Source organism: Streptomyces sp. NPDC048331, from assembly GCF_043201215.1.
Classification (GTDB): Bacteria; Actinomycetota; Actinomycetes; order Streptomycetales; family Streptomycetaceae; genus Streptomyces.
This window is the reverse complement of the sequence record NZ_JBICYT010000021.1, coordinates 55749-112995: the sequence shown is the minus strand read 5'-3', so window position 1 is coordinate 112995 and position 57247 is coordinate 55749. Positions and strand designations below refer to the sequence as shown.

The 57247-nt window shown below is 71.4% G+C and carries 47 protein-coding genes and 1 riboswitch (1 of these 48 running past the window's edge); of the genes, 19 read left to right on the top strand and 28 right to left on the bottom strand.

Going from position 1 to position 57247, the window contains the following annotated elements:
- Positions 1–132: 132 nt before the first annotated feature.
- The 11 genes from ACGFYY_RS27410 to ACGFYY_RS27360 form a co-directional block, all read right to left on the bottom strand.
- Entirely contained in the window at positions 133–1830 is a 1698-nt protein-coding gene (locus ACGFYY_RS27410) for a proline--tRNA ligase (protein WP_393713287.1), read from the bottom strand.
- Between the two features lie 42 nt (positions 1831–1872).
- Positions 1873–2415 carry a GNAT family N-acetyltransferase gene (locus tag ACGFYY_RS27405; protein WP_365264755.1) on the bottom strand — a complete coding sequence of 181 codons (543 nt, stop codon included), beginning with the start codon at positions 2413–2415 and terminating at the stop codon, positions 1873–1875.
- Between the two features lie 99 nt (positions 2416–2514).
- Positions 2515–3357, bottom strand: coding sequence for a GNAT family N-acetyltransferase (locus ACGFYY_RS27400; protein ID WP_365264753.1), 843 nt, complete (start codon positions 3355–3357; stop codon positions 2515–2517).
- A gap of 154 nt (positions 3358–3511) precedes the next feature.
- Entirely contained in the window at positions 3512–4669 is a 1158-nt protein-coding gene (ispG, locus tag ACGFYY_RS27395; protein WP_030386345.1) for a flavodoxin-dependent (E)-4-hydroxy-3-methylbut-2-enyl-diphosphate synthase, read from the bottom strand.
- Positions 4670–4844: 175 nt separating this feature from the next.
- A complete protein-coding gene (locus ACGFYY_RS27390) occupies positions 4845–6146 on the bottom strand; it encodes a M50 family metallopeptidase (RefSeq protein WP_393713283.1) in 1302 nt (433 codons plus the stop codon).
- A complete protein-coding gene (gene dxr, locus ACGFYY_RS27385) occupies positions 6143–7396 on the bottom strand; it encodes a 1-deoxy-D-xylulose-5-phosphate reductoisomerase (protein WP_393713281.1) in 1254 nt (417 codons plus the stop codon). Before dxr ends, ACGFYY_RS27390 begins: the two co-directional genes overlap by 4 nt.
- A gap of 21 nt (positions 7397–7417) precedes the next feature.
- On the bottom strand, positions 7418–8746 hold the full coding sequence (locus ACGFYY_RS27380; RefSeq protein ID WP_393713279.1) for a hypothetical protein: 1329 nt from the start codon (positions 8744–8746) through the stop codon (positions 7418–7420).
- A 91-nt stretch (positions 8747–8837) separates the two neighbouring features.
- Complete coding sequence (locus ACGFYY_RS27375; RefSeq protein WP_393713277.1) at positions 8838–10778, bottom strand: acyl-CoA dehydrogenase family protein; 1941 nt, start codon at positions 10776–10778, stop codon at positions 8838–8840.
- A gap of 339 nt (positions 10779–11117) precedes the next feature.
- Positions 11118–12563 carry an aldehyde dehydrogenase family protein gene (locus ACGFYY_RS27370; protein WP_030718646.1) on the bottom strand — a complete coding sequence of 482 codons (1446 nt, stop codon included), beginning with the start codon at positions 12561–12563 and terminating at the stop codon, positions 11118–11120.
- 209 nt (positions 12564–12772) lie between these two features.
- Positions 12773–14353, bottom strand: a complete 1581-nt coding sequence (locus ACGFYY_RS27365) for a PucR family transcriptional regulator (protein ID WP_393713274.1) — start codon at positions 14351–14353, stop codon at positions 12773–12775.
- Between the two features lie 139 nt (positions 14354–14492).
- The gene (locus ACGFYY_RS27360) at positions 14493–16598 is read right to left on the bottom strand and encodes an ATP-binding protein (RefSeq protein WP_393713272.1); all 2106 of its coding nucleotides are present in this window, start codon (positions 16596–16598) and stop codon (positions 14493–14495) included.
- 252 nt (positions 16599–16850) lie between these two features.
- Here ACGFYY_RS27360 and gabT point away from each other — a divergent pair, with 252 nt between their 5' ends.
- Together gabT and ACGFYY_RS27350 are read left to right on the top strand one after the other, a co-directional pair.
- A complete protein-coding gene (gene gabT, locus ACGFYY_RS27355) occupies positions 16851–18197 on the top strand; it encodes a 4-aminobutyrate--2-oxoglutarate transaminase (RefSeq protein ID WP_365264731.1) in 1347 nt (448 codons plus the stop codon).
- A 400-nt stretch (positions 18198–18597) separates the two neighbouring features.
- The gene (locus ACGFYY_RS27350) at positions 18598–19128 is read left to right on the top strand and encodes a phosphatase PAP2 family protein (RefSeq protein ID WP_393713269.1); all 531 of its coding nucleotides are present in this window, start codon (positions 18598–18600) and stop codon (positions 19126–19128) included.
- Here ACGFYY_RS27350 and ACGFYY_RS27345 read toward each other — a convergent pair.
- The 8 genes from ACGFYY_RS27345 to ACGFYY_RS27310 form a co-directional block, all read right to left on the bottom strand.
- Positions 19094–20887, bottom strand: a complete 1794-nt coding sequence (locus ACGFYY_RS27345) for a chitinase (protein ID WP_393713336.1) — start codon at positions 20885–20887, stop codon at positions 19094–19096. The genes ACGFYY_RS27350 and ACGFYY_RS27345 overlap by 35 nt on opposite strands.
- An 82-nt stretch (positions 20888–20969) precedes the next feature.
- Positions 20970–21458, bottom strand: coding sequence for a hypothetical protein (locus tag ACGFYY_RS27340; RefSeq protein ID WP_393713267.1), 489 nt, complete (start codon positions 21456–21458; stop codon positions 20970–20972).
- Positions 21459–21682: 224 nt separating this feature from the next.
- Positions 21683–23101 carry an NAD(P)/FAD-dependent oxidoreductase gene (locus ACGFYY_RS27335; protein ID WP_393713265.1) on the bottom strand — a complete coding sequence of 473 codons (1419 nt, stop codon included), beginning with the start codon at positions 23099–23101 and terminating at the stop codon, positions 21683–21685.
- A gap of 42 nt (positions 23102–23143) precedes the next feature.
- On the bottom strand, positions 23144–23950 hold the full coding sequence (locus ACGFYY_RS27330; protein ID WP_030718627.1) for an ABC transporter permease: 807 nt from the start codon (positions 23948–23950) through the stop codon (positions 23144–23146).
- Entirely contained in the window at positions 23950–24879 is a 930-nt protein-coding gene (locus ACGFYY_RS27325) for an ABC transporter permease (protein WP_033222982.1), read from the bottom strand. Before ACGFYY_RS27325 ends, ACGFYY_RS27330 begins: the two co-directional genes overlap by 1 nt.
- Positions 24876–26024: an ABC transporter ATP-binding protein gene (locus ACGFYY_RS27320; protein ID WP_393713261.1), complete on the bottom strand. Its 1149-nt coding sequence runs from the start codon at positions 26022–26024 to the stop codon at positions 24876–24878. Before ACGFYY_RS27320 ends, ACGFYY_RS27325 begins: the two co-directional genes overlap by 4 nt.
- Before the next feature lie 127 nt (positions 26025–26151).
- Positions 26152–27402, bottom strand: a complete 1251-nt coding sequence (locus tag ACGFYY_RS27315; RefSeq protein WP_393713258.1) for a spermidine/putrescine ABC transporter substrate-binding protein — start codon at positions 27400–27402, stop codon at positions 26152–26154.
- A gap of 69 nt (positions 27403–27471) precedes the next feature.
- Positions 27472–28989: a gamma-aminobutyraldehyde dehydrogenase gene (locus tag ACGFYY_RS27310; protein ID WP_393713256.1), complete on the bottom strand. Its 1518-nt coding sequence runs from the start codon at positions 28987–28989 to the stop codon at positions 27472–27474.
- A 194-nt stretch (positions 28990–29183) separates the two neighbouring features.
- Here ACGFYY_RS27310 and ACGFYY_RS27305 point away from each other — a divergent pair, with 194 nt between their 5' ends.
- Both ACGFYY_RS27305 and ACGFYY_RS27300 read left to right on the top strand, forming a co-directional pair.
- Positions 29184–29738 (top strand): NADAR family protein, encoded by a 555-nt coding sequence (locus ACGFYY_RS27305; RefSeq protein ID WP_393713254.1) that lies wholly within the window; start codon positions 29184–29186, stop codon positions 29736–29738.
- A gap of 559 nt (positions 29739–30297) precedes the next feature.
- A complete protein-coding gene (locus tag ACGFYY_RS27300; protein ID WP_393713251.1) occupies positions 30298–31887 on the top strand; it encodes a TROVE domain-containing protein in 1590 nt (529 codons plus the stop codon).
- A 12-nt stretch (positions 31888–31899) separates the two neighbouring features.
- On the opposite strand, the gene ACGFYY_RS27295 is transcribed toward ACGFYY_RS27300, so the two are convergent.
- Positions 31900–32595 (bottom strand): DUF4190 domain-containing protein, encoded by a 696-nt coding sequence (locus ACGFYY_RS27295; RefSeq protein WP_393713249.1) that lies wholly within the window; start codon positions 32593–32595, stop codon positions 31900–31902.
- 110 nt (positions 32596–32705) lie between these two features.
- Between ACGFYY_RS27295 and ACGFYY_RS27290 the strand changes: the two genes are divergently transcribed.
- The 5 genes from ACGFYY_RS27290 to ACGFYY_RS27270 all read left to right on the top strand — a co-directional run bounded on the left by ACGFYY_RS27290 (position 32706) and on the right by ACGFYY_RS27270 (position 37635).
- Positions 32706–33731 (top strand): adenosine deaminase, encoded by a 1026-nt coding sequence (locus ACGFYY_RS27290; RefSeq protein ID WP_393713247.1) that lies wholly within the window; start codon positions 32706–32708, stop codon positions 33729–33731.
- A 36-nt stretch (positions 33732–33767) separates the two neighbouring features.
- Positions 33768–34457, top strand: coding sequence for a glycerophosphodiester phosphodiesterase (locus ACGFYY_RS27285; protein WP_393713245.1), 690 nt, complete (start codon positions 33768–33770; stop codon positions 34455–34457).
- Between the two features lie 86 nt (positions 34458–34543).
- Positions 34544–35620, top strand: a complete 1077-nt coding sequence (locus ACGFYY_RS27280; protein WP_393713334.1) for a sensor histidine kinase — start codon at positions 34544–34546, stop codon at positions 35618–35620.
- Entirely contained in the window at positions 35617–36294 is a 678-nt protein-coding gene (locus ACGFYY_RS27275) for a response regulator transcription factor (protein WP_365264698.1), read from the top strand. Before ACGFYY_RS27280 ends, ACGFYY_RS27275 begins: the two co-directional genes overlap by 4 nt.
- Before the next feature lie 147 nt (positions 36295–36441).
- Positions 36442–37635, top strand: coding sequence for a serine hydrolase domain-containing protein (locus ACGFYY_RS27270; protein ID WP_393713243.1), 1194 nt, complete (start codon positions 36442–36444; stop codon positions 37633–37635).
- Between the two features lie 3 nt (positions 37636–37638).
- On the opposite strand, the gene ACGFYY_RS27265 is transcribed toward ACGFYY_RS27270, so the two are convergent.
- The 3 genes from ACGFYY_RS27265 to ACGFYY_RS27255 form a co-directional block, all read right to left on the bottom strand.
- Positions 37639–38103 carry a hypothetical protein gene (locus tag ACGFYY_RS27265; RefSeq protein WP_393713241.1) on the bottom strand — a complete coding sequence of 155 codons (465 nt, stop codon included), beginning with the start codon at positions 38101–38103 and terminating at the stop codon, positions 37639–37641.
- A 78-nt stretch (positions 38104–38181) separates the two neighbouring features.
- Positions 38182–39360 (bottom strand): PotD/PotF family extracellular solute-binding protein, encoded by a 1179-nt coding sequence (locus tag ACGFYY_RS27260; protein WP_393713239.1) that lies wholly within the window; start codon positions 39358–39360, stop codon positions 38182–38184.
- 92 nt (positions 39361–39452) lie between these two features.
- A complete protein-coding gene (locus ACGFYY_RS27255) occupies positions 39453–40892 on the bottom strand; it encodes a gamma-aminobutyraldehyde dehydrogenase (RefSeq protein ID WP_393713237.1) in 1440 nt (479 codons plus the stop codon).
- Between the two features lie 169 nt (positions 40893–41061).
- On the opposite strand from ACGFYY_RS27255, the gene ACGFYY_RS27250 reads away from it, so the two are divergent.
- The 10 genes from ACGFYY_RS27250 to ACGFYY_RS27205 all read left to right on the top strand — a co-directional run bounded on the left by ACGFYY_RS27250 (position 41062) and on the right by ACGFYY_RS27205 (position 50879).
- Positions 41062–41565 carry an Lrp/AsnC family transcriptional regulator gene (locus ACGFYY_RS27250; protein ID WP_007266859.1) on the top strand — a complete coding sequence of 168 codons (504 nt, stop codon included), beginning with the start codon at positions 41062–41064 and terminating at the stop codon, positions 41563–41565.
- 3 nt (positions 41566–41568) lie between these two features.
- Positions 41569–42930 carry an aspartate aminotransferase family protein gene (locus ACGFYY_RS27245; protein WP_365264685.1) on the top strand — a complete coding sequence of 454 codons (1362 nt, stop codon included), beginning with the start codon at positions 41569–41571 and terminating at the stop codon, positions 42928–42930.
- 185 nt (positions 42931–43115) lie between these two features.
- Positions 43116–43874, top strand: coding sequence for an ABC transporter ATP-binding protein (locus ACGFYY_RS27240; protein ID WP_393713233.1), 759 nt, complete (start codon positions 43116–43118; stop codon positions 43872–43874).
- The gene (locus ACGFYY_RS27235; RefSeq protein WP_393713231.1) at positions 43856–44929 is read left to right on the top strand and encodes a hypothetical protein; all 1074 of its coding nucleotides are present in this window, start codon (positions 43856–43858) and stop codon (positions 44927–44929) included. Before ACGFYY_RS27240 ends, ACGFYY_RS27235 begins: the two co-directional genes overlap by 19 nt.
- 26 nt (positions 44930–44955) lie before the next feature.
- Positions 44956–46047, top strand: coding sequence for an LOG family protein (locus ACGFYY_RS27230; protein WP_393713229.1), 1092 nt, complete (start codon positions 44956–44958; stop codon positions 46045–46047).
- A 79-nt stretch (positions 46048–46126) separates the two neighbouring features.
- Positions 46127–47032 (top strand): hypothetical protein, encoded by a 906-nt coding sequence (locus ACGFYY_RS27225; protein WP_365264676.1) that lies wholly within the window; start codon positions 46127–46129, stop codon positions 47030–47032.
- 100 nt (positions 47033–47132) lie between these two features.
- Positions 47133–47774, top strand: a complete 642-nt coding sequence (locus ACGFYY_RS27220) for a hypothetical protein (RefSeq protein WP_393713226.1) — start codon at positions 47133–47135, stop codon at positions 47772–47774.
- Between the two features lie 123 nt (positions 47775–47897).
- Positions 47898–48161, top strand: coding sequence for a ferredoxin (locus ACGFYY_RS27215; RefSeq protein ID WP_051782046.1), 264 nt, complete (start codon positions 47898–47900; stop codon positions 48159–48161).
- A complete protein-coding gene (locus ACGFYY_RS27210) occupies positions 48158–49561 on the top strand; it encodes an NAD(P)/FAD-dependent oxidoreductase (RefSeq protein WP_393713223.1) in 1404 nt (467 codons plus the stop codon). The genes ACGFYY_RS27215 and ACGFYY_RS27210 overlap by 4 nt, the downstream gene beginning before the upstream one ends.
- A gap of 70 nt (positions 49562–49631) precedes the next feature.
- Complete coding sequence (locus tag ACGFYY_RS27205; RefSeq protein ID WP_365264668.1) at positions 49632–50879, top strand: cytochrome P450; 1248 nt, start codon at positions 49632–49634, stop codon at positions 50877–50879.
- Here ACGFYY_RS27205 and ACGFYY_RS27200 read toward each other — a convergent pair.
- From ACGFYY_RS27200 to ACGFYY_RS27180, 5 genes are all read right to left on the bottom strand, one after another.
- Entirely contained in the window at positions 50876–51922 is a 1047-nt protein-coding gene (locus ACGFYY_RS27200) for an ABC transporter ATP-binding protein (RefSeq protein ID WP_393713220.1), read from the bottom strand. The genes ACGFYY_RS27205 and ACGFYY_RS27200 overlap by 4 nt on opposite strands.
- Entirely contained in the window at positions 51922–53538 is a 1617-nt protein-coding gene (locus tag ACGFYY_RS27195; protein ID WP_393713332.1) for an ABC transporter permease, read from the bottom strand. Before ACGFYY_RS27195 ends, ACGFYY_RS27200 begins: the two co-directional genes overlap by 1 nt.
- Positions 53539–53633: 95 nt before the next feature.
- A complete protein-coding gene (locus ACGFYY_RS27190) occupies positions 53634–54734 on the bottom strand; it encodes a thiamine ABC transporter substrate binding subunit (RefSeq protein WP_393713218.1) in 1101 nt (366 codons plus the stop codon).
- An 85-nt stretch (positions 54735–54819) separates the two neighbouring features.
- Positions 54820–54929, bottom strand: a riboswitch (TPP riboswitch).
- A 58-nt stretch (positions 54930–54987) separates the two neighbouring features.
- The gene (rlmN, locus tag ACGFYY_RS27185; protein WP_150259747.1) at positions 54988–56100 is read right to left on the bottom strand and encodes a 23S rRNA (adenine(2503)-C(2))-methyltransferase RlmN; all 1113 of its coding nucleotides are present in this window, start codon (positions 56098–56100) and stop codon (positions 54988–54990) included.
- Positions 56101–56193: 93 nt separating this feature from the next.
- A protein-coding gene (locus ACGFYY_RS27180; RefSeq protein ID WP_033222938.1) for a phosphatidate cytidylyltransferase crosses the window boundary here: on the bottom strand, positions 56194–57247 show its 3' portion. Its footprint extends 23 nt past the window's final position; only the last 1054 of its 1077 coding nucleotides appear in the window; its start codon lies beyond the right edge, outside the window — the gene reads right to left on this strand; it ends in the stop codon at positions 56194–56196.

Sequence of the window (57247 nt, the reverse complement as noted above, 5' to 3'; positions counted from 1 at the left end):
GGGCCGAGATCGCGGTCGCGCAACCCAGCCGGCCGGCTCCGTGCCGATCCGGCCGGGCAGGTCCGCCCCCGCCGGCGTTCGAGGCGCGGGGTCCGGGGCGGAGCCCGGGGAGGAAGCCGGGGCTCGGCCGGGCTACCGGGTCAGGCGGGCGAGGGCTTCCGCCAGCGGAAGTTCCTCGCGGGTGCCCGACGCACGGTGCTGGAGTTCGACGACCCCGTCGGCGGAGCGGCGGCCGGCCACCAGGATCCACGGCACGCCGATCAGTTCGGCGTCCGTGAGCTTCACGCCGGGCGACAGGCCCGGCCGGTCGTCCAGCAGCACCCGCCGGCCCGCCGCGGCCAGGGCCGTCGCCGCCTCCTCGGCAAGCGCGAGCGGCACCGCCTTGCCCGCCGCCACCACGTGGACGTCGGCCGGGGCCACCGCCGCGGGCCAGCACAGACCGCGTTCGTCCGCCGTCTGCTCGGCGAGCGCCGCCACCGCGCGGGAGACGCCGATGCCGTACGAGCCCATCGTGACCCGGACCGGCTTGCCCTCGCGGCCGAGGACGTCCAGCCCGAAGGCGTCCGCGTACTTGCGGCCCAGCTGGAAGATGTGCCCGATCTCGATCGCCCGGTCGAGCTTCAGCCCCGCCCCGCAGGACGGGCAGGGGTCGCCCGGCTCCACGACCACCACGTCCAGGTACCGGTCCACCTCGAAGTCCCGCCCGCAGACCACGTTCCGGGCGTGCGTGTCCGCCCGGTTGGCCCCCGTCACCCATGCGGTGCCGGGCGCGACACGGGGGTCGGCGAGGTAGCGGACCTTGTCCAGGCCCTGCGGGCCGACGTAGCCGCGTACCAGGTCGGGGCGGCCCTCGAAGTCCTCGGCCGTCACCAGCTCCACCACCGCCGGGGCCAGGTGCTCGCCCAGCTTGCCGAGGTCCACCTCGCGGTCCCCCGGCACGCCCACGGCCGTGATCTCGCCGTCGACCTTGACCAAGAGGTTCTTCAGTGTCGCGGAGGCGGGTACGCCCAGGTGTGCGGCCAGGGTCTCGATCGTCGGGGTGTCCGGGGTGTCGACCTCCTCCGGTTCCGGGTGCTGGGCCGACACCGGGGCGAGGGCGAAGGTCACGGCCTCCGTGTTCGCCGCGTAGTCGCACGACGGGCAGTCCACGAAGGTGTCCTCGCCGGCCTCGGCCGGGGCCAGGAACTCCTCCGACGCGGAGCCGCCCATCGCCCCCGAGACGGCCGACACGATCCGGTGGTCCAGGCCGAGCCGCTCGAAGATGCGGACGTACGCCTCGCGGTGGAGCCGGTAGGACTCCTCGAGCCCCTCGTCGGACACGTCGAAGGAGTAGGAGTCCTTCATCTGGAACTCGCGCCCGCGCAGCACTCCGGACCGGGGCCGCGCCTCGTCGCGGTACTTGGTCTGGATCTGGTACAGCATGACCGGCAGGTCCTTGTAGGAGGTGCACTGGTCCTTCACGACGAGGGTGAAGATCTCCTCGTGGGTGGGCCCGAGCAGGTAGTCGGCGCCCTTGCGGTCCTTGAGCCGGAACAGCAGGTCCCCGTACTCCGACCAGCGTCCGCTGACCTCGTACGGCTCCTTCGGCAGCAGGGCCGGGAGCAGCACCTCCTGGGCGCCGATCGCGTCCATCTCCTCCCGGACGACGCGCGAGACGTTGTCCAGGACCCGCTTGCCGAGCGGCAGCCACGTCCACACCCCGGCGGAGCTGCGCCGGACGTAGCCGGCGCGGACCAGGAGCCGGTGGCTGAGGGTTTCGGCGTCGGCCGGGTCCTCGCGGAGGGTCTTGGCCATGAGGCGGGACATGCGCTGTACGTGGTGCGTAGACATGTCGGGAGATTACCGGGGGCCCGGTGGCCCGCGGTACCGGTTTCAGCGCCTGGTCAGCGGCAGGGTGGCGCCCATGACCGCGTACGGCAGGCTCGCGCTCGGGAAGTGGACCTGGCGGGCGAGGTCGCTGTAGCCGAGGGCGCGGTAGAGGCCGCGTGCGGGGCTCTCGGTGTCGATGGCGGAGAGGATCGAGCGGGGCTCGGCCGCGTCGTCGGTGATGCCGGTGATCAGGGCGCGGCCGACGCCGTGGCCCTGGAAGCCGGGGTGGACGTGCAGCTCTGTGATCACGAAGGAGCCGTCGAGCCAATCCTCGTGGCCGCCGGCGCGCAGGTAGGGCTCGACGATGGTGGACCACCAGTGGGTGCGGTCGTTCGGCATCCCGTAGACGAATCCGGTGAGCGCACCGTCCTCGGCGAACGCCCCGAGGGCACGAGCGCCGCGACAGGTCATGTGGCGCTGGACGATGTAGCGCCGGATGCCGACCTCCTCCTCGCTGAGGCCGAAGGCGACGGCCTGCACGCGCAGGGCCTCGTCCACGCGGGCGGCGAGGTCGAGGGGAGCGATTCGGACTCCGGAAGGCAGCATGCGGCGACCTTACTTCGCGGTACGGGGCTGCCGGAATGCCGTAGCCGGGGTCCGTGGCCCGCCTTTCGGCTCCGGTGCGGCCCGGGCCGCGACCGGGTGTCAGAAGAGCACGCTCATGAACGCGCCGACCTCGCGGAAGCCGACGCGGCGGTAGGCCGCCCGGGCGGCGGTGTTGAAGTCGTTCACGTAGAGGCTGACCACGGGGGCCACGTCGCGCAGCGCGTAGGCGACGACGGCGGCCATCCCGGTCTCCGAGTGGCCGTGGCCGCGGAACTCGGGGTCCACCCAGACGCCCTGGATCTGGCAGGCGTGGGCGGTGGCGGCGCCGATCTCGGCCTTGAAGACGACCTTGCCGTCGTCGACGCGGGCGAAGGAGCGGCCACTGGCGACGAGCTCGGCGACGCGGGCCTGGTAGAGCAGTCCGCCGTCGCCGGCCATCGGCGAGATGCCGACCTCCTCGGTGAACATGGCCACGCAGGCGGGCATGATCAGCTCCATCTCGTCCTTGCGGATCCGGCGGACCTGCGGGTCGGCCTCGACCGTGGTGGACGGGCGCTCGATGATCATGAGCGGCTGGTGGGAACGTACCTCGCGGGCCGGGCCCCAGCTGGGCTCCAGGAGCTGCCACAGCAGTCGGGTGGCCTCGGCGGGGCCGACGATGGAGGAGCAGCGGCGGCCGGTGCGGCGGGCCCGGTCGGCGAAGGCGCGTACGGCGTCGGGGCCGGCGCAGACGGGGACCAGATTGGCGCCCGCGTAGCAGAGCGAGCGGAGCTCGCCGTCGGCGTACCAGCCCCACATCTCGCCGCCCAGGCGCCACGGGTCGAGTCCGGCGACCTGGACCCGGGAGGTGACGAAGGCGTTCTCGACCGGCTCGCGTCCGAGGATTTCCATCGCGGCGTCGAGATCACTGGGCTCAAGGACCCGGGTGGTGGTCTGCGTCAACACTGGGGCCTCACCATGCCGGTCTACTGATCTCCGCACTGTACCCGGCGGCGCCCGGGGATGCCGCGTCCGAGGTGACGAAAGAGCCCCGGCCCGCCCCCGAACTGCGGGAACGGCACCGGGGCCACTGACGGGGCGGAAGCTCTCGGAGAGATCAGACGCCGATGGCGACGGTGGGCTCGCCGCTCATCACGCCGTCCTTCTCCATCTGCTCGGCGATCTTCATGGCCTCTTCGATGAGGGTCTCCACGATCTTCGACTCGGGGACGGTCTTGATGACCTCGCCCTTCACGAAGATCTGGCCCTTGCCGTTGCCGGAGGCGACACCGAGGTCGGCCTCACGGGCCTCACCCGGGCCGTTGACGACGCAGCCCATGACCGCGACGCGCAGCGGGACCTCCATGCCCTCCAGGCCCGCCGTGACCTCCTCGGCCAGCTTGTAGACGTCGACCTGGGCACGGCCGCAGGACGGGCAGGAGACGATCTCCAGGCGGCGCGGCTTGAGGTTCAGCGACTCCAGGATCTGGATGCCGACCTTGACCTCCTCCGCCGGCGGGGCGGAGAGGGAGACGCGGATGGTGTCGCCGATGCCCTCGGAGAGCAGGGCGCCGAAGGCGACGGCGGACTTGATGGTGCCCTGGAAGGCGGGGCCGGCCTCGGTGACGCCCAGGTGCAGCGGGTAGTCGCAGGCGGCGGCGAGCTGGCGGTAGGCGTTGACCATGACGACCGGGTCGTTGTGCTTGACCGAGATCTTGATGTCGCCGAAGCCGTGCTCCTCGAAGAGGGAGGCCTCCCACAGCGCGGACTCGACCAGCGCCTCGGGGGTGGCCTTGCCGTACTTCTTGAGCAGGCGGGCGTCGAGCGAGCCGGCGTTCACACCGATGCGGATCGGGGTGCGCGTCTCGTTCGCGGCCTTCGCGATCTCCTTGACCTTGTCGTCGAACTGCTTGATGTTGCCCGGGTTCACCCGGACCGCGGCGCAGCCGGCGTCGATCGCGGCGAACACGTACTTCGGCTGGAAGTGGATGTCGGCGATGACCGGGATCTGCGACTTCTTGGCGATCACGGCGAGCGCGTCGGCGTCGTCCTGGGTCGGGCAGGCCACGCGGACGATGTCGCAGCCGGAGGCGGTGAGCTCGGCGATCTGCTGGAGCGTCGCCCCGATGTCGGAGGTCCTGGTCGTGGTCATCGACTGCACGGAGATCTGTGCGTCGCCGCCGACGGCCACCTTGCCGACCTGGATCTTGCGGCTGACCCTGCGGTCGGCAAGCTTCGTCGGTACGGCCGGCATTCCGAGAGAGATGGCAGTCATCTGCTGTGCAACCCCAAGGTGTGGATCAAGGTCCCGAGATCGGCGGGCTCCAGGCTTCGAGATTACGCCAACCACGGCGCGCCCCGTGCATCCGAGGGGTGCGCCACCCGAACGTAGGGAGCCGGGCACGATCCGTGCCCGGCTCCCGTGGTGCGGGGGTGGCGCCCCCACCGAACTAGGTGATCTTGATCGGGTTGACCACGTCCGCGACCATCACCAGCAGGGTGAAGCAGATGAACAGGCCCGCGACCACGTACGCGACGGGCATCAGCTTCGCCACGTCGAACGGGCCGGGGTCGGGGCGCCGGAAGATCCGCGCGACGCCGCGCCGCAGCGATTCCCACAGGGCGCCGGCGATGTGCCCGCCGTCGAGCGGGAGCAGCGGCAGCATGTTGAACAGGAACAGCGAGAGGTTGAAGCCGGCCAGCAGGTTGAGGAAGAAGACCAGCTGGTGCTGGGCGGGGATGTCGAGGGTGAAGATCTCACCGCTGACCCGCGCCGCGCCGACGACGCCCATCGGGCTGTCCTGCTTGCGCTCGGCCCCGTTGAAGGCCGCGTTCCACAGGTCCGGGACCTTGGAGGGGAGGGCGACCAGGGATTCCACGCCGGCCTGCATCATCTCGCCCATGCGGTCGACGGACTGGCCGAAGGACTGCGGGACGTAGCCGGAGGCGGGGGCGAAACCGAGGAAGCCGGCGGTGACGTACTCGTCCTTGACGTACCGGCCGCTGCCGTCCGTCTTGGCGACCTTGTTCTCGATCAGGTTGGCTTTGAGGTCCATCCGCTGTCCGGCCCGCTCCACGGTGATCGTGGCGGGTCCGACGGTGGCGCGGATGTCCTTCTGCAGGGCGGACCAGTCGCCGACCGATCGGCCGTTGAAGGCGACGATCTTGTCGCCCGCCTTCAGGCCGGCCGCCTTGGCGGGGGCGGCAGGGTCGGCGGGGGCGCACTTGTCGCGCTTCTCGCTCTGCTGGATGACGCAGTCCGAGACGGTGGCGACCGAGGTGGTCTGGGTGTTGAGCCCGAAGGTCATCAGGGTCGTGAGGAAGATCGCCACGGCCAGCACGAGGTTCATGAACGGTCCGGCGAACATCACGATGACGCGCTTCCACGGCTTGCGCGTGTAGAAGAGCCGGTTGTCGTCCCCGGGCTGGAGCTCCTCGTACGCGGCCGAGCGCGCGTCCTCGATCATCGACCGGAACGGCGAGGTGGAGCGGGCGGTGACCTTGCCGTCCTCGCCGGGAGGGAACATCCCGATCATGCGGATGTAGCCGCCCATGGGGATGGCCTTGATCCCGTACTCGGTCTCGCCCTTCCTCCGCGACCAGATGGTCGGCCCGAAGCCCACCATGTACTGCGGCACGCGAATGCCGAAGATCTTGGCCGTGGAGAGGTGCCCCAGCTCGTGCCACGCGATGGAGACCAGCAGGCCGACCGCGAAGACCACGACCCCGAGCACCGTCATCAGTAGTGTCATGCGCGCGCCTCCGCGGCGGCCCGTGCCGCCATCTCCCGCGCCCGGGCCCTGGCCCAGGCCTCCGCTTCTAGGACGTCCTGGACCGTCAGGGAGGTTCCCGACTCAGGTGTCCCGTGCTCATCGACCACGGCAGAGACCGTATCCATGATTGCTGTGAACGGCAGCCGACCTGCCAGGAATGCCTCCACGCACTCCTCGTTGGCCGCGTTGAACACGGCCGGGGCGGTGCCGCCGAGGGTGCCCACGTGCCGGGCGAGGCCCACCGACGGGAAGGCTTCGGTGTCCAGGGGGAAGAACTCCCAGGTGGATGCCTTGGTCCAGTCGAAGGCGGGGGCCGCGTCGGGGACCCGTCGGGGCCAGCCGAGGCCGATCGCGATGGGGCCGCCCATGTCCGGCGGGGTGGCCTGGGCGAGCGTGGAGCCGTCGGTGAACTCCACCATCGAGTGCACGTAGGACTGCGGATGGACCACGACCTCGATGCGGTCGAAGGGGATGTCGTAGAGCAGGTGCGCCTCGATGACCTCCAGTCCCTTGTTGACCAGGGTCGCGGAGTTGACGGTGATCACGGGGCCCATGGCCCAGGTGGGGTGGGCGAGGGCGTCCTCGACGGTGACCTTCGCCAGCTCGGCGCGGGTGCGGCCGCGGAAGGGGCCGCCGGAGGCGGTCACCACGAGCTTGCGGACGTCGGCCCGGGTGCCGGCGGCGAGCGCCTGGAAGAGCGCGGCGTGCTCGGAGTCCACGGGGATGATCTGGCCGGGCTTCGCGAGGGCCTTGACCAGCGGGCCGCCGACGATCAGCGACTCCTTGTTGGCCAGGGCCAGGGTCCGGCCCGCCCGCAGCGCGGCGAGGGTCGGCGCCAGGCCGATGGAACCGGTGATGCCGTTGAGGACGGTGTGGCATTCGGAGGCGGCGAGTTCGGCCGCGGCGTCCGGTCCGGCCAGGATCTCGGGCAGCGGCTCGGACGCGCCGTACCGGGCGCTCAGCGCCTCTTTCAGGGCCGGTACGACGTCCTCGCGGGCCACGGCCACGGCCCGGACCCGCAGCTGCCGGGCCTGCTCGGCCAGCAGCTCCACCCGCCCTCCGGCGGCGGACAGCGCGGTGACCTTGAACCGGTCCGGGTTGCGCAGGGCGAGGTCGATGGCCTGGGTCCCGATGGACCCGGTGGACCCGAGGATGACGATGTCCCGGAGGCCGGCCGCGGGGTCGAAGAGGAGGTGCGGGTCGGCGAGGGGGGCTGGGCGGTCGCTCATGCCCCCCATTGTTGCCGCAAGTCAGGAGCGGCCGGACACGGAGCCCCCTTCCGTTACCCGCAGAAGCAGGTGCGGGAGGGTTCCGGCGAACTCCGGGAGCGTCCGGGCCACGTTCCACCAGGCTTCGGGGTCCTCGTCGAGGGCGAGGGCCAGCAGCTGGTCGGCCTCGGCGTGGGAGGCGAGGACGGCCGCGGGGCGGTCGTGCCGGTCGGGGTGGTCCACGTCGCCCAGCCAGTGGTCCTGGTCCAGGGCCCAGCAGGCGGGCAGCTTGTGCCGGATCACGTCGTGGCCGGTGAGCAGGCCGCGGTCGAGGCAGTCGCGGACCCAGCGGACGTCCTCCGCGACGCTGTCCATCGGTACGGCGAGGCTCGTCAGGGCCAGCTCGCGCTCGACGCCCCCGTACGGTTCGCCGGCCGTCGGCGTCAGGTGGCGTACGGCGCGGACGAGGTCGGTACCGGGCTCCCCCGCGTCGGCCGCCTCGGGCACGGTGCCGTCGGCGAGGGCGGCGACCAGCGCGGGCAGCGGGCCCCGGTGGCCGGGGGCGTGCCGCAGCAGTTCCGCCCACATGCGGGGATCGTCCCCGAGCGGGCGCAGGGCCCGCAGGACGGCGCTCTGCATACCGGCCTGTTCGGGCAGGGTCCAGCGAAGGCCGTCGGTGTCGGGGAGGCGGGCGAGCAGCAGGGTCCGGTGGGCGGGGGCGATGTGGGTGACGAGTTCCTCGTGCGTGACCCGGCCCATCCGCACGGCGCGGACGGCGGGTCGGTGCCAGGAGCGCCCGTCGGACGGGCCCGCCGGGGCGGCCAGGAAGGCGTGGACGGTCTCCAGGGGCAGGTCCAGGGCGAGCAGCAGGGCCTCGACCGCGCCGGTCGGCAGCGGCTCGCGCAGGTGCTCGGCGAGGAGCGGTTCCGGGTCCGGCCGCTGCCGCAGGGCCAGGATGTCCAGCGGGACCCGCGGTCCGCGCCGGCCGTGCCGGCGCAGCAGGCCGACGAGCTCGGCCGCGTCGAGCGGTTCCTCGTCGGGGTCCCGGCCGAGTTCGGCGCGGAGCACCGGCAGGAGTTCGGGGGGTGTGCGGCGGCGGGCGTAGCGGGCGGGCCCGGGCAGGCCGGGCAGCGGCCGGCCCACGACCCGGGGGTTGCGCGCGATGAAGGTCCGGTCGGCCGCGCTGCCATGGCGCAGCAGCAGGGTGACGGTCGAGGCCGACAGCCACTCGTCCCGGCACAGGTATTTGCGGGTGGGGTCGTCCAGCCTGCCGATCATGTCGGTGACGACGTGGTCCGGTGCGTGGCGCAGCAGGTGCGCCACGCACCAGGCCAGCCGTCGGCTGGTGCGGTCTTCCTCGGCCGTCGACATCGTTCTCGTCCGCCTCGCGCTGTGCTCGTACGCGTACCAGTACTCGTACTCATCCTCGTACGTCTGTCCGACGTTCGGCGATGATCGCAGGTCAACGAAGGGGGCGGTGCACGTTTTTCCGGGTCGAGGGTCCGGGCGTCGCGTCCGCGATCCAGGGGCCGTCGCCGGAGGGGTCGAGGACGCCCTCCTCCAGCCAGGCGTAGGTGCCGGACAGCACGCCCGCGACCACCTTGCGGTCGAGGTCGTCGGTGTTGGACCAGAGTCGGCCGAAGAGTTCCTCGACGCGCAGCCGGGACTGCTCGCAGAAGGCGTCGGCCAGTTGGTAGGCCTCGCGGCCGTGGGCGCCGGTGGCGCGCAGGTGCTCGGCGCGGACGCAGGCCGCGCTCATCGCGAAGAGCTCGGCGCCGATGTCGACGATCCGGCCGAGGAAGCCCTGCTTGGTCTCCATCCGGCCCTGCCAGCGGGACATGGCGTAGAAGGTGGATCGGGCGAGTTTGCGGGCGCTGCGTTCCACGTAGCGCAGGTGGGTGGAGAGGTCGGGGTGGCCGCCGGGGTGGAAGGCGCGGTAGGTGCCGGGTACCTGGCCGGGGCCGGTGGCGAGTTTGGGCAGCCAGCGGGCGTAGAACCCGGCGGCGCGGGCTCCGGCCCTGGCCTTGTCTCCGAGTGCCTTCTCCGGGTCGATGAGGTCGCCGGCCACCGAGAGGTGGGCGTCGACGGCCTCGCGGGCGATCAGCAGGTGCATGATCTCGGTGGAGCCCTCGAAGATCCGGTTGATGCGCAGGTCGCGGAGCATCTGCTCGGCGGGGACGGCGCGTTCGCCGCGGGCGGCGAGGGATTCGGCGGTCTCGAAGCCGCGCCCGCCGCGGATCTGGACGAGTTCGTCGGCCATCAGGCAGGCCATCTCGGAGCCGTAGAGCTTGGCGAGGGCGGCCTCGATGCGGATGTCGTTGCGGTCCTCGTCGGCCATCTGGGAGGCGAGGTCGACCACGGCTTCGAGGGCGAAGGTGGTGGCGGCGATGAAGGAGATCTTCGCGCCGACCGCCTCGTGCCGCGCGACCGGCCGGCCCCACTGCTCGCGGACCCCGGACCACTCGCGGGCGATCTTCAGGCACCACTTGCCGGCGCCGACGCACATGGCGGGCAGGGACAGCCGGCCGGTGTTGAGTGTGGTCAGGGCGATCTTGAGGCCGGCGCCCTCGGCGCCGATGCGCTGGGCCGCGGGGACCCGTACCCGGTGGAAGCGGGTCACACCGTTCTCCAGGCCGCGCAGGCCCATGAAGGCGTTGCGGTGCTCGACGGTGATGCCCGGCGAGTCCGCCTCGACGACGAAGGCGGTGATGCCGCCGCGGCGGTTCTCGGACTTCGGTACGCGGGCCATCACGACGAGCAGGTCCGCGACGACCCCGTTGGTCGTCCACAGCTTCACGCCGTCGAGCACGTAGTCGTCGCCGTCGGGGACCGCCGTGGTGGCCAGGCGCGCGGGGTCGGACCCCACGTCGGGCTCGGTGAGCAGGAAGGCGCTGATGGCGGTGGTGGCGCAGCGGGGCAGGTAGGTGTCCTTCTGCTCCTGCGTGCCGAACATCTTCAGCGGCTGGGGCACGCCGATCGACTGGTGGGCGGAGAGCAGGGCCCCGATGGCCGGGCTGACCGATCCGACGAGGGCCAGCGCCTTGTTGTAGTAGACCTGGGTGAGGCCGAGGCCGCCGTACTTGGGGTCGATCTTCATCCCGAGGGCGCCGAGTTCCTTGAGGCCGCGCACGGTCTCGTCGGGGATCTTCGCCTCGCGCTCGATGAGGGCCCCGTCGACGCGGGTCTCGCAGAACTCCCGCAGTCGGGCCAGGAAGGCCTCGCCCCGCCGGACGTCCTCGTCGGCGGGGAGCGGATGGGGGTGGATCAGGTCGAGCCGGAAACGCCCCAGGAAGAGTTCCTTGGCGAAGCTGGGCTTGCGCCAGTCCTGTTCCCGGGCCGCCTCCGCGACCTGCCGTGCCTCGCGCTCGGTCACCTTGGGCTGTGCGGGCTGTGTTGCGGACATGCGGGGACTCACCTCGCCGCCGGAGTCGTTGGTACCGGCCTACTGGCCGGTGCTACCTGTGAGTCGTACCCTCTCCGGCCCGCCGGGAAAAGCCGGGCCGTCCGAGCGAGGGAAATCCGGCCCGTCGGCGCGCCTACGCCCGGGTGGGTGAGCCGAAGGGGCGCGCCGGCGAAGGACGCCGAGCGCCCGGAGGAACCGCGAGGAACGAGCGGTACCGAGGACGTACGGCGTCCTGGAGCCGGCATCGGCGCCCCGGAGGCGAACCGAGCCCCGAGAAAAGGGGACGGCCGGAGCCCCCGCACAGTGGGCTCCGGCCGTCGGCTCCATGGCCGTACGAGATCAGATGTCGAGGCCGGTCAGGACCAGGACCCTCTCGTACGTGTAGTCGTCCATCGCGTAGCGGACGCCCTCGCGACCCACACCGGACTGCTTGACGCCGCCGTACGGCATCTGGTCGGCGCGGTAGGACGGCGCGTCACCGATGATCACACCGCCGACCTCGAGCTCGCGGTGGGCGCGGAACGCGGTCTGCACGTTCCGGGTGAAGACGCCGGTCTGCAGACCGAACTTCGAGTCGTTGACGGCGGCGAAGGCCTCGTCGGTGTTCTCGACCTTCTTCAGCGTCAGGACCGGCCCGAAGACCTCCTCGGTGGCGAGCTTGACGCCGTCCGGCACGTGGGCCAGGACGGTGGGCTCGTACGAGGCACCCGCGCGCTTCCCGCCGGTCAGCAGCTTGGCGCCGCCGGCCACGGCCTCGTCGACCCAGGACTCGACACGCTGGGCGGCGGCCTCGGAGACGAGGGGGCCGACGTCGGTGGCGGAGTCGGACGGGTCGCCGGTGACCTGGGCCTGGACCTTCTCGACGACCTTCTCGACGAGGCGGTCGTAGACGGAGGCGTCGGCGATCACGCGCTGCACGGAGATGCAGGACTGGCCGGCCTGGTAGTTCGAGAAGGTCGCGATGCGGGTCGCGGCCCAGTCGAGGTCGGCCTCGGAGGACCAGTCGTCCAGGACGACGGCCGCGGCGTTGCCGCCGAGCTCCAGGGTGCAGTGCTTGTGGGGCACCGACTGCTGGATGGCGTAGCCCACGGTGTCGGAACCGGTGAAGGAGATGACGGGCAGGCGCTCGTCCTTGACCAGGGCCGGCATCTTGTCGTTGGCGACCGGCAGGACCGACCAGGAGCCGGCCGGGAGGTCGGTCTCGGCGAGCAGCTCACCCAGGATCAGGCCGGAGAGCGGCGTGGCCGGGGCCGGCTTGAGGATGATCGGCGCGCCGACGGCGATGGCCGGGGCCACCTTGTGGGCGCACAGGTTCAGCGGGAAGTTGAACGGCGCGATGCCGAGGACCGGGCCCTTGACGAAGCGGCGGGTCAGCGCGAGGCGGCCGACACCACCGGCGTCGGTGTCCAGGCGCTGGGCCTCTCCACCGTTGAAGCGGCGGGCCTCTTCGGCGGCGAAGCGGAACACGGACACCGCACGGCCGACCTCACCGCGGGCCCACTTGACGGGCTTGCCGTTCTCGGCGGAGATCAGCTGGGCGATCTCCTCGGTGCGCTCGGCGAGTCGCTTGGACACGTGGTCCAGGGCGGCGGCCCGTACGTGGGCGGGGGTGGCGGAGAACTCCGCCGTCACGGCGTACGCCGCGGCCACGGCTTCTTCGACCTGCTCGTCGGTGGGCACGCTGACCGTGCCGACCGTTCGGCCGTCCCACGGGGAGTGGACGTCGAAGCTGTCCTCGCCGGTGGCCTGGCGGCCGGCGAGCCAGAAGGCGTGGGTGGAAGTCATGCGAATCCCGGCCCTTCGAGAGTGTGCGGTGGGTCCTGACCCCTCCACCGTAGAACTCCGTCGGGGTTTCGGCGTTTGTCCCTGATGGAGCGGCGGGTCGTCGCGCTTCGCCGCTTTGTCACTGTGCAGACCGCCGGACGGGGCTGCGGCGCGGCGCGGTCCGGCCGGGGCCGGGGCCGGCTCAGGACGGGGTCGGCTCAGGGGTCGGCTCAGGACGGGGTCGAGGTGGCCTTGAGGGCGAGCCACAGCTCCATGCGGACGTCGGGGTCCTCCAGGGAGCGGCCGAGGATCTCCTCGACCCGCTTCATCCGGTAGCGCAGGGTGTGTCGGTGCACGCCCAGGTCGGCCGCGGCCGCGTCCCACTGCCCGTGGCGGGAGAGCCAGGCCTGGAGCGAGGCCACCAGGTCACCGCGCCCGGTCGCGTCGTGTTCCCGCAGGGCGCGCAGGGTGCCGTCCGCGAAGGCCCGTACGGCGTCGTCGGCCAGCAGCGGCAGGACCGAGCCCGCCGCCATGTCCTCGTGTTCCACCATCGGCCGGCCGCGGCGCCGGGCCACGGCCAGGGCCTGGTCGGCCTGCTTGAGGGCCGCCGCCACACCGCCCGGTCCGGCCGGCGCGGACAGGCCGACCACCAGCTCGTCCGGCTCCGGTCCGGCCGCTTCCCGGCCGCGCCGCGCCTCCAGTACCTCGGCGTGGTCCACGCAGGCCTGTACGGCCGAGCCCCCGTCGGCGGCCAGGACCACGAGCCGGCCCGCCTCCGGGACCACGAGCAGCGCCTCCCCGGTCCGGGCCGCGGCCGACTCCACCGCGTCGGACAGCAGCGCCAGGCCTTCGGGCTGGGCGGTCCCCGCCAGGGCCGGCTCGGCCACGACGAGTCGGAACGGCGCCTCCAGCAGGGCCCCGTACAGGTCCCCGGCCACGGACCGGGCGTGGTCCGCCTCGCCCGCGAGCAGCATCCGCAACACCGCGGCCCCCAGCCGGGACTCGGCGTCGTGCAGCGAGCGCGAGCGCTCGGTGGTGAGGGTGAGCAGCGCGACGGCGGAGTGCACGGCGTACCGCTCGGCGGTCCCCAGCGGGGCGGCGGTACCGACGGCGAGTGCGCCGCGTGCCCGCCGGCCCGTACCGAGGGACTGGAGTTCGACGCGGTCCTCGGAGCCGCCGACCACGGCGCTCGCGGGCGCCGGGCGCTCCCGCAGCCGTTCCACGTCGGGGGTCAGCCGGGCGGCGCGGCGCGCGGCCCAGTCGGGTGCGGCCGCGACGACCGCGCCCGAGGTGTCGTACAGGGCGGCCCAGCCGTGGACGTGCGCGGCCAGCTTCACCAGCAGCTCGGTGGGGCCGTCGACGGAGAGCGCGGCCCGCGTCAGCTCCCGCTGGGCCTCGAATCCGGCGGTCACGGCCCGGTACTGGTCCGCCGCGAGGGCCGCGGAGACCGCCTTGCTGATCGCCAGGAAGGGGGTCCGACGGGGTACCTCCAGCAGCGGCATGTCCTCGGTCCGCGCGGCCTCGACGAGCGCTTCGGGGATCTCCTCGTAGTTGACCCCGATCGCGAAGCCGATGCCGACGACCCCGGCGGCGGCGAGGCGGCGTACGTAGGCGCGCATCTCCTCCGGGTCCCCGGCGTCCAGCTTCATCGCGGTGATCAGGAGCAGCTCCCCGCCCTCCATGTAGGGGACGGGGTCGGCGAGCTCACTGACGTGGGCCCAGCGCACAGGGGTGTCGAGGCGCCCCTCCCCCGCCCGGACGCTGAGCTTGAGCGCCGAGTGCTGGACGAGTGAGGCGAGGGTGAGCGGCATCGGTTACCAGTGGCCTTAGCGGGAGGGGGCGACGGAGCGGAGGACGGCCGGCAGAAGCGGGGGACCCGCGGGCGGATTTCGCCGTGTCGTACGAACGACTCCCCTCGATTCTGCCACCTCGTACGGGTCGGGGTGCGGGTCAGGACGTTCCGGCCAGGCGGACCAGCAGCGGAGCCGCCCGTTCCCCGCGCACCGAGGTCAGCGACAGCACCGCGTGCCCCGGTGGCACGGCGTGCGCCAGGTCGGAGGCGGACCACCGCTCGCGCTCCACCTGGCGCACGGTCACGGCGTCCGTGGTGACGGCCTTGCCGGTGACGAGCTTGCGGAAGGAGTGCATCAGGCGGGTGAGCGGTTGGTCGGCGAAGACGGTGCGGTGGGTGACGTCGCGGGTCTCCACCCACTCGGTGCCCCAGGCCTCGGCGAACCGCTTCCCGTCCCAGGTGGTGACCCCGGAGAAGGCCATCCGGCAGCCGACGGACCCGAGCAGCGGCGTCCGCAGCTCCTCCGGTACGTCGTCCAGCGTGCGCAGCGTGAGCAGGACGCCCGCGTGGGCCGAGCGCAGCCGCTGGACGCCCCGCACGGTCCCGGCGGTCAGGGTGTGGGAGGCGTCGTCGAAGGCGAGGAAGGCGAAGAGGGAGCGGTCGGTGCGGGCGGCCGCGGCGGCGTTGAACTGGGCGAGCAGCAACCGGGCGAGCATCCGCGAGGCGTCGGCGTGCCCGCGCTCGGGCAGGTCCACGCGGACACGGATCGGGTGTTCCAGGGCGCGCAGCGAGAACGGCCGACCCTGGCCGGTGGTGTCGAAGAAGCCGGCGAAGGCGGGTCGGTCCAGCAGGGCCACCCGATCGGCGAGGGCCGGGCCGGGGTCGGCGGGGGCGCCGTGCTGGCGGGCCCGGGCATCCAGCTCGCGGAGCATGGCGTGCTGCCCGGCGAGGTCGCGGCGCAGGGTGTCGAAGGCGGTGGGGAGGCCGTCGAGCAGCTCGCGCAGCTCGGGCACGGCCGGGAAGCGTTCGTACGCAGCGCGGAACGGCCCGAGGAGTTGGGCGAGGGCGGTGGCGGCCCGGCGTACGTCCGTCCCGGGAACGTCTCCGACGAAGGCCTCGGCGAGCAGCGTGGCGGCCTCGTCGGGGTCGGTGGCGCCGCCGTAGAGGTCGAGGTCGTAGACGGAGGCGGGGTCGCCGACCCGGACCACGACGTCGAAGGCGGCGTCCGGGCCGAGCTGGGCGCCGGCGGCTCCGACGGCGACGACGGCGGCCTGGCCGGCGAGGGCCTGGAGCGAGAGCGACTCGACGACGGGCCGCACCAGCCGCCGGGTCTTGCCGGTGCCGGAGGGCCCGACAGCGAGCAGGGAGGTACCGAGCACGTCGGGGTCGAGGGCGAGGGCGGTGCCGCGGCGGGAGTAGGGGTTGCGCGTGCCGTCCTCCACGGTGCCGAGCAGCACCTGCCGGGCGAGCAGATCGTGCCGGGCGGCCCGCACGGGCAGGTCCCGCGCCCCGGACGGGTGCACACAGGCCGCGGCGCCCTTGTCGCGCACGGCGTCGGCGAAGGCCCGCATGCGGGACGGGTCGACGCGCACGGAGTCCCACGCGCGCCGGATCCGGGTGTAGTCCACGTCGTTCATCCGCCCACCCCCGGCCTCGGCCTCCAACCGCTCGGCCACCTCCCCGAGCCCGGCGGCCCGCAACTGCGGCCACCGCGCGGGATCGTCCGGGCCGCCGGCTTCGGGGTGGGCGGAGTCGGGCAGGGGCGTGGGCTGCACGACCCGCAGGAGGCGGCTGCCGAGGAGCCGCCGACCCAGTTCGGGCCAGCGGCCGAGACGCCCGAAGCCGATCGCCAGGACCGCGACGACAATGCCGTACCAGACGTACGCGACGACCACGGCGGCGTGGGTGTGGGCCCAGGAGTCCGGCGTGAACATGTACATCGGCCAGAGCCAGAAGCCGCCCAGGTAGTTGTTCCACAACAGCGACCAGAGCAGCAGCCCCGCCAGCAGGGAGATCAGGGCCCCGCTGACGAGTTGGCGGGTGGGGGTCTCCTCGGGCTCCTCGGTGGCCCGCGGCACGTGCCCGTACGTCCATACGCCCGGACCGTCCGAGGTGCGCGGGTGACGCAGCCAGTCGCCCAGCGTCGGTCCGGCCGTCGGCGCGTGCGAGGGCTTCGGGGGGAGGTGGGGGGTCGGCGGGGCGGTCGGTCTCGGGACGTGCCCGGCCCGGGGTGGGCGCGTCTCGTGCGTGCCGTCGGTGTCCATGAAACCCCTGCCCCCTGCCCGTGCCTGCGCTGCGTCGCTCAATGTAGTTGCCCGGCGTCGGCCGTGGGCCGGTACGCGCTCTCCTCTTCGCCGTGCCGTCCACAAGACGCGCGCCCGCATCCTTCCTATGGCCGTCACGGACAAGGACACGCGGTGATCACTACCGAACGGAGCATGCAGGACCACCGCTCCCGGGCCTAGCCTGCGGACAAAGAGACAAGTGCGTCCGAAAACACCCCCCAGGAGCCCTCTATGACCGCTGTTCCGCAGGAGCGCAAGATCGTCACCGCGATCCCCGGCCCGAAGTCGCAGGAGCTGCAGGCCCGCCGTCTGCAGACCGTGGCCGGTGGCGTGGGCTCCGTGCTGCCCGTCTTCACGGCCCGCGCGGGCGGCGGCATCATCGAGGACGTCGACGGCAACCGCCTGATCGACTTCGGCTCCGGCATCGCCGTGACCTCGGTCGGCGCCTCCGCCGAGGCCGTCGTGCGCCGCGCCTCCGCGCAGCTCGCCGACTTCACCCACACCTGTTTCATGGTCACCCCGTACGAGGGCTACGTGGAGGTCTGCGAGGCCCTCGCCGAGCTGACCCCGGGTACCCACGCCAAGAAGTCGGCCCTGTTCAACTCCGGCGCCGAGGCCGTCGAGAACGCCGTCAAGATCGCCCGTGCGTACACCAAGCGCCAGGCCGTCGTCGTCTTCGACCACGGCTACCACGGCCGTACGAACCTCACCATGGCGCTGACCGCGAAGAACATGCCGTACAAGCAGGGCTTCGGTCCGTTCGCCCCCGAGGTCTACCGCGTCCCGGTCGCCTACGGCTACCGCTGGCCCACCGGCGCCGAGAACTGCGGCCCCGAGGCCGCCGCCCAGGCGATCGACCAGATCACCAAGCAGATCGGCGCCGAGAACGTCGCCGCGATCATCATCGAGCCGGTCCTCGGCGAGGGCGGCTTCATCGAGCCGGCCAAGGGCTTCCTGCCCGCGCTCGTGAAGTTCGCCAACGACAACGGCATCGTCTTCGTCGCCGACGAGATCCAGTCCGGCTTCTGCCGCACCGGCCAGTGGTTCGCGTGCGAGGACGAGGGCATCGTCCCGGACCTGATCACCACCGCCAAGGGCATCGCGGGCGGTCTGCCGCTCGCCGCCGTGACCGGCCGCGCCGAGATCATGGACGCCGCGCACGCGGGTGGCCTGGGTGGCACCTACGGCGGTAACCCGGTGGCCTGCGCCGGTGCGCTCGGCTCCATCGAGACCATGAAGGAGCTCGACCTCAACGCCGCGGCGAAGAAGATCGAGTCCGTCATGAAGGCCCGCCTGACGGCGATGCAGGAGAAGTACGACATCATCGGCGACATCCGCGGCCGCGGCGCCATGATCGCGATCGAGCTGGTCAAGGACCCGGTGTCCAAGACCCCGTTCCCGGAGGCGGCCGGCGCGCTCGCCAAGGCCTGCCACGCCGAGGGCCTGCTCGTCCTCACCTGCGGCACCTACGGCAACGTGCTCCGCTTCCTCCCGCCGATCGTCATCGGCGAGGACCTGCTGAACGAGGGCCTGGACCTGATCGAGGCCGCGTTCGCGGCCATCGGCACGGCCATCTGATCGAACGGCTAGAACGTGCGCGCGCAGCGACCGGCCCCTACCGCCGGTAACGGGCGGACGCTGTGAAGAAGGTGTGGGGGGCCGATGGCGGGAGCACGATCCTGCTGTCGGTCCCCCTTCCGCTGCCGTACGGTTTCTGCAGATGAGTGAGACACCCCGCTCCAGGGAAACCGGGGGCGACACCAGTACTGGGCTTCCCCAGCACCGTACTGGGCATGCGTTCGCGCACACTCCTCACCGATCGGACAGCCGTTCGCCCCAAACCCCCCGGGGCGCCCGGCAACCCGATCCGGGCGGCCGTCCCGGAACCATCCCCCCTGTTCCGGGACGGCCGGCCACTCCTCTCCTGATCGCCGCGGTCTGCGGCCTCCTCTTCTCCCTGGTCACCTGGCAGGTGCTGGTGTCCGGCCCGCTGCTGACCCCGGACCACGCGCTGAGCCGCGCCCTGGTGCGTACCGCCCCGGACCCGGTCACCGAACGCCTCTCCGACCTCGGCAACGTCCCGGTCGCCGTGCCCGTGCTCGTCCTGGCCATGGCCTACGCCGCCCGGCGCGGGCGGCGCGCGGCCGCCGCGGCCGCGGGCCTGGCGATGGCCCTGGTGCCGGCGCTGGTCATCCCGTTCAAGGAGTGGACCGCCCGCCCCGGCCCGTTGGAGCCCTGGGCCGCCGGTTACTTCCCCTCGGGACACACGGCCACCGCGGCCGTGGCCTACCTCGGCGCGGCGCTGCTCGTGCGCCCGTACACCCGCCGGGCATGGCCGACGGCCGCCGCCCTGGTCCTCACGGGGGCGACGGCCGTCGGCCTGATCCTGCGCGGGTGGCACTGGCCGCTGGACGTTCTGGCCAGCCTGCTGATGTGCACTCCGCTGCTGCTCGGCGTGGCGTGGGCCGACCGGGTCAGCCGCCGAAGTAGGCGTCGAAGTTCCGGCTGAACTCCCAGCCTCCGAAGCGGTCCCAGTTGATCGACCAGGTCATCAGGCCGCGCAGGCCCGGCCAGGTGCCGTGGGTCGCGTAGCTCCCGCAGTCGGTCTTCTTCGTCAGGCAGTTCAGTGCCTTGGTCACCTCGGCCGGTGAGGTGTGGCCGTTGCCCGCATTGGTCGTGGCCGGCAGGCCGATGGCGACCTGGTCCGGACGCAGGGCCGGGAAGACGCGCGCGGTGTTCCCGGCGACCGGGAATCCGGTGAGCAGCATGTCGGTCATGGCGATGTGGAAGTCGGCGCCGCCCATGGAGTGGTACTGGTTGTCGAGGCCCATGATCGAGCCCGAGTTGTAGTCCTGGACGTGGAGCAGCGTGAGGTCGTCGCGCAGGGCGTGGATGACCGGGAGGTACGCGCCGGCTCGCGGGTCCTGGCCGCCCCAGGGGCCGGAGCCGTAGTACTGGTAGCCCAGCTGGACGAAGAAGGTCTCCGGGGCCATGGTCAGGACGAACTCCGGGCCGTACTTGGCCTTCAGGGTCTTCACGGCCGAGATCAGGTTCACGATCACCGGGGTGGTGGGCGCCCGGAAGTCGGTGTCCCCGGTGGCCAGGGACAGGGAGTGTCCCTCGAAGTCGATGTCCAGGCCGTCGAGCCCGTACTCGTCGATGATCTTGCTGACGGAGGAGACGAAGGTGTCCCGGGCGGCCGCGGTCGCGAGCTGGACCTGGCCGTTCTGGCCGCCGATCGAGATCAGCACCTTCTTGCCGGCCACCTGCTTGGCCTTGACGGCCGCCTTGAACTCGGCCTCGGATTCGACGTTCGGGCATTCGGCGACCGGGCAGAGCCGGAAGCGGATGTCGCCCGAGGTCACCGAGGTGGGTTCGCCGAAGGCGAGGTTGATGACGTCCCAGGAGGCGGGGACGTCGGCCATGCGGACGTAGCCGGAGCCGTTGGCGAAGCTCGCGTGCAGGTAGCCGACGAGCGCGTGCGCGGGCAGGCCACCGCCGCCGCCTCCCCCGCCGCCGGGCGTGGTCGCGGTGACGGGCGCGCTCTGCGGGCCCGCGCCCGCCGCGTTCACCGCGCCGACCGTGAAGGTGTAGGTGGTGGCCGCGGTCAGGCCGGTCACGGCTGCCGAGGCCGAGGTGACGGTCAGGGGCGCGGCGCCGTCCCGGTGGACGGTGTACGAGGTGGCGCCCGGGACCGCGGACCAGCTCAGCGTGACCGAGGTCGACGAGGTGGCGGAGGCGGTCAGGCCGGTGGGGGCGGCCGGGAGTTGGGGCCCGCCGGGACCGCCGGGGTCCGGGCCGACCAGGGTGAGGTCGTCGGTGAGGTGGGCGCTCTGGCCGTACCAGCCGTGGGTCCAGACCGTCACCGAGGTGGTGGACGGGCCCGTGCGGAAGGTGGTCGTCAGCCGCTTCCACGCTCCCGGTGTCTGCGTCCAGGTCGACACGTCGGTGGTGCCGGTGCCGCTCGCGCCGAGGTAGACGTACGCGCCCTGCACCCACGCGGCGAGCGTGTACGTCGAGTCGGGCACGACGGTGACGGTCTGGGAGCAGCGGGCGTTGTCCTGGCCGGCCGGGGTGGCCCGCAGGGCGGAACCGCCGCCGTGGACGGGCGTGGTGACGACGGCTCCGCTGCCGCCCGAGCAGCTCCAGCCGTCGAGGCCGGCCTCGAAGCCGCCGTTGCGTACGAGGTCGGCGTCGGCCGCCGCGGCCGGCGGGCCCGCGGCGAGGAATCCGGCCACCGCGAGGGCGGCGGCCGTAAGGAGGGACAGGGCTCTGCGCACAACTGCCTCCGGTGCCTGGGGGGATGGAGGGGGTCAGCGGCGCCCAAGATGGTCCAGACCAATGCCCTTGTCAAGACCTCCGGCCTTCCCTCGCCGGCACGCACGCGGCCGCCTCGTGCATCGCGAGCTCCAGCACGGCCGGGTCGGTGAGCGTCCCCTCGCCGTCCGGGAGCACCAGCCAGCGGAGCCCGTCGGCCGCCCGGCCGGGATGCGGGACCACGATCCAACTCCCGCGCCCGGCACCCCGTACCCCCGTGCCGAGCCACCTCGACGACGTGCCCGCGGGCACGAAGAAGCCCAGCCGCGGCATCGCTGTGCCGCTCCACCGCGCGGCGCCGAGATCGGCGAGCACCGGGCCGGGCCGGTCGAGGATCAGCCGGAGCACGTCGAGGGTCGGTCGCCCGAGCTCCCCGGGCAGGATCAGCACGTCCCAGTGGCGGCCGGCGGGCAGCAGGGCGACCCCGAGGGGGTTGCGCTCCCACTCCCACCGGCAGGCGTCCGGGTCCGGCGCCGCCGATACCAACCATTCCACCGCCGTCCTGGCCCCCGGAATCGTCATCGCCCGGCCTCCGTTCCCTGTAGGTGAGGGGTTCTCACCTGGAGAGAGCGGGGCCGGGCGCGGGTATGACGCGGGTTGCGTTACTCCATGGTGGTGAATCGGGTCACACGGTGACCGGCGGCCGCCGCCGGGGGCGCGCGGCGCTGCGACCGGCGCTCCGTGCGCGGCCAGGCGGTCTCTTCCGGATCTTGCCGGGCCGACAAGATCCGAAAGAGACGACGGCACTAGCTGTCGAAGCCCAGGCCGAGCTTGTCCATCACCTTCAGCCACAGGTTCCGGTGACCGCCCCGGGCGTCCGCGCGGGCCAAGGACCACTTGGTGAGCGCGATCCCGGTCCAGGCGAAGGGCTCGGGCGGGAACGGCATCGGCTTGGACTTCACCATCTCCAGCTTCGTGCGCTCGGTGGTGAGCCCGTCCAGCAGGTCGAGCATCACCTCGGCCCCGAACCGGGTGGCTCCGACGCCGAGCCCGGTGTAGCCGGCCGCGTAGGCCACCTTCCCCGCGTGCGCGGTGCCGAAGAAGGCGGAGAAGCGCGAGCAGGTGTCGATCGCGCCGCCCCAGGCGTGGCTGAACTTCAAGCCCTCCAGCTGCGGGAAGGCGGTGAAGAAGTGCTCCGCTAGCTTGAGGTAGGTCTCGGGGCGGTGGTCGTACTCGGAGTCGAGCTTCCCCCGGTAGGGATAGATCGCGTCGTAGCCGCCCCACAGGATCCGGTTGTCGCGGGTGATCCGGAAGTAGTGGAACTGGTTGGCGCTGTCGCCGAGCCCCTGCCGCCGCTTCCAGCCGATCGCGGCCAGTTGGCCCTCGTCGAGCGGCTCGCTCATCAGCGCGTAGTCGTAGACCGGGACGGTGAACGGGCGGACCCGCCGGACCAGCGAGGGGAAGATGTTCGTGCCAAGGGCGACCCGGCGCGCGAGGATCGTGCCGTAGGGGGTCGTCACGGTCATCCCGGAGCCGACCGCGGCCAGCTTCAGCCCGCGGGTGTTCTCGTAGATCCGCACCCCGAGCTCCAGGCAGGCCCGCTTGAGGCCCCAGGCCAGCCTCGCCGGGTTGAGCATGGCGACGCCGTCGCGGTCCCAGAGACCCGCGAGGAAGGTCGGCGAGTCGACCTCGGCGCGCACCGCCTCGCCGTCCAGCCACTCCGAGCCGTCGGCGAGGCCCAGGCGCAGGGCCTCCTCGTGCAGTTCGCGCAACTCCTCGACCTGGTGCGGTTCGGTGGCGACGTCGATCTCGCCGGTCCGCTCGAAGTCGCAGTCGATGCCGTAGCGGGCGACAGCCTCCTCGATGGCGTCGAGGTTCCGGGCGCCCATCTCCTCCAGTTTCGCCAGCTCACCGGGCCAGCGGGCCATTCCGTTGCTCAGGCCGTGGGTGAGGGAGGCGGCGCAGAATCCGCCGTTGCGGCCGGAGGCGGCCCAGCCCGCCTCCTTGCTCTCGATCAGTACGACGTCCCGCCCGGGGTCGCGCTCCTTGGCGATCAGCGCGGTCCACAGTCCGCTGTAGCCGCCGCCGATGACCAGCAGGTCGCAGCGCTCGTCGGAGGTCAGCGCCGGCTCGGGGGCCGGCTTGCCGGGGTCGTCCAGCCAGTACGAGACCGGCTTCGCTTCGGAAAGGGATTTCGCAACACTACGCATGGCGACTGGGGCCATGTCTTCCAACTCCCTACGGAACTGATGACGTGCTTTCCCGAATTACTTCGGTTGTGCCTTCTTACGGCGGTTGCCGACCATCTGGCCGGCCAGGACCACCAGCACCGCGATGACGAACATCGCCGTACCGATGACGTTGATCTGCACGGGCGTACCGCGCTGGGCCGAGCCCCACACGAACATGGGGAAGGTGACGGTGTTGCCCGAGTTGAAGTTGGTGATGATGAAGTCGTCGAAGGAGAGCGCGAAGGAGAGCAGCGCGCCCGCCGCGATACCGGGTGCCGCGATCGGCAGGGTGACCCGTACGAAGGTCTGCACCGGGCCGGCGTAGAGGTCGCGGGCGGCCTCCTCCAGCCGCGGGTCCATGGACAGGACGCGCGCCTTGACCGCGGCGACGACGAAGCTGAGGCAGAACATGATGTGGGCTATCAGGATCGTCCAGAAGCCCAGCTGGATGCCCATGTTGAGGAAGAGCGCGAGCAGCGAGGCCGCCATCACGATCTCGGGCATGGCCATGGGCAGGAAGATCAGCGAGTTGACCGCGCCGCGCGCCCGGAAGCGGTAGCGCACGAGCGCGAAGGCGATGGCGGTGCCCAGCGCGGTCGCGACGAGGGTGGACCAGAGCGCGATCTGGAGCGAGAGGGACAGCGACCCGCACATGTCGGCGACCCCGCAGGGGTCCTTCCACGCGTCGAGGGAGAACTCCTGCCAGGCGTAGTTGAACCGCCCGGTGGGGTTGTTGAAGGAGAAGACGGTGACGACGACGTTCGGCAGGATCATGTACGCGAGCGTGCCGAGGCCCGCGATGACGACCAGGTTGCGCCGGAGCCAGGTGAGGGGGTTGCGCATCAGACCAGGTCCTCCGTCCCCGCTCGGCGGATGTAGATGGTGACCATGATCAGCACGATCGCCATGAGAATGAAGGACAGCGCGGCCGCCGTCGGGTAGTCGAGGATCCGCAGGTACTGCGACTGGATGACGTTGCCGATCATCCGGGTGTCCGTGGAGCCGAGCAGTTCGGCGTTCACGTAGTCGCCGCTCGCCGGGATGAAGGTGAGCAGGGTGCCCGAGACCACGCCCGGCATCGAGAGCGGGAAGGTCACCTTGCGGAAGACCGTGGCGGGGCGGGCGTACAGGTCGCCGGCCGCCTCGTGGAGGCGGGTGTCGATGCGCTCCAGCGAGGAGTACAACGGCAGGATCATGAAGGGGAGGAAGTTGTACGTCAGACCGCAGACCACCGCGAGCGGCGTGGCCAGCACCCGGTCCCCCTCGGTCATGCCGAGCCAGCTGGTGACATCGAGGAAGCCGACGCTGTTGAGGACGCCGACGACCGGTCCGCCGTCGGCCAGGATCGTCTTCCAGGCCAGGGTGCGGATCAGGAAGCTGGTGAAGAACGGGGCGATGACCAGGACGAGCAGCAGGTTGCGCCAGCGGCCCGCCTTGAAGGCGATCAGGTAGGCCAGCGGGTACCCGAGGAGCAGGCACAGCGCGGTCGCGGTGCCCGCGTAGAGCAGGGAGCGCAGGAACTGCGGGTAGTACTCGGTGAAGGCGTCCCAGTAGGTCCCGAAGTGCCAGGTGACCTGGAAGCCCTCTTCGAGGGAGCCGGTCTGCACCGAGGTGGAGGCCTGGTAGATCATCGGCAGCACGAAGAAGACCAGCAGCCACAGGATGCCCGGCAGCAGCAGCCAGTACGGGATCAGCCGCTTGCGCAGGGACGCCTTGTGCACGGGGGGTTCGGTGGGGGCGGGCGCCTGGGGCGGCGCCGCGGTGGTCGTCATGCGCTCTCCTCCACCGTCTCGATGCCCGCGTCGATGTCCTGGGCCGCGTCGAGGCCGAAGGTGTGCTCCGGGTTCCAGTGCAGGATCACCTCGGCGCCCGGTACGAGGCGGGAGTCCCGCTCGATGTTCTGGACGTACACCTCCAGCTCGGGGCAGACGGGGCTGTCGACGACGAATTGGGTGGAGACCCCGATGAAGGAGGAGGCGGCTATACGACCGGTGATCGTGTTCCGGCCCGTCGCGATGGTGTCCGCTTCCTCGGCCGGGGCCAGGGACACCTTCTCCGGGCGTACACCGACCAGCAGCTTTCCGCCGGCGCGGGGCGTGGTCGAACATCGGGCCGCGGGCAGCCGGAGCTTCGTACCGGAGGCGGAGACGACCACGTCGGAGCCGGCGGAGTCCACCGAGGCCTCGATGAGGTTGGAGGTGCCGAGGAAGTTCGCGACGAAGGTGGTGCCCGGGTTCTCGTACAGCTCGGCGGGGGCGCCCAGCTGCTCGACGCGGCCGCCGTTCATCACGGCGACCGTGTCGGCCATGGTCATGGCCTCCTCCTGGTCGTGCGTGACGTGCACGAAGGTGATGCCGACCTCGGTCTGGATCCGCTTGAGTTCCAGCTGCATCTGGCGGCGCAGCTTCAGGTCGAGGGCGCCGAGCGGCTCGTCGAGGAGCAGCACCTGCGGGTGGTTGATCAGGGCGCGGGCGACGGCGACGCGCTGCTGCTGGCCACCGGAGAGCTGGTGCGGCTTGCGCTGGGCGAACTGGCCGAGCTGGACCAGCTCCAGCATGTCGTCGACCTGCTTCTTGACCGACTTCACGCCGCGGCGGCGCAGGCCGAACGCGACGTTCTCGAAGATGCTCAGGTGCGGGAAGAGCGCGTAGCTCTGGAAGACCGTGTTGACCGGGCGCTTGTACGGCTGGAGGTCGGTGACGTCCCGGTCGCCGAGGTGCACCGTGCCGGTGGAGGGCTCCTCCAGGCCGGCGATCATGCGCAGGGTGGTGGTCTTCCCGCAGCCCGAGGCGCCGAGCAGGGCGAAGAAGGAGCCCTGGGGAATGGTGAGATCCAGCGGGTGCACGGCGGTGAAGGTGCCGTAGTGCTTGCTGATCCCGGAGAGGCGGACGTCGCCGCCCGCGGTCTTGTCAGTCATGGATGGTCCCGGGGTTGGGTGGGGCAAGGGGTCGGAGGCTCGGCGGAGTCGGCCGGCCGCGCCGCCGCCGGAGGGGTCCGGCGGTCGGGTCGCGGTCCGGCGGGATCGGCTCGCCGCGCGGCGTGCGTCAGGCGCCGATGAGCTTGGCGAACTTCTCCTCGTACGCCGTCTCTTCCTCGCTGGTGAGGGAGCGGAAGGCGTGGGCCTTGGCGGCCATCGCCTTGTCCGGGACGATCAGGGGGTTGTCCGCGAGCGCGGGATCGATCTTGGCCAGTTCGTCCTTGACGCCCTCGACCGGGCAGACGTAGCTGATGTACGCGGCCAGCTGGGCGGCGACCTCGGGCTCGTAGTAGAAGTCGATGAGCTTCTCCGCGTTGGCCTTGTGCCGGGCCTTGGCGGGGACCAGCAGGTTGTCGCTGGAGGTGATGTATCCGGGGGCGGGGATGGCGTACTTGATGTCCGGATTGCCGGCCTGGAGCTGGATGATGTCCCCGGCCCAGGCGAGGCAGGCGGCGAGGTCGCCCTTGTCCAGGTCGGACGTGTAGTCGTTGCCGGTGAAGCGGCGGATCTGGTTCTTGTCCACGCCCTTCTGGAGCCGGCCGACGGCCTCGTCGAAGTCGGCGGTGGTGAAGGTCGCCGGGTCCTTGCCCTGGTCGAGCAGGGTCATGCCGACGCTGTCACGCATCTCGGTGAGGAAGCCGACGCGGCCCTTGAGGGAGGGGTCGTCGAGCAGCTGGGTGACGGAGTCGACCCTCTTGCCGCCGGTCGCCTTCTCGTTGTAGGCGATGACGGTGTCGATGCCGGTCCACGGGTAGCTGTAGGACCGTCCCGGGTCCCAGTCCGGGGTGCGGAACTGCGGGATCAGGTTGGCGTAGGCGTGCGGGAGGTGTGCGGGGTCCAGCTTCTGCGCCCAGCCGAGGCGGATGATGCGGGCGGCGAGCCAGTCGGTGACGACGATCAGGTCGCGGCCGGTGTCCTGGCCGGCCGCGAGCTGGGGGCGGATCTTGCCGAAGAACTCGACGTTGTCGTTGATGTCTTCGGTGTACTTGACCTTGATGCCGGTCCGCTTGGTGAACTCCTCCAGCGTGGGACGGCTCTTCTCGTCCTCGCTGGTGTCCATGTACTCGGTCCAGTTGGAGAAGTTGATCTCCTTCTCCTGGGCCGAGTGGTCGTCGGAGGCCGCGGCCGCGTCGCCCTCACGTTTGGCGGGCGGGATCCCGCACGCGGTGAGGGCGGACAGCCCTCCGAGGGTGAGCGCTCCGACTCCGGAGGCGCGCAGCAACGAGCGGCGGGTGAGGGCGCCGCGCCCGCTGGTGAGGCTGCGCCGCATCGCGGCGAGTTGCGCCGCCGAGAGGCGGTCGGGCTCGAACTGCTCCATGCGCTGTGCCCTTTCGGGAGGTGTACCGCTGGTCAGGCGGTGGGCCCATGCGGCGTCGGCCGCGGGTGGTTACGGACGGTCCCCGAAGATCGTGCGGTGCCAGTCCTTCTCGGCCACCGCGGTGTTGTCGTACATCACGTGCTTGACCTGCGTGTACTCCTCGAAGGAGTAGGCCGACATGTCCTTTCCGAAGCCGCTGGCCTTGTAGCCCCCGTGGGGCATCTCGCTGATGATCGGAATGTGGTCGTTGACCCAGACGCAGCCCGCCTTGATCTCGCGGGTGGCCCGGTTCGCCCGGTAGAGGTCGCGGCTCCAGGCGGAGGCGGCGAGTCCGTACGGGGTGTCGTTGGCCAGCGCGATGCCCTCGTCGTCGGTGTCGAAGGGCAGGACGACGAGGACCGGACCGAAGATCTCGGACTGGACGACCTCGCTGTCCTGGGCCGCGTCGGCGATGAGGGTGGGCCGGTAGTACGCGCCCTCGGCCAGGTCGCCGGCCGGGATCTCGCCGCCGGTGACGACGGTGGCGTAGCCGCGGGCCCGGTCGACGAAGGCGGCGACCCGGTCGCGCTGGGCGTGCGAGACCAGCGGGCCGAGGTCGGTGGTGGGTGCGAAGGGGTCTCCGAGGCGGACGCTCTCCATCAGCTCGGCCACCCGGGCGACGAAGGCGTCGTGCAGGGGACGCTGGACGTAGGCGCGGGTGGCGGCCGTGCAGTCCTGGCCGGTGTTGATGAGGGAGGCGGCGACGGCGCCGTGCGCGGCGGCCTCCAGGTCGGCGTCGTCGAAGACGAGGAAGGGGGCCTTGCCGCCGAGCTCCAGGTGGAGCCGCTTGACGGTGGCGGTGGCGATCTCGGCGACCCGCTTGCCGACGGCGGTGGAGCCGGTGAAGGAGGTCATCACCACGTCGGGGTGGCCCACGAGGTGCTCGCCGGCTTCCCGGCCGGCGCCGGTGACGATGTTGATCACGCCGTCGGGCAGGCCCGCGTCCTTGGCGGCCTGCGCGAACATCAGGGAGGTCAGCGGGGTCAGCTCGGCGGGCTTGAGCACGACGGTGTTGCCCGCGGCGATCGCCGGAAGGATCTTCCAGGCAGCCATCTGGAGCGGATAGTTCCAGGGTGCGATCGAGCCGACGACCCCGATGGCCTCACGGCGTACGTACGAGGTGTGGTCGCCCGAGTACTCGGCGGCCGCCTGCCCCTGGAGGTGCCGGGCGGCGCCCGCGAAGAAGGCGGTGTTGTCGATGGTCCCCGGTACGTCGAACTCCGTGGACAGCTTGATCGGCTTGCCGCACTGGAGGGACTCGGCGTACGCGAAGTCCTCCGCCTGCTCGGCCAGTACGGCGGCCAGCTTGTGCAGGGCGTCCGACCGCTCGCCCGGGGTGGCTCCGGACCAGCCCGGGAAGGCTCTCTTGGCGGCGGCGACGGCCTCGTCGACGTCCGCGGTGCTCGCGAGTTCGTAGGTCAGGACCTCGTCGCCGGTGGCCGGGTCGATCACCGTGTGTGACTGTCCGGAGCTGCCGGGCCTCAGGTGCCCGTCGATGTACTGTGCGCCGTCCGCGAAGCGGTCTTTGACCTGGAAGCGGTTGCCCATAACGCTCTCACGCTCTCCGTAGCTACAGTTCGAGCTACAGCTCGAATTGAGTGCCGATCCTGGCAGAGGTGATGCCCTCGGCCAAGTGATTCCGTTGTTGCTCTTTGATTACGCGACGGAATCGGTCGACCATGTGTCGAGGCACACCGAAAAACCCGTACGAAGTGTCAGTGGCGACTGCCAGACTCGCGTGCATGGAGATGATCGACGAACTGATCAAGCAGGTCAGCCGTGGTGAGCGGGTGAAGTACCTGCCGTTCTGGGGGCACCGCCCGCAGCCGGACGGCAGGCTCGGTCCCAGCTGCCTGAGCCAGTGGTGGCCCGCTTCTTTCACTGTCGGTGACGTCCGATATGCGACCGCGGAGCACTGGATGATGGCCGGAAAGGCCCGGCTCTTCGGCGACGCCGAGGCGGAGCGGGCGGCGGTGGCGGCGAAGAGCCCGGCGGAGGCCAAGAAGGTCGGGCGCCTCGTGCGCGGCTTCGACAACGAGATATGGGAGCGCGAGCGCTTCGCCCTGGTGGTGGAGGGCAGCGTGCACAAGTTCGGCTCGGACCCGGCGCTGGCCGGGTACCTGCTGGGGACCGGGGAGCGGGTGCTGGTGGAGGCCAGCCCGATGGACCGGATCTGGGGCATCGGGCTGGCGGCCGACGACGAGCGCGCCCTGGACCCGGCCCGCTGGCGCGGGCTGAACCTGCTGGGCTTCGCGCTGATGGAGGCCCGGGAGCGGCTCCGGCGGGACGGGGCGTGACGGAGCGGCGCCGGGTCGCCGCCGTGATCGTCCGGGACGCGGGTCCGAGGTAGGCGGGTCCGAGGTAGGCGGGTCCGACGTAAATGCGTGGCGGCATCCCGGGCGGGCCGCCTACCGTGATCCTCGTCCAGGTGCGAAGGCGAGACCTACTTCGACTCATAATCGGGCGGCCGCGGGTTCGAGTCCCGTCACCGGCTTCATGCCGGTGTAGCTCAGCTGGTAGAGCACCTTGTGGTTTCGCCGACCGTGACCTCTGGACACCTACGTCACGCACCTCCCGGTGCGCAGGCTGCGGCTCCTTCTTTTGCAAAGAAACCCAGGCCGCCGCCACCTTGATCTCGGGAGGCCCGCGTGGGGGATGCCCGGTGCGCAGGCGACGGTTACTTCTGGGGACCCGGAGGTCGTGGGTTCGAATCCCACCCGGCCCGTCACCCGTGAGGGAACGGGCCGGTGGAGCAGTCAGGTAGCTCGTCGGGCATAAAGTCCGCCGCCGACTCCTGATCTCGGGCATCCCTCACGCAACGCCTCCCCCGCTTCCATCGAATTCGGGGGGATTCACATGTCTCGCTTCAACCTGCGCGCGCCCAAATCGGGGCCCGTCGCGCCCACTTCGCCGGTCCGCTCCACCGCGCCCGCCCGCACCGCCGAGGGCGGCCCGGGCCACCTGCGCGACCCGCGCTCCGAGCTGTTCCTGCTCGCGGTCGCCAACTTCGTGACGCAGCGGACCGCGTACGAGAGCGGCGGGGCGCGCGACGATCGGTTCGCGGCGCTCGTACGCACCCTCGCCGTCGAGGACCCCGCGTGGACGGCCGGCCTGCTGGGCTGGCTCCGCGGGGACGCGAACATGCGGACCGCCTCGCTCGTCGGCGCGGCCGAATACGTCAAGGCGCGGCTGGAGGCGGGGGCCACCGAGGGGCCTTCGAACCGTCAGGTGGTCGACTCCGTACTGCGGCGCGCGGACGAGCCCGGTGAGCTGCTGGCATACTGGACGTCGACGTACGGGCGCAACGTTCCCAAGCCCGTCAAGCGCGGAATCGCCGACGCCGTACGCCGGCTCTACTCCGCCACCTCGCTCCTGAAGTACGACACCGACTCCAAGGCCTACCGCTTCGGTGACGTCCTCAACCTCGTGCACGCCTCCCCCGACCCGGCCAAGCCGTGGCAGGGCGAGCTGTTCCGCCACACCCTCGACCGCAGGCACAACCCGGAGGACGCGCAGGTCCCGGCGGGCAACCGCACCCTGGTCGCGCACCGGGCGCTGATGGATCTGCCGGTCGCCGAGCGGCGTGCCGTGGTCCTCGCCCCGGACGGGGCCGAGCGGCTCGCGGCGGCGGGCATGACCTGGGAATCGTTGGCGGGCTGGCTGCAGGGGCCGATGGACGCGGCCGCCTGGGAGGCCGTCATCCCGTCGATGGGTGCGATGGCTCTGCTGCGCAACCTGCGCAACTTCGACCGGGCCGGGGTCTCGGACGCGGTGGCGGCGCGGGTCGCGGCGAGGATCTCCGACCCGGAGGTCGTCGCCCGGTCCCGGCAGTTCCCCTTCCGGTACCTGGCCGCCTATCAGCACGCGTCCTCGCTGCGCTGGTCGTACCCGCTGGAGCAGGCGCTCGGCCACTCGCTGTCCAACGTACCGGCGCTGCCGGGCCGGACGCTGGTCCTCGTCGACCGGTCCGGGTCGATGTGGTCCCCGCTGTCGGACCGCTCCGAGCTCAACCGGGCCGACGCCGCGGCCATTTTCGGTACGGCGCTGGCACTGCGGGCGGAGCAGGCCGACCTGGTGCAGTTCGGCACGACCAGCGAGGCGGTCCGGTACGACCGCGGCGAGTCCGTACTGAAGGTGCTGGAGCGGTTCGGGCAGCTCGGCGGCACCTACACGGCCAAGGCCGTGAAGAAGTACTACCGGGACCACGACCGGGTGTTGATCGTCACCGACGAGCAGGCCGCCTCGTACGGCTACGGCGGCGACCCGACCGTCGAGGTGCCGCCCACGGTTCCCGTCTACACCTGGAACCTGGCCGGCTACCGGGCGGGGCACGCGCCCTCCGGTACCGCGAACCGGCACGCCTTCGGCGGGCTCACCGACGGGGCCTTCCGCATGGTGTCCCTGATCGAGTCCGGCCGTGACGCCGACTGGCCGTGGGCATCCTGAGGGACGGTCCGGTCAGACCTTCTCGCGCACCTGGGAGTTGTCGTAGGGGCTGTCGTAGGGCGAGTCGTCTCCGGCGTCCCCGTTCATGAGGCCGATGAACATGACCGCGATCATCAGGGCGCCCAGCAGGATGCCGATGGCGCCCAGGATGATGCCGGCGAGTGCCATCCCGCCGTTGTCGGCCTCACCGCGGTTCGCCTTGCCGCGGCCCAGGGTGCCGAAGACGACCGCGGCTATCCCGAGCGCCACGGCGAAGAAGCTGGTGATGCAGCCGATGACCGCGAGGATCCCGAGGACGAGCGCGGTGATGCCGAAGCCGTTGCTGCGCTGCACCCCGTAGGCCGGATATCCGCCCTGGCCGGGGTATGCCTGGTACCCCGGATATCCGGGGTATCCCGGCGGGCCGGGCTGCGCGGGGTATCCCGCGTCGCCCGGGTATCCGTAGCCGGGCTGGGCCGGATACCCGTACGCCGCGGACGCGGGCGGCCCGGTCATCGGGTGCGGGGTCGGCGTGGGCGTCGGTACGGGGGCCGGGGTGGGCGGGGCGAACTGGTCGCCCGGCATCCCGGCGAGGGTCGGCTGGTCGTGCACGGACGGCGGGCCCGACACGCCCGGCGTGCCCTGCCCACCCTGCGGCTTGCCCAGCTCGACCGGAGGCCGCTCCGGCGGCGCCCACGGGTCTCGCGGCTCGGGACTGCTGTCGGTCATACGGCGCCCCCCTCTCGTACAGCCATGCTAAGCGCTGCCACCGACAGTCACGGGCGTGCCTACGATGAATCCCGACCTGCCCGCACCCGCGTCCTCCCGGAGGCACCCCCATGACCGACCTGCACCCCTTCATCGCGGGGCTGCCCAAGGCCGAACTCCACGTCCACCACGTCGGCTCGGCATCCCCGCGCATCGTGGCCGAGCTCGCCTCCCGGCACCCCGACTCCAAGGTCCCCACCGACCCCGAGGCCCTCGCCGACTACTTCGTCTTCACCGACTTCGCGCACTTCATCGAGGTCTACCTGTCGGTGGTCGACCTGGTCCGCACCCCGGACGACGTGCGCACCCTCACCTTCGAAGTCGCCCGCGACATGGCCCGGCAGAACATCCGCTACGCCGAGCTGACCGTCACCCCGTACTCCTCCACCCGCCGCGGCATCGACGAGAAGGCCTTCATGGAGGCCATCGAGGACGCCCGCAAGGCCGCCGAGACCGAACTCGGCGTCATCCTGCGCTGGTGCTTCGACATCCCCGGCGAGGCCGGCCTGGAGGCCGCCGCCGAGACCGCCCGGCTCGCCGTCGACCTGCACCCCGAGGGCCTGGTCTCCTTCGGCCTCGGCGGCCCCGAGATCGGCGTCCCGCGCCCGCAGTTCAAGCCGTACTTCGACGCCGCCCGCGCCGCCGGTCTGCACAGCGTCCCGCACGCCGGTGAGACCACCGGCCCGGAGACGATCTGGGACGCCATCCGCGAGCTCGGCGCCGAGCGCATCGGCCACGGCACCAGCGCCACCCAGGATCCGGAACTGCTCGCGTACCTCGCCGAGCACCGGATCGCGCTGGAGGTCTGCCCCACCTCCAACATCGCCACCCGCGCGGTGACCGACCTGGACCTGCACCCGGTCAAGGACATGGTCGCGGCGGGCGTGCTCGTCACCATCAACAGCGACGACCCGCCGATGTTCGGTTCCGACCTCAACAACGAGTACGCGGTGGCCGCCCGCCTCCTCGACCTCGACGAGCGCGGGCTCGCGCAGCTCGCCAAGAACGCCGTCGAGGCCTCGTTCCTGGACCCGGCCGGCAAGGCGAAGCTGAGCGCGGAGATCGACGCGTACACCGCCGACTGGCTCGCGCGCTGACGCCTGCCCGACAACTGCGCCCCTGAGAATGGGGACATGAGCACTCTGACTGCCGTCGGCCACCGCGGCGATCCCTACCGTGTCCGTGAGAACACCCTGGCCTCGATCCGGTCCGCGTTCGCGCGCGGGGCGGACGCCGTCGAGATCGACGTACGGCTGACCCGGGACGGGGTGCCGGTCCTGCTCCACGACGAGACGCTCCAACGGCTGTGGGGCCACGACGTCCGCCTCGACGACGTCACGGCCCCGCAGCTGAAGGGGCTGACGCTGGGCGGGGTCCCCACGCTGCGCGACGCCCTGGCGGTCGCCGGGGCCGGCCGGCTGATGCTCGACCTGCCCGGCGCCACGCCGGAAGCGGTACGCATCGTGGTGGGCGAGGTCCGCGAGTGCGGGGCACGCGAGCGCACGTACTACTGCGCGGGCCCGAACACCATGCTGGCGGTCCGCGCCGCCGATCCGGGCGCGGAGATCGCGCTGACCTGGACCTCGCTCTCACCGCCGCGGCGGGCGCTGATCGACGCCATGGCGCCGCGCTGGCTCAACTACCGCTTCGGGCTGGTGAGTCGGGAGTTGGTGGACGCGCTCCACCGGGACGGCCTGCTGGTGTCGGCCTGGACCGCGGACACCCGTCGGACGATGAAGGGCCTCGTCGCGGCGGGGGTCGACTCGATCACCACGAACCGGTTGGACGCGCTGGCGGCCGTACGGGCCGGTCTCGGGCGGTGATACGGGCCTTCCGGGATGGCATCCGGGACGCCGATCCGCGGTGGCAGGACCTGGGCCTGACCCTGCTGGTGCAGCTGGCCGTCACGATGCCGTTCGTCGTGCCGCGGTCGCCCGATCTCCCTCCCGTGACCTGGGCCTCGTACGCGATGACCACGGCGGCCGTGCTGCCCTTGATCTGGCGTCGGCGGGCACCGGTGGGCGTCCTGGTGGCCATCCTGGCCCTCGGCGGGATCTACGAGGTCGCCGTCGACGGGCCCGGCCAACCGCTGCCGTACGCGGGCCTCATCGCCTTCTACACGGTCGCCCTCCGGTGCACCCTGCGGGTCCGGGCGGCGGTGGTGCTCGCCTCCCTGGCGCTGGTCGCGCTGTCGATGCGCTGGGAGACGGGGACGGCGCGGGAGCTGCTGTTCACGCTCTTCGTGTCGGCGGCGGCCTACGCCCTGGGACGGCTCCAGCACACGCGGCAGGCGTACACGGCGGCCGTGGAGGCCCGTGCCGCCGAACTGGAGCGGGCCAACCGGATCGAGGCGGAGCAGGCCGCCGCACGCGAACGGGCCAGGATCGCGCGGGAGATGCACGACATCCTCTCGCACGCGGTCAGCATCATGATCGTGCAGGCGGAGGCCGGCCCGGTGGCCGTGCGCAGAGCACCGGAGCGGGCCGAGGCGGCCTTCGAGGCGATCGCCGAGACGGGGCGGGAGGCGATGGCGCAGCTGCGCGCGATGCTGGGTGTGCTGCGCACCGACGAAGCCGCGCCCCGGAGCCCGCAACCGGGGATCGCAGGGCTGGCGGAGCTGGTGGACCGGGTACGGGCCGGCGGGCTGCGGGTGTCGTACGAACGGACCGGCGCGGTGCGCGAGCTGCCGGCCGCGCTGGAGGCGACCGTGTACCGGGTGGTGCAGGAAGCCCTGACCAACGTGGTCAAGCACGCCGGGGCCGCGGCGGCGGACGTCGTGCTCGCGTACGGACCGGGCACGCTCACGGTGACGGTCACGGACGACGGCCGCGGACCCGGGGGCGCCTCGGGCGGGCACGGGCTGATCGGCATCCGCGAGCGGGCGGCGGCGCACGGTGGCACGGCGTGCACCGGTCCGCGACCGGACGGGCGGGGGTTCTCGGTGCGGGTCGAGCTTGTAACCTCGCCGCTGGGGGTGGCGCATTGACGATCCGCGTGGTGGTGGCCGATGACCAGGAGCTGGTGCGCAGCGGCTTCGCGATGATCCTGGACGTCCAGGAGGACATCGAGGTCGTGGCGGAGGTCGGGGACGGCGCGGCGGCGGTGGAGGCGGTGGCCCGGCTCGCGCCGGACGTGGCGCTGCTGGACATCCGGATGCCGGTGCTGGACGGGATCGAGGCGTGCCGGACGATCTCGTCCGGGAGCGCGTGCCGCACGGTGATGCTGACGACCTTCGACTCGGACGAGTACGTGTACGAGGCGCTGCACGCGGGGGCGAGCGGGTTCCTGCTGAAGGACGTGCGGCGGGACGACCTGGTGCACGCGGTGCGGGTGGTGGCGGCGGGCGAGTCGCTGCTGGCGCCCTCGGTGGCGCGCCGGCTGATCGAGGAGTACACGGCGGTGACGGGGGCGGCGGCGCGGCCCGAGCTGTCGGCGGACCGGCTGGGGGTGCTGACGGCGCGGGAGCGGGAGACCCTGCTGCATCTGGGGCGGGGGCTGTCGAACGCGGAGATCGCGGCGGCGCTGGTGGTGAGCGAGCACACGGTGAAGTCGCACGTGGGGAACGTGCTGGCGAAGCTGGGGCTGCGGGACCGGATCCAAGCGGTGATCTGCGCGTACGAGACGGGCCTGATCGCGGCGGGTACTCCCTCCGGGGAGTGAGGAGGCGGCGTGTCGTCTCCCTCGCGCCGGTGAGTTGTCGTACCGGTGAAGACCCCTCTTGTCGGTGATCCGCAACGACCCCTGTGAGGGGGAGCATTGAGTCATCGGGGCCGCAGTGGTCCGGTGAACTCACAGGGGGATTGCGTCATGAAGGCACGCACGCGCACGCTGATCGCCGCCGCTCTGGTTCTGGGCATCGCGTCCGGACCCGTCGTCGCACACGCGGCGCCGGCTCCCGCCCCTGCGGGGGTCGTGACTCTCGCGCCCCACTTCTGCGCCCCGCCGAATGCCGCGGCGCTGGAACGGGCGATCGCCGGTCTCGGGCCGGAGAACAAGGACGCGACCGCCGCGGTGGTCCGGGTCGGGGGGACGAGCGGCGGCTGGCGGGGCGGTTCCGGTGTCGCGGACATCGTCACGGGGCGGGCGGCCGTCGAGCAGGGGCGGTTCCGGGCGGGGTCGGTGACCAAGACCTTCACCGCGGCGGTGGTGCTGCAGCTGGCGGCCGAGGGCCGGGTGGACCTGGACGGTCCGGTCCGGCGGTACCTGCCCGGGACCGTCCCCGATTCCTATGGGGCGGTCACCGTGAGGCAGTTGCTCAACCACACGAGCGGGATACCGGCTGCGGACGGCCCGGGCGACTCGTTCCAGGCGCAGTGGGAGCACCGCTTCGACGTGACCGATCCGCACGACCAGCTGGCCGATGCCCTGGCGAAGAAGCGGGAGTTCGCCCCGGGCACGGCCCAGCACTATCTGAACATCAACTACACCGTGCTGGGCGTGCTCGTGGAGAAGGTGACGGGAACCTCGTACGAGGAGGCGGTCGGGCGGCGGATCCTGAGGCCGCTCGGTCTGCGCCAGACCTCCTTCCCCTCCCGGACGCAGACGGGGATCCCCGGTCCGCACAACCGCGGGTACCAGGCGATCGTCGGGGCGGACGGCTCCCGGGAGCTGCGGGACGTGACCGAGTGGAACTCCTCGGACCGCTGGGCGGCGGGGGACATCATCTCGACCTCGGCCGATCTGGAGCGGTTCACCGGGGCCCTGTTCAGTGGGCGGGTCGTGCCGGCGGCCCAGCTGGAGGAGATGTTCACGGTCCCCCGGGTGAAGGACTTCACCGATGGCAGGAACGCCACGATGTCCGCGGGTCTGTCCAGGATCGCCCTGCCGGACGGCACGGTGGTGTGGGGCAAGTCCGGTAGCCGGTACGGGTACACCACGGGCATGGGCGCGACCCGGGACCTGTCCCGCACCTTGGTCTACTCGGTCAACTCCACGGATGCCAAGAGCCAGGACACGAACCCGGTGGCCCTGGGCATCGTGATGGCGGCCTTCGCCCGGTAGGCATCAGGCCGGCAGGGCCTCGAGGCGCTTGATCATGCGGCGCAGCACCAGCAGGGGGATCACCCCGAAGACGCCGAACGACATGTCGATGACGCTCCACCAGAAGGGGATGCCCCGGATCGGGCCGCATATCAGGGCCAGGGGTATCACTCCGGCGCAGGCGATCATGCCGGCTTCGACGATCCAGATGTTGCGGACCGGGTCGCGGTGGACCCCGTAGAAGAAGACGGCGATGACGAGGTGGGCGAAGGCGAGCCAGTCGGTTCCGTAGAGAAGGAAGGGGTAGTCGGCGTCGGCTCGCTCAAGTCCGTCGCCCACCCGTCGCAGCCACGCGTGGTCGATCAGGGCGTTGGCCCAACGGAGCTCGCTGACCAGGGGGAAGGCCGTGAGACCGCTGAGCACCAGGCAGATCAGGAACAGGGTCAACCAGGCACGGATCCGCCGCTGAAGGGCGCTTCTCTCGCTCATGGAAGGAAGCCTACGCCCATTTCTGAACACGTTCAGCCAAATTCCTGAACGTGTTCAACACCACCGTGGGGCGCTCGATCAGAGGCCGACGATCGCGTTCCAGCGCTTGGCGAGGGACCGGCGCTCGACGGAGGAGATGTCCCTGGCCACAACCAGCCGCTTGCGCATGTCGTCGTCCGGGAAGATCAGCGGGTTCTCGGCGAGTTCGGCGGTCTCCGGGTCGCCGGAGGCGGCCAGGACCTCCCGGGCCGCGGGGACGGGGCAGACGTAGTTGACGGAGGCGGCGAGGGAGGCGGCCACCTCGGGGACGTAGTAGTGGTCGATGAGTGCCTCGGCATTGGCCTTGTGCCGGGCCAGGTTGGGGACGAGCAGGCTCTCCGCCCAGAGTTCGGCCCCTTCCTCGGGGACGACGAACTCGATGTCCGGGTTGTCGGCCTGGAGTTGGATGGCGTCACCGGAGTAGGCCTGGCAGGCGAGGACGTCGCCCTTGCTCAGATCGGAGGTGTAGTCGTTGCCGGTGAAGCGGCGGATGTGCTTCTTCTTCACCATGTTCTCGACCTGGTCGCACATCCGGTGGAAGTCGGACTCGGTCCAGCGGGTCACGTCCACGCCGTCACCCTGCATCAGCAGGGCGAAGGACTCGTCCAGGCCGGAGAAGAGGGTGACCTTGCCCGCCAGGTCCGGCTGCCACAGGTCCTTGACCGACTTGATCTCCCGGCCGAGTGCCTTGCGGTTGTAGGCGATCCCGGTGATCCCCGACTGCCAGGGGACGGTGTGCAGCCGGCCGTCGTCGAAGGCGGGGGAACGCAGTTGGGGGTCGAGGTGGCGGCTCACGTGGGGCTGGGCCGAGCGGTCCAGCTTCTGGGCCCAGCCCAGGTGGACGAAGCGGGCGGCCATCCAGTCGCTGACCACGATCAGGTCGTGGCCGGTCTCCTGCCGGTTCATCAGGGCCGGACTGACCTTGCCGAAGAACTCGTCGTTGTCGTTGATCTCCTCGGTGTACCGGACCTCGATACCGGTCCGCTCCGAGAAGGCTTCCAACGTCGGGCGGCGCTCCTCGTCCTCCTCGTCGGTGTCGATGTAGAGCGGCCAGTTGGAGAAGACGACACTGCGGTCCCGCTCGGAACGGTCCGGACCCTCGCGCCCTTCCTCGGGAACGTAGGCGGCGGGCACGCCGCAGCCGACGAGGGCGGCCGACAGGCCCGCGGCACCGAGGCCGTACAGCGCAGAACGGCGGGAGAAGGCGAGTTCAGGCATGGGCCCAGCCTCGGCGAACGCGAGGGGGCGGGCAATAGACATGTTGTCTACTGCCCGCCCCGTCAACGCTGTGCTGTGATCGATGCGGCCGATCAGCCGTCGAGCGAGGTCATCACGTGCTTGATGCGCGTGTAGTCCTCGAAGCCGTAGGCGGAGAGGTCCTTGCCGTAGCCGGACTTCTTGAAGCCGCCGTGCGGCATCTCGGCGACGAGCGGGATGTGGGTGTTGATCCACACGCAGCCGAAGTCGAGGTTCTTGGACATCCGCATCGCGCGGCCGTGGTCCTTGGTCCACACGGACGAGGCGAGGGCGAACTCGACGCCGTTCGCGTACTCCAGGGCCTGACCCTCGTTCGCGAAGGACTGGACGGTGATGACGGGGCCGAAGACCTCGTTCTGGATGATCTCGTCGTCCTGCTTGAGGCCGGAGACGACGGTCGGGGCGTAGAAGTAGCCCTTCTCGCCGACCTGGTGGCCACCCGCCTCGACCTTGGCGTGGGCGGGGAGGCGCTCGATGAAGCCCGCGACCTGCTTGAGCTGGTTCGGGTTGTTCAGCGGGCCGTACAGCACGTCCTCGTCGTCCGGCTGACCCGTCTTCGTGTCCGCGGCGGCCTTGGCGAGCGCGGCCACGAACTCGTCGTGGATCGACTCGTGCACGAGCACACGGGTGGCGGCGGTGCAGTCCTGGCCGGCGTTGAAGTAACCGGCGACCGCGATGTCCTCGACGGCCTTGGCGATGTCGGCGTCCTCGAAGACCACGACCGGGGCCTTGCCGCCGAGCTCCAGGTGGACGCGCTTGACGTCCTTGGAGGCGCTCTCGGCGACCTGCATGCCGGCGCGCACCGAGCCGGTGATGGAGGCCATCGCCGGGGTGGAGTGCTCGACCATGGCCTTGCCGGTGTCGCGGTCACCGCAGATGACGTTGAAGACACCCTTGGGCAGCACCGAGTCGATGATCTCCGCCATCAGCACGGTGGAGGCCGGGGTGGTGTCCGACGGCTTGAGCACGACGGTGTTGCCCGCCGCGATGGCCGGGGCGAACTTCCACACGGCCATCATCATCGGATAGTTCCACGGCGCGACCTGGGCGCAGACGCCGACCGGCTCACGGCGGATGATCGAGGTCATCCCCTCCATGTACTCGCCGGCCGAGCGGCCCTCCAGGAGCCGTGCGGCACCCGCGAAGAAGCGGATCTGGTCCACCATCGGGGGCAGCTCCTCGCTGGCCGTGAGGCCCAGCGGCTTGCCGGTGTTCTCCGACTCGGCGGCGACGAGCTCGTCCGCGCGCGCCTCGAAGGCGTCCGCGATCTTCAGCAGGGCCTTCTGGCGCTCCGCGGGGGTGGTGTCGCGCCAGCCCGGGAAGGCGGCCGCGGCAGCGGCCATGGCGGCATCCACATCGGCCTGGCCCGAGAGCGGGGCGGTGGCGTACACCTCGCCGGTGGCCGGGTTGACCACCTCGGTGGTCCGCCCGTCGGCGGCGTCCTTGAACTCCCCGCCGATGTAGTTGCGCAGACGACGCAGTTCGGTGGTCACTACAGCCACACTCCTGATCACATGTCCAACGATTGAGACGTTTACCAAAGCCTAGCCCCTCGGCGGAGGCTTTCGACAGACCCGATGGCCACTACCTACGAAATCGGTGAGATCGGAGTCTCCAAACAACGGATTTCATCGATTCCGTCTTGCGGAACAGACGACCCTCGTGCACAGTGAGGTCGTGGTCAGTCGAAGCGCAGATTCCAGGAACAGACAACCGTCCCCTTCGGTCGATGCTGTGTCCCTGGCGATCATCGAGCAACTGCAGGAGGACGGTCGCCGTCCCTATGCGTCGATCGGCAAGGCCGTGGGCCTCTCCGAGGCGGCCGTGCGTCAGCGGGTGCAGAAACTGCTCGACCAGGGCGTCATGCAGATCGTCGCCGTCACCGACCCGCTCACCGTGGGCCTGCGACGCCAGGCCATGGTCGGCATCAACGTCGAGGGCGACCTCGACCCGGTGGCCGACGCGCTGACCGCCATGGCCGAGTGCGAATACGTGGTCATGACCGCAGGGTCGTTCGACCTGATGGTGGAGATCGTCTGCGAGGACGACGACCACCTGCTCGAAACGATCAACAAGAAGATCCGCACGCTCCCCGGCGTGCGATCAACCGAAAGCTTCGTTTATCTGAAGCTGAAGAAGCAGACCTACATGTGGGGAACTCGATAGCCCGTGAGCCAGGACCTCTCCAAGACCGCGTACGACCACCTGTGGATGCACTTCACCCGCATGTCCTCGTACGAGAACTCCCCCGTCCCCACCATCGTGCGTGGTGAGGGCACCTACATCTGGGACGACAAGGGCAAGCGCTACCTCGACGGGCTCGCCGGCCTCTTCGTGGTCAACGCCGGTCACGGCCGCAAGGAACTGGCCGAGGTCGCCTACAAGCAGGCCCAGGAACTCGCGTTCTTCCCGATCTGGTCGTACGCGCACCCCAAGGCCGTCGAGCTCGCCGAGCGCCTCGCCCACTACGCTCCGGGCGACCTGAACAAGGTCTTCTTCACCACCGGTGGCGGCGAGGCCGTCGAGACCGCGTGGAAGCTCGCCAAGCAGTACTTCAAGCTCCAGGGCAAGCACACCAAGTACAAGGTCATCTCGCGTGCGGTCGCCTACCACGGCACCCCGCAGGGCGCCCTGTCGATCACCGGTCTGCCGGCCCTGAAGGCCCCCTTCGAGCCGCTGGTCCCCGGCGCGCACAAGGTGCCGAACACCAACATCTACCGCGCCCCGATCTACGGCGACGACCCCGAGGCCTACGGCCGCTGGTGCGCCGACCAGATCGAGCAGGAGATCCTCTTCGAGGGCGCCGACACCGTCGCCGCCGTCTTCCTGGAGCCCGTGCAGAACGCCGGTGGCTGCTTCCCGCCGCCGCCCGGGTACTTCCAGCGGGTCCGCGAGATCTGCGACGAGTACGACGTCCTGCTCGTCTCCGACGAGACGATCTGCGCGTTCGGCCGTCTGGGCACGATGTTCGCCTGCGACAAGTTCGACTACGTGCCGGACATGATCACCTGCGCCAAGGGCATGACCTCGGGCTACTCCCCGATCGGCGCCTGCATCATCTCCGACCGCCTCGCGGAGCCCTTCTACAAGGGTGACAACACCTTCCTGCACGGCTACACCTTCGGCGGCCACCCGGTCTCGTCGGCGGTGGCACTGGCCAACCTCGACATCTTCGACAAGGAAGGCCTCAACCAGCACGTGCTGGACAACGAGGGCGCCTTCTTCTCGACGCTGCAGAAGCTGCACGACCTGCCGATCGTCGGCGACGTCCGCGGCAACGGCTACTTCTACGGCATCGAGCTCGTCAAGGACAAGAACACCAAGGAGTCCTTCACGGACGAGGAGACGGAGCGCGTGCTCTACGGCTTCCTCTCCAAGGCGCTCTTCGAGAACGGCCTCTACTGCCGCGCCGACGACCGCGGTGACCCGGTCATCCAGCTCGCGCCGCCGCTGATCGCCGACCAGGGCACCTTCGACGAGATCGAAGGCATCCTGCGCTCGGTGCTCACCGAGGCATGGACCAAGCTGTAACCGAGCCGTAGGCCGTCCCGGCTCCACTGGTCCGACCACCCGGCCCGGATCCTCCGTTCGAGTGAGAACGTGGGGGTCCGGGCCGTGTGCTGTCACCGTCCAAGACGTTCATCTCTTTACATCTCAGTGCGGCGCCAGTGACTTCGACCGGTTCCGCTTCGTTCCCTCAGACGGAGGTGTACGCCATGGTGGCTCCACCGGACAATGCCCCGCCTGACAATGACGTCCTGTGGGCTCGGTCCCTTCACTACTCCCACGACCGCTCCCCCGCCCTCGTCGACGTCTCCGTCGGTGTTCGTCAGGGCGAGATCCTCGCCCTGACCGGCCCCCGCGGCTGCGGCAAGACCACCCTGCTCCGCTGCCTGTCCGGACAGCTGCGGCCCCAGGAGGGCGAGGTCTGGTTCAACAGCCTGCCCGTGCACACCATGGGCCCTCTCCTCCGTGAACGGCTGCGCCGCGACCGCTTCGGCTGGCTCGGCCACGAGCCCCAGCTGCTGCCCGAGCTGAAGGTCTGGGAGAACGCCGCCCTGCCCCTGCTGCTCGCCGGGGCCTCCCACCGCAGCGCCCGCAAGGCCGCCTGCGAGTGGCTGGACCGACTCGACATCGCCGGCTTCGCCCGCAAGCGCCCCGGCGCCCTGACCCGTGCCGAGTGCCAGCGGGTCGCGCTCGCCCGTGCCCTGGTCAACGAGCCCGCGGTGATCTTCGCCGACGAGCCCACGGCCCCGTTGCACCGCACCGAGCGGGCCCTGCTGCTCCGTACGCTGACCACCGCGGCCCGCTCCCACGACATCACCGTGCTGCTGGCCACCCACGACGAGGCCACCGCGGCCGTCGCGGACCGCCGGATCGCCCTGCTCGACGGCCGCCTCGCGGGGGCCGCGGCCGCCGCGTCCCCCGTCGCCGACACCACGGAGGACCAGGTCGCGTGCTCGCTCTCCGCCTAGCCCGCGGTTCCCGTCCGCTCGTCCAGCTGCGGCGGCTCCTCGTCGCCGCGGCCTCGGCCGGAACCGGTTTCCTGCTCCTCTATGTACTGGCCGGGGCCGTGGCCCAACCCGCCGGATCGTTCCCTCGCCTGCTGTGGGCCCTGATCCCGCTGGCCGTCACCGTCCACTTCGCCGTCGTCGTGGCCCGGGCCGACCCCGCGACCCGACCCCGCGAGGGGCTCGACGCCGCCGGGCTGGGACCCCTTCGGCTCACGCTGGCCGCCGCGATCTCCACCGCCGTCGCCTGCGCGCTGGGCAGCGCCCTGGCCCTGGCCGTCTTCCTCCACCTGCGGGGCGAACTGGCGGGGCTGCCGTTCGACGGGACCGGGGCCGCACTGCTCCACGCGGACCAGCCGCTGCCGGTGGCCGCCGCCCTCACCCTGCTGGCCCTGATCCCGGTGACCGCCTCGGCCGCCACCGCCCTCGCGCTGCGCCCGCACCCGCCGCTGGCCCCCCAGGCCGGGCTTCCCTGGGGCATCGCGCTGACCGCCTGCGGGCTCGCGGCCTCGGCGTACGCGGGCCGCGGCGACGCCGGGACGCTCGTCGGCTGGTCGCTGACCGCGGTCGGGCTCGCCCTCGCCGGACCGGGGCTCGCCTACGCCTGCGGAAGCCTCGTCCAGGCCGTGCGCCCGGGAGCGCTGCGGCTGCTGGCCGGGCGGACCCTGCAGGAGGAGGCCCCGCGGATCGGCCCTCCGCTGGGCGTGCTCTGCTCGGTGGCCGCGGGCACCCTGACCGCGTTCGCCCTGCGCGACCGGGGCGGGCTGCCCGTCCCGCTGGGCCCGCTGACCTGGCCGGCCGTCGCCCTGGTCACCCTGTGCGCAGCCGCGACCCTGCTCACGTCCGTGGTGGAGGCCCGCCATGGACGGGAGCCCGGACGTAGGGCCCTGCTCGACCTGGGCGCCCCGTCCCACGTCCTGCGCACCGCCGCGAGTCTGCGGGCCACCGCGCTCCTGGCCGTGTGCGTACCGCTCAGCTGGGGTGTGGCGCAGCTGACGTCGCTGGCACTGACCCGCTGACCCGAGCAGCCCTTAGGGTGGGCCGAATGGTCAACCCAGACATCGAGATCGAGACGCTCGCCGAATTCGACCAGGTCGTGGCGCGCGGCTCGCTCAGCGGCTACCGGATCCAGTCGGTCAACCTGCTGGAGCGGACCTTCGCGCTGCTCGCCGCGGACACCTCGACGGCCGTGTTCCTGGGCTGTCCGATGGAGCCCGACGCGGCCGCGAAGGTCCGTGCCGACGGCGCGCTGGTCTTCCCTCCCGTACCGGACCTGCCGTTCAACCCGTACCGGGGCCTGCTCTACACGCCGGAGGAGCTCTTCACCGGGCTGCCCGACGGGTACGAGGCCACCCCGGACGCCGAGGCGTACGCCTGGTTCCAGGAGACCAGGTCCGACGGGGACGTCTTCTCCTCGATGCTCCGTTCCGTCCATGACGACGCCGTCTCCGACGCCCTCGACGAGCACCTCGCGGGCCGCCGGGTCGTCGGCGTGATGGGCGGCCACGCCATGGCCCGCGGCGGTACGCGCTACCGCGGTGCGGCCGAACTGGGCCGGGCGCTGACCCGGTCCGGGCTGACGGTGGCCACCGGCGGCGGCCCCGGTGCGATGGAGGCCGCCAACCTCGGCGCCTACCTGGCACCGGCCCCGGACGAGGCTCTCGCGGAAGCCCTGGAGGTGCTGGCCAAGGCCCCCTCCTTCGAACCGTCGGTGTCCGATTGGGCGGGCGCGGCTTTCGCCGTCCGCGAGCGGTTCCCCGCCGGCGGGGACTCGGTGGGCATCCCGACCTGGTTCTACGGGCACGAGCCGCCGAACGCCTTCGCCGGACACATCGCGAAGTACTTCGCGAACGCCACCCGCGAGGACGGTCTGCTGGCCCGCTCGAACGCGGGCGTGGTCTTCCTGCCGGGCGCCGCGGGCACGGTCCAGGAGATCTTCGACAACGCCACGCCGAACTACTACGAGTCCCGGGGCGAGCCGACCCCGATGATCCTGGTCGGCCGCACCCACTGGACCGAGCACCTGCCGGCCTGGCCGCTGCTCCGGGCACTGGCGCGGGGCCGTGCGATGGAGTCCCGGATCGCGCTCGTCGACTCGGTGGACGAGGTCCCGGACGTCCTCGCGTCGATGAGCTGAGCCCGGGAAGCAACTTTCCGGCCCGTTCTGACGTCTGGCAGAGGTACGCAAAACCTGCCAGACGTGAACGGAGCCCTTGGTGCTCATAGGCCTGCTGACCGCTGTCGCGGCGTCCATCTGCTACGGCACGGGGTCCGTGCTGCAAGCCGTCGGCTCGCGCCGCGCCGCTCGCATGTCCCCGACCGCCGCGGGAGTGACCGCCCACGGCGGACCCAATCTGTCGTCCACCGCGAAAGCGGCGATGACCTGGGAATTCATCGTCGGCACCATCCTGGACTTCGTGGGCTTCGGACTCGGGGCCCTGGCCGCCCGCCTGCTGCCCCTCTTCCTCTCGCAGACGGTCATCAGCGCCAACCTGGTGATCACCGCCGTGCTGAGCGTGAAGATGCTCGGCATCCGGCTGAGTCGTAAGGAATGGACCTCGATCGGGGTCGTCTGCACCGCGCTGGTGCTGTTGGCCACGGCCGCGGGCCACGAGGGCGGCCACCACGCCCCGATGTCCACCCACTGGTGGCTGCTGGGGATCACCCTGCTGCTGATGGTGGGCGGCACCGTGGCCGTACGCCTCCTCGGCGGCGGCGCCGCGATCCTGGCGGGCCTGCTGTCGGGTCTCGGCTTCGGCGCGCTCGGTGTCGGCGTCCGGATCCTGAACGGCGTGGACCCGTTCGACCTCACCACCTTCCTCACCGACCCGGCCCTCTACGCCATCCTGGTGGCGGGCATCGGCGGCATGTACCTGCACACGGTCGCCCTCCAGATCGGCTCGGTGAACGGCGCCACGGCGGCCCTGGTCGTCGGCGAGACGGTTCTGCCGGGCGCGATCGGCGTCCTGTGGCTCGGCGACGCCTCCCGCGCCGGCCTGGCCTGGCTCGCGGTCCTCGGCTTCGTCATGGCCGTCGCCGGAGCGGTGGCGGTCGCCTGGTACGGCAAGCACGAGGGGGCCGACGAGGGAGCCGCCACCCCGGTGCCGGAGCCGGTCGGCTGACCCGTCGGCCGGCCGGGTTCCCTCACCCGGTCGGCCGCCCCCCGGTGGTGGCGCGGCGGTGTCTGCCGCTTGCTGGACCGGGGGAGAGAGTGAGGGGTTCGTGAGTCCCACGACCGATCGGCTCGATACGCCACGCGCGGCCGGGATGGCCGGAATCGCCTTCGCCCTGCTGCTCGGGGCGGCGATCGTCCTGATGCGGATCGCCGTCCCGTCGGGCAACACGGCCGACCTGCCCGTGGACCAGGACAAGCGCTGGGCGGTCCAAGTGGCACTGGAGATCGTGCCCTTCGCGGGCATCTTCTTCCTCTGGTTCATGGGCGCCCTGCGCGCGCACACGGGCGCGGCCGAGGACCGGTTCGTCGCCACCGTGTTCCTCGGCAGCGGATTCGTCTTCGTGGCCACCCTGTTCGCCTCCGCCGCGGCGGCGGGCACCGTGCTGAACGAGGGGACACCCTCCGACTTCGGCCGCCACTACGCCTACACCCTCCTCGCGACGTACTCCATGCGGATGGCAGCCGTCTTCGTCCTCGCGACCTCGACCATCGGGCGGATGCTCGGCGTCTTCCCGAAGCCCTTGGCCATGCTGGGCACCGTCGTCGGCCTGCTCCTGCTCGTGATCGGTTCCGGAGTGCCCTGGTCGGAGATGCTGTTCCCGGCCTGGGCCCTGATCCTCAGCCTGTACGTCCTGCGCGTCCGGCGTGGCACCGCCCACCGCCCTCCGACCCCCACCGAACCCCCCTGACCTGGGGATCCTCACTCCGGCAGGCGGCCTGTGGACGCCGCGTGCATGCTGGTGGGACGGGGAGGACCCGGGGGGCTCCGGGGGGTGACGGGGAGGAACGCCCGAGCGAAAGGCAGAACCGTCATGAGGCTTGTCGTCGACCTCAACCGCTGCCAGGGATACGCCCAGTGCGCATTCCTCGCTCCCGATGTCTTCGCCATGCACGGCGACGAGTCGCTGCTCTACAACCCGGAGGCGGATCCGGCACAGCGCGAGGACGTCCTGCGTGCCGTGGCCGCCTGTCCGGTTCAGGCCATCCTCCTGGAGATCACGGACGAGGACATGGCGAACATGGTGACCCCAGATGCCGTGGCCGGCACCGGATCTCGTTCCGGAGGCGCCCAGTGACCGGTGCAGGAACACACGACGGATCCCTGGAGCGCCTCAAGCGCGAGGGCCGCATCGTCGTCGTCGGCGCCTCGCTGGCCGGTCTGCGGGCCGCCGAGACCATGCGCGAGAAGGGATTCGCCGGTTCGCTCACGCTGATCGGCGACGAACCGTACGAGCCGTACGACCGGCCCCCGCTGTCCAAGCAGGTCCTGCTGGGCAACGCGGTCGCCGACCACACGGCGCTCCCCCGCCGCCGGGCGATCGACGCCGACTGGCGGCTCGGGGTCCCGGCCACCGGCCTGGACATGGCCGCCCGTCGGGTCAAGCTCGGCAACGGAGACGAGGTCGAGTACGACCGGCTGCTGATCGCCACCGGTGTACGCGCCCGGCCGTGGCCCAACCCGGAGGAGGGCGCCCTCAAGGGTGTCTTCGTCCTGCGCACCCGCGACGACGGCGAAGGGCTGCAACGGGCCTTGGCCGCCGGTCCCCGCCGGGTGCTGGTCATCGGGGCCGGGTTCACCGGGTCCGAGATCGCCTCCGCCTGCCGGGAGCGTGGCCTGGACGTCACCGTCGCCGAACGGGGCGACGCCCCGCTCGTCGGTGCGCTGGGCGGGGTGATCGGCGCGGTGGCCGCCGAGATGCACCGCGAGCACGGCGTCGACCTGCGGACCGGAGTCATGGTGACCTCGCTGGAGGGCGACCCCTCCGGGCGGGTCCGCGCCGCGCACCTCTCCGACGGGTCGACCATCGAGGCGGACGTGGTGGTCGTCTCGCTGGGCGCGCAGCGCAACACCGAGTGGCTGGCCGGCTCGGGACTGGGCGCGGGTCCGCGCGGCATCGCCTGCGACGCGGGCTGCCGGGCCTTCGACGTCCGGGGCATCGTCACCGACGACATCTACGTGGCGGGTGACGTGGCGCGTTCCCCGCACGCGCTGTTCGGCTACCAGTTCCTGTCGCTGGAGCACTGGGGCAACGCCGTCGCCCAGGCCGACACCGCCGCGCACAACATGCTCAGCGAGAGCGCCGACCGCCGCCCCCACCTGTGGGTTCCGGCGTTCTGGTCATCCCAGTTCGGCGTGAACATCAAGTCGGTCGGGGTGCCGCCGATGGGGACCGAGATCCTCATCACCCAGGGCTCGCTCGCCGAGCGCCGGTTCGCGGCCGCCTACGGGTACCAGGGGCGTCTGATCGCCGCCGTCACCTTCGACAACTGCCGGTGGCTGCCGTTCTACGAGCAGCAGATCGAGGCCACGGCCCCGTTCCCGCCGGAGTTCTCCACGGTGGACCGCAGGCCCGAGGGAGCCAAGCCGCTGCCGGCCGACTTCCCGGACCCGTCCGTCCCCACCCACGGGCCGACGATCACGCTGAGCGGCTATTCACCGGCCGACCGGAAGATGACCTTCACTCCCGGAAGATGACCTTCATCCCCGCCCCGCGCCACCGGCCGCACCGCACCGCGCCCTCCCCCGAGGATCACGAGGACCTGTCATGACCCAAGCCCTGCTGCGGGAGATCATCGACTACGCGAACCGCGCGAATCCGTACCCGCTGTACGAGGAGCTCCGCAAGACCCCGGTGTCCCACGACGGGGACGGCCCGTACGTGGTCAGTACGTACTACGAGATCCACAGCCTGCTGCACGACCCTCGGATCAGCTCCGACGCCAAGAACCTGAAGGCGACCGGGGACGATCTGCTGGGCGACCAGTCCGACGAGGAGGGCACGACGCTGCCCCCGTCCTTCCTCAAGCTCGACCCGCCCGACCACGACCGGCTGCGGCGGATGACGAACCGGCCGTTCGGCCCGCCGCACGCCCCCCACCGGGTGCACGACATGCGCGACGAACTCGGCGGCCTCGTCACCGGGCTCATCGACGGCATCGTGGAGACCGGGCAGCTGGACCGGATCGACCTGGTCGACCAGTTCGCGTACCCCTTCCCGGTCTCGGTCATCTGCCGGCTGCTCGGCATCCCCCGCGAGGACGAACCCCGCTTCCACGTCTGGGCGGAGACCCTGGCCGCCAGCCTGGACCCCGACCCGGACGCGGACCCCACCCAGCGCGGCCAGGGCTCGATGGACGCCCGCATGGAGCTGGGCATGTACCTGGCCGGGCTGATCGAGGAACGCCGCAAGAACCCGGGCGACGACATGCTGTCGCAGCTCGCGACGGCGGACGGCCCGGACGGCGCGATGACCACCATGGAGGCGCTCAGCACCTCCGCGCTGCTGCTGATCGCGGGCCACGAGACCACGGTCAACCTCATCACCAACGGGATGCTGACGCTGCTGCGCTTCCCGGACGTCCTGGAGCGGTTGCGCAACGACCCCGATCTGGCGGTCCCGATCGTCGAGGAACTGCTGCGCTACGAGCCGCCGGTGCAGCTGCTGCCCCAGCGCACCACCCTCTCGGACGTCGAGGTCGCCGGGGTCACGATCCCCAAGGGCGCGTCCGTGTGGCTGATGCTGGCCTCCGGGAACCGCGACCCGAAGCGGTTCGAGGACCCGAACCGCTTCGACCCCGACCGCAAGGACATCCAGCACCTCGGCCTCGGCAGCGGCATCCACAGCTGCTTCGGGGCGCCGCTGGCCCGGCAGGAGGCCCAGCTGGCGCTGAGCGAGCTGGCCCGCCGGTTGGAGAACCCGCGGCTGCTGGAGGACCCGCCGCAGTACCGCCAGAACTCGGTCCTGCGCGGCCCGCGCCACCTGCAGATCGCCTGCGACGGCATCCGCGCCTAGACGGCCTCGACGGTCTCCGGCGGAAGGACGACGACCTCGGCGGGGGTGAAGCTCACCGCGACCCGGTCCCCCACGGCCGGCGCCCCCGCCAGATCGCACTCGGCCTCCAGCATCGGCCCCGCCTCCGGCCGCAGCTGGAGGGCGACGTGCGTGCCACGGAAGGTCCGGGACACCACCTCGCACCGCAGTCCCGCCGCGCGCAGCACCACGCCGGCCGGGCGGATCAGCAGCCGCTGCTCCCCCTCCGGGGAGCCGGCCGGTACCGGAACCTTGCCCCACGCGGTGGCGGCCGCATCGCCCGAGACCACGGCCGGGACCACGTTCTCGAAGCCGAGGAAGCGCGCCACGAACTCCGACGCGGGCCGCTGCCACACCTCCAGGGGGGTCCCGGCCTGCGCGATCCGGCCGTCCCTCATGACCACCACCCGGTCGGCCAGGGCGAAGGCCTCGCCCTGGTCGTGCGTCACGGCCAGTACGGTCGTGCCCAGCCGGGAGAACAGCCCCCGCAGCTCGACCACCAGCCGCTCGCGCAGCCCCCGGTCCAACTGCCCCAGCGGTTCGTCGAGCATCAGCAGCCTCGGTGACGGGGCCAGCGCCCGGGCCAGCGCGACCCGCTGCTGCTCGCCGCCGGACAGGGACGCCACCGCCCGGGCCTGGGCCCCGGGGAGCCCGACCAGTTCCAGGAGTTCCGCGACCCGGGCCGCGGACGAGGCCCGTCCGGCTCCCCGCACCTTCAGCCCGAAGGAGACGTTCGCGCCGACATCGCGGTGCGGGAAGAGCTGGTGGTCCTGGAACATCAGGCCCACGCCTCGCCGGTGCACGGGGACGCCGGCCTGGTCGGCCCCGCCCAGCAGCACCCGCCCGGCGGACATCTGCTGGAGTCCGGCGACGACCCGCAGCAGCGTGGACTTGCCGCTGCCGCTCGGCCCCAGCACGCACACGACCTCGTGCTCGGCGACCGTGAGGTCCACGCCGTCCAAGGCGTACTGGGCCGCGCGCTCACCGAAGCGGACCGACACCCCCTCCAGCTGAAGCAGTGTCATCAGAATTCTCCGGAGGTCTTGTCGGGTCGCAGTCGCTCCAGCAGCAGCAGGGACACCGCGCACACCAGCATCAGGATCGTGCTCAGGGCCATCGCCTGCCCGTAGTTCAGCTCTCCGGCCCGCCCCAGCAGCCGTGCCACGGCCACCGGCAGGGTCGGCCGGTCCGCCCGCGCGATGAACACGGTCGCGCCGAACTCCCCCAGCGAGACCGCGAAGGCGAACCCGGCCGCGATCAGCAGCGCCCGCCGCACCAGCGGAAGATCCACCTCCCGCCAGGCCCGCAGCGGCGACGCGCCGAGCACCGCTGCGGCCTCGCGCAACCGCCCGTCCACCGCGCGCAGCACCGGCAGCATGGTGCGTACGACGAAGGGCACGCCCACCAGGGCCTGTGCCAGCGGCACGAGGATCCACGTGGTCCGCAGGTCCAGCGGCGGCTCGTCCAGGGTGATCAGGAAGCCGAAGCCCACGGTCACCGCGGACACCCCGAGCGGCAGCATCAACAGCGCGTCGAAGCCGCGTACGAAGCGGCCTCCGCGCCGGGTCAGCGCCGCGGCCGCGAGTCCGCCGACGAGCAGGGCGATCGCGGTGGCGGCGAGCGCGTACTGCAGGGAGTTGCCGATCGCCTCCAGCGGCGCCACCAGGAAGGTCCCGCCACCGGCGCCCGCGTCCTGAAGGGCCCGGTAGTAGCCGAGGCCGTAGCCGCCGGGGGTGTCGAAGGACCGCTCGACCAGCACGCCCAGCGGCAGCACGATCAGCAGCGCGACGGTCAGCAGCACCCCGCCCAGCAGCGTGCGCTGCGCCCAGCCGCGCGGCCGGTGGGTGGTGCGGCCCGGGTCCACCAGCCGCAGCGCCCTCTCGCGCTTGCGCACGGTCCAGGCGTGCACGGCGAGGATCGCGCCGATCGCGGCGAACTGCACCATGGTCAGGACGGCGGCCGTCGGCAGGTCCAGGAGCTGCGCGGTCTGCCGGTAGACCTCCACCTCCAGGGTGGAGTACGCGGGTCCGCCGAGGATCAGTACGACGCCGAAGGAGCTGAAGGTGAACAGGAACACCATCAGCGAGGCGGCGGCCACCGCCGGGGCCAGCGCGGGCAGCGTCACCCGCCGCCAGGCGGTGAACCGGCCGGCGCCGAGCACGCGGGCGGCCTCCTCCTGACGCGGATCGAGCTGGGCCCACAGCCCGCCGACCGTACGGACCACGACGGCGTAGTTGAAGAAGACGTGCGCGAGCAGGATCGCCCAGACGGTGGTGTCGAGCCGGACGCCCACCAGTTCGTCCAGCAGCCCGCCCCGCCCCAGCAGCGCGAGGAAAGCGGTGCCGACCACCACGGTCGGCAGCACGAAGGGCACGGTCACCACGGCGCGCAGCAGCTGCTTGCCCGGGAACTCGAAGCGCGCGAAGACGTACGCGGCGGGGAGGGCGATCACCAGCGTGAGGAGGGTCGAGGCGAAGGCCTGCCAGGTGGTGAACCACAGCACGTCGGCGATGTCGGGGCGGCCCAGCACCTCCGCGAACCGGCCGAACTGCCACCCCTCGTCGGTCTTCAGGCCACGCCCGACGATCGCGGCGACGGGGTAGGCGAAGAACAGCCCGAAGAAGGCGAGGGGGAGGGCCATCAGGGCGAGCCGCACGGCGGTCGCCCGCGCCCCCTCGCGGGGGCCGGAGCCCGGCGCGGCGCCCCCCGACGCCACGCCCGGCTCCTTGGTACCGCTTACTTCACGACGAGCGCGGTCCATGCCTTGACCCACTGCTCACGGTTCTTGGCGATGGTCTCGGGAGCCACGTTCTCCGGCTTCTCGACCACCACACCGTGCTTGGTGAACAGCTCCGGCAGGGCGGCGTCCTTCGTCACCGGGTTCACGAACATCTGGAGCGGCATGTCCTCCTGGAACTTCTTGCTGACCAGGAAGTCCACGAGGGCCTTGCCGCCCTCCTCGTTCTTGGCGCCCTTGAGCAGACCCGCGAACTCGATCTGGCGGAAGCAGGTCCCGGTGGAGACGCCCGTGGGGGCCTCGGCCGGCTGGGGCTCGCCGTACAGGACCTCGACCGGCGGGCTGGAGGCGTAGGAGACGACCAGCGGGCGGTCGCCCTTGGCCTTCTTGCCGCCCGCGGAGCCGGAGAAGCGCTCGTTGTAGGCCTGCTCCCAGCCGTCGACGACCTCGACGCCGTTGGCCTTGAGCTTGCTCCAGTAGTCCTTCCAGCCGTCCTCGCCGTACTTGCCGACGGAGGCGAGCAGGAAGCCGAGGCCGGGCGAGGAGGTCGCGGCGTTCTCGACCACCAGCAGGTTCTTGTACTCGGGCTTGGTCAGGTCGTCCAGCGTCTGCGGCGGGGCGATCTTCTTCTCGGCGAAGTACGCCTTGTCGTAGTTGACGCAGATGTCGCCGGAGTCGATCGGGGTGACCCGGTGCTCCTTGTCGAGCACGTACTCGGGCTTGACCTCGGCGAGGCCCTTGGCCTCGTACGGGGTGAAGATGCCGTTGTCGAGGGCGCGCGAGAGGAGGGTGTTGTCCACGCCGAAGAAGACGTCGCCGCGCGGCGAGCCCTTGGTGAGGATCTCCTGGTTCAGGGCCGCGCCGGCGTCCCCGGACTTCAGGACCTTGACCGTGTAGCCGCTCTGCTGCTCGAACTCCTTCAGGACCGAATCGGTCACATTGAACGAGTCGTGGGAGACGAGTGTGACGGTCTTGGACTTCGGGCCGTCGCTCGCGCCGGCGGGCTTGTCCTTGGTGTCGCCGCCGCCGCAGGCGCTGAGCGTGGTGACGCCCAGCGCGGCCGCGAGCGCGACGCCCGCGATCTTCTTGGTGGTGCTCATCGGTTGATTCCTCCTGGGATGTCCAGGAGAAGACGCGGCCCTGCCCGGCGCTCTGCGAGAGCGGACGCCGGGCAGGGCGCAACAGCAAGAGTGGTGACCGAACTTCCTACCCCGAATGACCGGGGCGAGGTTCAGAGGGTCTGCGGATGACGGATACCGCACTCTCAGCGCTGTGGCGCTCCCCTGTCGGAATATGAAATTGGTTCGGCCACAGGGTACCCCGTGGCCGAATAGCGTCGAACGGAGGCGGAATCTAGCGCTCCGAGGCAGCCAGCTGGCCGCACGCGCCGTCGATCTCCTGGCCCCGGGTGTCCCGTACGGTCACCGGCACACCGTGGCGGGCGATGGCCTCCACGAAGGCCTTCTCGTCCTCGGGCCGCGAGGCGGTCCACTTGGAGCCCGGCGTCGGGTTGAGCGGGATCAGGTTGACGTGTACGCGCTTGCCCTTGAGCAGCTTGCCCAGGAGGTCACCGCGCCAGGCCTGGTCGTTGATGTCACGGATCAGGGCGTACTCGATGGAGATCCGGCGGCCGGACTTCTCCGCGTACTCCCAGGCGGCGCCGAGCACCTCGCGCACGTTCCAGCGCGTGTTCACGGGCACGAGGGTGTCGCGCAGCTCGTCGTCGGGCGCGTGCAGCGAGACGGCGAGGCGGCACTTGAAGCCCTCGTCGGCGAAGCGCAGCATGGCCGGGACCAGGCCGACGGTGGAGACGGTGATACCGCGCTGCGACAGACCGAGGCCGTCGGGCTCCGGGTCGGTGAGCCGGCGGATGGCGCCGACCACGCGGTTGTAGTTGGCGAGCGGCTCGCCCATGCCCATGAAGACGATGTTCGACAGCCGGGCCGGGCCGCCGGGGACCTCGCCGTCGCGCAGCGCGCGCATGCCGTCGACGATCTGGTGCACGATCTCGGCGGTGGACAGGTTGCGGTCCAGGCCCGCCTGGCCGGTGGCGCAGAACGGACAGTTCATACCGCAGCCGGCCTGCGAGGAGATGCACATGGTGACCCGGTCGGGGTAGCGCATGAGCACGGACTCGACGAGCGTGCCGTCGTGCAGCTTCCACAGGGTCTTGCGGGTGGTGTCGTCGTCGCACGAGATGTGCCGGATGACGCTCATCAGGTCCGGCAGCAGCTCCTGCTGGAGCTTCTCCCGCGAGCCGGCCGGGATGTCGGTCCACTCGGCCGGGTCGTGCGCGTACCGGGCGAAGTAGTGCTGGGAGAGCTGCTTGGCCCGGAACGGCTTCTCGCCGATCGCGGCGACCGCCTCGCGGCGCTCGGCCGGGGTCATGTCGGCGAGGTGCCGGGGCGGCTTCTTGGCCCCACGAGGGGCGACGAAGGTGAGCTCTCCCGGAACGGGGCGGGCCATGGCAGGTACTCCTTGTAAGACGAAAGGCGCGCCGCAGAAGCAGCGCGCCTTCCAAGAGTAACCGCCCGGCGTCCTGCGACGCCTTTTCGCAGGTCAGCCGGTGCCTACGAAGGCTGCCAGCAGCAGCCACACGACGGGGGCCGTCGGAAGCAGGGAGTCCAGGCGGTCCATGATGCCGCCGTGTCCCGGCAGCAGCGTGCCCATGTCCTTGATGCCGAGGTCCCGCTTGATCATCGACTCGCCCAGGTCGCCCAGGGTGGCGCTGACCGCGACCGCGAGGCCCAGCAGCAGGCCCTGCCACCAGGAACCGCCGTCGATCAGGAACTCCATGCACAGCGCGCCGGCCGCCATCGCGAAGGCCACCGCGCCGAACAGTCCCTCGCGGGTCTTGCCGGGGCTGATGCGCGGCGCGAGCTTGGTCTTGCCGAAGCGCCAGCCGACCGCGTAGGCCCCGGTGTCGCTGACCACGGTCAGGAGCAGGAAGGTGATCACGCGCTGGGGCCCGTCGTCGGCGGTGAGCAACATCGCGACGAAGGTGGCCAGGAAGGGCACGTAGAACGCCGCGAAGGCGCCCGCCGTGACGTCCTTGAGGTAGTCCTCGGGCGGTTCGGTCATCCGCCACACCAGGACCGCGAGCACGGTCAGGGCCATGGCGACCCAGGCGCCCTCGGCCCCCCGGACGTATCCGGCGATGACCATGGCGGCGCCACCGACCGCGAGCGGGACCAGCGGGGCCTTGATGCCCTTCTGCTCCTGCAGGCGGGAGGTGAGCTCCCACAGGCCGACGACGACCGCGACGACGATGACGCCGACGAAGACGGCCTTGACGATCAGCAGCGAAGCGAAGATCACCGCGCCGAGACCCACGCCCACACCTATGGCGGCGCGCAGATCCCGGCCCGCGCGCTTCTTCGGCGGCGGGGGCGAGGCGTCCTGCGGCTGCTGGGCATGCGGAGGCGGGGGGCTGGGCATGGGCTCCTGCGGCGGCGTATCGGCGCGGAAGAGGGGGCCGCTGTCGGCGGCGACCCCCCGATCGCGTGCTTCCCGGTCGTCGAAGTCACGGCCGGCGGCATCGGGCACGATGGGCATGGGCCGAGTGTGCGGGCCCACCTGCGCATCGTATGCGGGACCCGCCGGAACCGGCTCC

Coding starts and splice junctions, on each gene's coding strand:
- ACGFYY_RS27325 (WP_033222982.1), bottom strand. CDS start 24,879: ATGACGACCACCGCGGCGCCGCCCCAGGCGCCCGCCCCCACCGAACCC.
- ACGFYY_RS27215 (WP_051782046.1), top strand. CDS start 47,898: ATGAGGCTTGTCGTCGACCTCAACCGCTGCCAGGGATACGCCCAGTGC.
- ACGFYY_RS27265 (WP_393713241.1), bottom strand. CDS start 38,103: ATGAGCGAGAGAAGCGCCCTTCAGCGGCGGATCCGTGCCTGGTTGACC.
- dxr (WP_393713281.1), bottom strand. CDS start 7,396: ATGAGCGACCGCCCAGCCCCCCTCGCCGACCCGCACCTCCTCTTCGAC.
- ACGFYY_RS27260 (WP_393713239.1), bottom strand. CDS start 39,360: ATGCCTGAACTCGCCTTCTCCCGCCGTTCTGCGCTGTACGGCCTCGGT.
- ACGFYY_RS27360 (WP_393713272.1), bottom strand. CDS start 16,598: ATGGACACCGACGGCACGCACGAGACGCGCCCACCCCGGGCCGGGCAC.
- ACGFYY_RS27365 (WP_393713274.1), bottom strand. CDS start 14,353: ATGCCGCTCACCCTCGCCTCACTCGTCCAGCACTCGGCGCTCAAGCTC.
- ACGFYY_RS27200 (WP_393713220.1), bottom strand. CDS start 51,922: ATGACACTGCTTCAGCTGGAGGGGGTGTCGGTCCGCTTCGGTGAGCGC.
- ACGFYY_RS27230 (WP_393713229.1), top strand. CDS start 44,956: ATGGTCAACCCAGACATCGAGATCGAGACGCTCGCCGAATTCGACCAG.
- ACGFYY_RS27320 (WP_393713261.1), bottom strand. CDS start 26,024: ATGACTGACAAGACCGCGGGCGGCGACGTCCGCCTCTCCGGGATCAGC.
- rlmN (WP_150259747.1), bottom strand. CDS start 56,100: ATGGCCCGCCCCGTTCCGGGAGAGCTCACCTTCGTCGCCCCTCGTGGG.
- ACGFYY_RS27405 (WP_365264755.1), bottom strand. CDS start 2,415: ATGCTGCCTTCCGGAGTCCGAATCGCTCCCCTCGACCTCGCCGCCCGC.
- ACGFYY_RS27280 (WP_393713334.1), top strand. CDS start 34,544: ATGCCGTTCGTCGTGCCGCGGTCGCCCGATCTCCCTCCCGTGACCTGG.
- ACGFYY_RS27335 (WP_393713265.1), bottom strand. CDS start 23,101: ATGGCCCCAGTCGCCATGCGTAGTGTTGCGAAATCCCTTTCCGAAGCG.
- gabT (WP_365264731.1), top strand. CDS start 16,851: ATGACCGCTGTTCCGCAGGAGCGCAAGATCGTCACCGCGATCCCCGGC.
- ACGFYY_RS27390 (WP_393713283.1), bottom strand. CDS start 6,146: ATGACACTACTGATGACGGTGCTCGGGGTCGTGGTCTTCGCGGTCGGC.
- ACGFYY_RS27410 (WP_393713287.1), bottom strand. CDS start 1,830: ATGTCTACGCACCACGTACAGCGCATGTCCCGCCTCATGGCCAAGACC.
- ACGFYY_RS27195 (WP_393713332.1), bottom strand. CDS start 53,538: ATGGCCCTCCCCCTCGCCTTCTTCGGGCTGTTCTTCGCCTACCCCGTC.
- ACGFYY_RS27375 (WP_393713277.1), bottom strand. CDS start 10,778: ATGTCCGCAACACAGCCCGCACAGCCCAAGGTGACCGAGCGCGAGGCA.
- ispG (WP_030386345.1), bottom strand. CDS start 4,669: ATGACTGCCATCTCTCTCGGAATGCCGGCCGTACCGACGAAGCTTGCC.
- ACGFYY_RS27340 (WP_393713267.1), bottom strand. CDS start 21,458: ATGACGATTCCGGGGGCCAGGACGGCGGTGGAATGGTTGGTATCGGCG.
- ACGFYY_RS27270 (WP_393713243.1), top strand. CDS start 36,442: ATGAAGGCACGCACGCGCACGCTGATCGCCGCCGCTCTGGTTCTGGGC.
- ACGFYY_RS27240 (WP_393713233.1), top strand. CDS start 43,116: ATGGTGGCTCCACCGGACAATGCCCCGCCTGACAATGACGTCCTGTGG.
- ACGFYY_RS27285 (WP_393713245.1), top strand. CDS start 33,768: ATGAGCACTCTGACTGCCGTCGGCCACCGCGGCGATCCCTACCGTGTC.
- ACGFYY_RS27300 (WP_393713251.1), top strand. CDS start 30,298: ATGTCTCGCTTCAACCTGCGCGCGCCCAAATCGGGGCCCGTCGCGCCC.
- ACGFYY_RS27370 (WP_030718646.1), bottom strand. CDS start 12,563: ATGACTTCCACCCACGCCTTCTGGCTCGCCGGCCGCCAGGCCACCGGC.
- ACGFYY_RS27315 (WP_393713258.1), bottom strand. CDS start 27,402: ATGGAGCAGTTCGAGCCCGACCGCCTCTCGGCGGCGCAACTCGCCGCG.
- ACGFYY_RS27295 (WP_393713249.1), bottom strand. CDS start 32,595: ATGACCGACAGCAGTCCCGAGCCGCGAGACCCGTGGGCGCCGCCGGAG.
- ACGFYY_RS27310 (WP_393713256.1), bottom strand. CDS start 28,989: ATGGGCAACCGCTTCCAGGTCAAAGACCGCTTCGCGGACGGCGCACAG.
- ACGFYY_RS27290 (WP_393713247.1), top strand. CDS start 32,706: ATGACCGACCTGCACCCCTTCATCGCGGGGCTGCCCAAGGCCGAACTC.
- ACGFYY_RS27380 (WP_393713279.1), bottom strand. CDS start 8,746: ATGTCGACGGCCGAGGAAGACCGCACCAGCCGACGGCTGGCCTGGTGC.
- ACGFYY_RS27305 (WP_393713254.1), top strand. CDS start 29,184: ATGGAGATGATCGACGAACTGATCAAGCAGGTCAGCCGTGGTGAGCGG.
- ACGFYY_RS27205 (WP_365264668.1), top strand. CDS start 49,632: ATGACCCAAGCCCTGCTGCGGGAGATCATCGACTACGCGAACCGCGCG.
- ACGFYY_RS27330 (WP_030718627.1), bottom strand. CDS start 23,950: ATGCGCAACCCCCTCACCTGGCTCCGGCGCAACCTGGTCGTCATCGCG.
- ACGFYY_RS27190 (WP_393713218.1), bottom strand. CDS start 54,734: ATGAGCACCACCAAGAAGATCGCGGGCGTCGCGCTCGCGGCCGCGCTG.